Genomic DNA, 57,671 nt, shown 5'->3' with positions numbered 1-57,671 from the left:
TCACATCACGCTTAGCGCTTGTTTTAACAAGCGTATTGCTCAATTGTACTTGTCTATGCCAGCTAAAACTCAACCATTAGATTAATCAGGTTACAGTCAAGCTTAAAACTGGGATAATAGCGACAATAAAAGCTGTAACTGATTGATTATTCGACTACGTTATCCGCTTTATGCTTAATTTACTTTCAAATAGGATATACCGATGCGCGCTTTTGTAGTTAGAGCCAGAGCTGCTCCAGTTGATAGTCAGCAGTTTTTAGCGGGTATTGGCGAATCGGCTCATACTGAAATTTTAGCCCACACCTTAATGAACACCATTTTTGTCGCCCAATCCCATCGCGACAATGTCGTGGTATATTTGGTGTTAGAGAGCACCCTTGATTTTTCACGTACCATCTGTTTTCGTTCAAGCGAATTAGGTCATATCGGTGGGTTTCATGAGCAAAACCTAACCAATAAAATTGCTAAAGCCTTAAGCGCATCAAAAGGGATGACGAAAGAACAGTTACGTGAAGTAGAGCCTGGAATTACGGTGCGCACGGTGAGTTTTGAAAAGTTAATACAAGAATTAGCTGAAGATTATCAACTGTATATGTTGGAGAAAAAAGGCACCCCAGTACGTGATGTAGAGTTTGCTGCTAATCCATGCTTTTTACTAACAGATCATATTCCTATGCCTAAAAAAAGCTTTAACAGCTTGAAGCGCCTTGGTACCCAACATATCAATTTAGGGCCAAAAATGTTGTTCGCATCTCAATGTGTGGTGTTAATCCACAATGAATTAGATATGAGATTGTAATCGATATGGCCTGCAGTGATTAATTGAATTGTGGGTCAGTCAATTTTGCCATCATTCCGCTAATGCTTGTAGAGTGGAGTTTGATTTTATCTTTGTCATCTCATCGCTTCTTGCAAATCATCACAAAAATAGCCACCACCACTCTACAGAGCTAAAAATTCTTTAACACCTTAACCAATATTGTATTTCTCGCTAAACTGAACAGACAAAGCGTCCTAAACTGTTCAATGTTTAGTTGTCTCAACTCACTTAGCTCCGACAATCGATGGACGCGTTCCTGCTACAATCATAGCAGCAAGCTTGATAACGATGCTCTATAAACCGTCGATATAGAGGGGGTTAAACAGTTTGGCGAATAACTTAAGCGGCTGATTTTATAATATCAGTCATTTATAAGCTGATATAAATTAATATAATTTAGGAGGTTACAAATTTGAACCAATTAACAGAGCAGCTTATAGATTGCCCCTATTGTGGTGAAACAATTGAAGTTCTTATTGATTCATCAGATGCAGGACAACAGTATATTGAAGATTGCCAAGTATGTTGCAAACCGATAAATTTCTTGGTTACTGAAAGTGTTAATGGTGAGATTACGGTGAATGTTTATAGTGAAGATGAAGCATTTTAATCAATATTAAATCACTTGGGCTTTTCCTGTATAGATTCTTATATTTAAAAAGTTCGCTAAAGATCTGTGTTATCAATTGTCTGGCCCAGACTGTAGAATATATGCAGCTAAAACACACAGTGCCCCCATTCATTGGGGGGTCGGTGAAAGTACAGGTTTAGCTCCTTTTAAATACATGCATAGCAAATAGTATTTTCTTCGATGTAGTCTCAATTGAACCGAGGAGTCAATCTAGGGTTATTAAACTTCATATTTTGGCGTTTTTCAGCAATGTAAGCCTGTATTCAATAATAACCCGTATCGGCTAAAGTTTATCTGGCGCTATAGTTAATCTAGTAATAGTTATCAAATTAGCACTACATCCCTACAGGCATGATATCAAGCCACTGTTCCTGCTTTAAATCAGCTTTATTGCGCACTATTTTAATTTAATGCCGAGCGTATTGAGCATTACAGCTCAACCTTTAACCTTGTATTAAAATACCAGCCCAAAGCTGAAACAGCACAATCATTTGAGGATTTCATACGCGGCTTTATCACTTTGAGTTATCAGCGCCATCGACCAAGTGGTAATACATTAACGCTTTTTATCCGAAAATGAGTTAGCTAATAAACGGTTATCTTTTGCGAGCGGACATCCTGAATACGTATGCAGATCTTTGCTGCAAAATCTAAAAACGTCATATATTGATTGCTGAATAAATAAAATAATAAACAAGGACTTCGTATGACGTACGCTAACTCAACTGCCTCAACTGCCTCAACAACTCATATAAGCTTTACTCCCAACATAATTAGCTTTTCATGTGCTCTGGCACTGTCAGCAATGGCAATGCCTAGCATAGTGCAAGCTAAAACGGTTAATGTGACCTCTCCAGATAAACACATTGCCATCAGTTTGACTGATGACAATGGCCGTCCTGAATACCAAGTTGAATTTAACGGTAAAACCGTAGTTAACCCGAGCAAACTAGGTCTGGTATTCCAGCAATTAGGTGAATTAGGGCTGGATTTCAACATAAAAAATGTAACTAACAACAACGTTGACCAAACTTGGCAGCAACCTTGGGGTGAACGTGAAAACGTGCGTGATCATTACAATCGCATCGTAGCGACCCTCAGTAATGGTCAGGTAGATTTCGATATTGAATTTAAAGCCTTTAATGACGGGATTGGTTTTCGCTACTTAGTACCAAAACAAGCAGGGCTTGCTAACACGCCTAAGCTGGATATTACTGACGAATTAACCGAATTTGCGATACCTGACCCGCAGCACACGACCGCCTGGTGGATCCCTGGACGTGGTTGGAACCGATACGAATATTTATACCGTACTACCTCGCTTGATAAAATCGATAGAGCTCATACGCCCATGACGTTTCGAACGGCAGATGGCGTGCATTTAAGTATTCATGAAGCGGCCCTAACCGACTATGCAGCCATGGTGTTAAACCAAGGTAGAGATGGTATTTTACGTGCCGATTTAACCCCGTGGTCAGACGGAATACGAGTTAAAACCCAACCGGGATTTTCTACACCTTGGCGAACCATTCAAATTGCTAAAGATGCCCCTGGTTTATTAAATTCTGATTTAATTCTGAACCTTAACGAGCCTAACAAGCTTGGCGATGTGTCTTGGGTGCAACCGGGTAAATACGTCGGAATTTGGTGGGGAATGCATTTAAATGAAAACACCTGGGGAAGCGGCCCTAAGCATGGCGCCACCACCAGCGAAACTAAGCGTTATATGGACTTTGCCGCCCAATATGGTTTTGATGGGGTATTGGTTGAAGGTTGGAATGAAGGCTGGGATGGCAGTTGGTTCGATAATGGCGATGTATTTAGCTTTACTAAAGCATACCCAGATTTTGATATGGATGCGATTACTGAATACGGTCAAAGTAAACATGTACGCTTAATTGGTCATCATGAAACCTCTGGCTCGGTAACCAATTACCGTAAGCAAATGAGTGATGCTTATGATTTGTATCAAAAGCATGGCGTGACACAAGTAAAAACTGGTTATGTGGCCGATGGTGGCGATATTAAGCGGGTTGACGAAAATGGCATTGTGCGACATGAATGGCACGACGGCCAATTTATGGTTAATGAATATTTGCACAGTGTGACCGAAGCCGCTAAGCGTGGTATTAGCATCAACACCCATGAACCCATTAAAGATACTGGCCTGCGCCGTACTTATCCAAACTGGATTGCCCGCGAAGGTGCTCGTGGGCAAGAGTTTAATGCATGGGGTAATCCACCCAATACGCCTGAGCATACGGCAATATTACCTTATACTCGTATGCTAGCCGGTCCGATGGACTTCACCCCGGGGATATTTAATTTAGCCCCTGAGGGTTTAGATGCAGTTAATCGAGTTAAAACCACATTAACAAAACAATTGGCTTTGTACGTTGTGCTGTATAGCCCAATCCAAATGGCGGCAGATTTACCCCGTAACTATGTACAACGCTTAGATGCATTTCAATTTATTCAAGATGTGCCGACTGACTGGAGTAACAGTATCGCCCTTGCCGGAGAAATTGGCGATTACGTAGCTTTTGCACGCAAACAACGCGGCGCTGAAGATTGGTATTTAGGCGCGTTAACTGATGAACAACCCCGTAAATTAAGCTTAAAGCTGGACTTTTTAACTACAGGTAAACGTTATGAAGCGCAAATATATCGTGACGGTAGCAAAGCTGATTGGTTAACCAACCCTTATGATTATGTGATTGAAACTAAAACCGTCACTGCAAAAGATACTGTCGATTTATCATTAGCAGCCAGCGGCGGTACTGCCATTCGTTTTAAGGCACTGTGATGTGTTAAAACGAATGTTGCATCTGTGTTTGTATCAGGTTACTTGAATGGCATGAATACGTATGTATTCAGTTGTACCATTCTCTCGCTCAGGGATACTATAAACCAAGCTATTTCGTCTGTGATTTCAGGATGAAATGGGTTAGGTCGTTTCTGATGTATCTTGGTCCATAGAGAGCATCAGCTTTAAAGTACCTTCATTATCTTTATTAATTGCTGATTTAATAGAAGTCGACAGAGAATAAAGCGTAGGTCTTGGCGAATACCCGTCTTAGGGAGATGCGTATTCGCTATTTTTTTAGCTATTAATAACGGGATCTTCATCGCGATCAGCAACAAACCAGCGGGAACCCCTTGGGCTAAAAAGGTAGCCAAAAACCAGTAAGACTAACAACAAATAAGATTAAGATTAGAATTAAAAGAAGTAAGCACAACGACTTACCAAAAAGGATGTCACATGTCTGGCCATAATCATAAAAACGTCACCCAACAACCGCAGCTAAATTTTTGGCAAATTTTCAACATGTGTTTTGGCTTTTTGGGGATCCAATTTGGTTTTGCCCTACAAAATGCCAATGTCAGTCGTATTTTTCAAACCTTAGGCGCGTCTATCGACGACATTCCCATTCTATGGATTGCCGCCCCACTTACAGGCCTAATTGTCCAGCCCATCATTGGCTACTTAAGCGACAACACTTGGAATAGCCTTGGTCGCCGTCGCCCGTATTTTTTAATTGGTGCCGTTCTTACTACCTTGTCACTGTTTATAATGCCGCACTCGCCGACATTATGGATTGCTGCGGGTATGCTGTGGATCATGGACGCCTCAATCAATATCGCCATGGAGCCCTTTCGCGCTTTTGTTGGTGATAATTTGCCTAAAAGCCAACGTACCCAAGGGTACGCCATGCAAAGTTTCTTTATCGGCATTGGCGCAGTGGTCGCTTCAGCCATGCCATACATGTTAACCAATGTGTTTGATGTGGCTAATACTGCCCCGGCTGGTGAAATTGCCGACTCGGTGCGTTATTCATTTTATTTTGGTGGGGCCATTTTATTTATCGCGGTTGGCTGGACCATTATTTCGACCAAGGAATATTCGCCGGAACAACTGGCAGCGTTTCACCAACATGACACCACAGACAATGAGGCAACCCGCGCGAATACTCGCACCAGCGGTCAATATCAAACTGGCGCTATTATTTGGATAGTCATTGGCGCATTGTTTACTGCTGCCATTATGATCCAAGACCTTGATAAACAATTGTACATATTAAGTTTAGGTATATTTGTCTTTGGCCCATTACAACTATTTTGTGCGCGTAAATTAGCGAAAACGACAACAAACGTTCCCGTGTCAACCCAACAACGTGAAAGTTTTGGCATGTTATTTAATGTGGTCGATGACTTATTTCATATGCCCAAAGCCATGCGACAACTTGCTGTGGTGCAGTTTTTCGCCTGGTTCGCCTTATTTGCCATGTGGATTTATACCACTGCTGCAGTAACGTCACATCATTACCATACCTCAGATGTGCTCAGCCAAGCCTATAACGACGGTGCGGATTGGGTCGGTATGTTGTTTGCTTCTTATAATGGCTTTGCCGCCATTGCCGCGATTATTATTCCATTTTTAGCCAAAGCGGTTGGCATTAGATTAACCCACACCATCAATATGTTTTTAGGTGGACTTGGGCTAATTAGCTTTATGTTTATTCAAGATCCCACTCAATTGTGGATCCCCATGATTGGTGTTGGTTTTGCTTGGGCATCTATCCTATCAGTTCCTTACGCCATGTTATCAGCCGCACTTCCTCCTCAAAAAATGGGAGTGTATTTAGGCATATTTAACTTTTTCATTGTTATCCCACAGCTACTTGCAGCCAGTATTTTAGGTTTACTACTCAAGACGTTTTTTGATGGTGAACCAATTTATGCACTGATTTTAGGCGGCGTATCTATGATGATTTCGGGTATTGCAGTGTTATTCGTTAAACAAGAAAAATAACTCTCTTACGATTATCTGTCTTTGTCACAGGTAGCGACTCACGTTAATTTTGCTTAAGACTATTTTGGGGAATTCCATGATAAAGCCTTTTCTCACCCATCGCAGCACCATAGCGGCTGCGATAACTGCTAGCTTTCTCGGTTTATCGTTAAGCGCATGCTCTCCTGCTGAGGATCAAAGTGATGCATCAGCCGAAACAACCACTGAAGTCGTTAAGCTTGCTCCTGGTGCGCCAGGTGTCGAACCCACTTGGGCTTTTTCAGGTAAAACCGGTATAGGTACATCCTATGAGCCCTATGTAAATGGCCAATACCAGGACCAAGCGACAAATCCTGTCAGTAAGGTGTGGTTTTCGATTGCACAAGGTGTGTTAACCGAAACCATGTTTGGCCTAATTCATAACGCCCAGCTTAAAGAACTGCAATTTATTATTACCGGTAATGGCTTTGTTGATACAGAAAAAGACCACACCATTAGCACTATTGAATATTTAGACACAGATGAAACGGGCCGCCCTTTATCTTTGGCTTATAAAATTATCAATAAAGATATTCAAGGTAAATACCAAATCGAAAAGCATATTTTTACCGATCCCGATAGAAATAGCTTAATGATGAAAGTCACTTTTACCGCATTTGAAGCAGGCATAACCCCACATCTTTATGTTAATCCACATATCGATAACAGCGGCGCGAATGACATTGCCAGCGTTGAAGGGCAAACACTCGTTGCGCACACCAGCGATGCTAATTCAACCGTAATGACAATTAAAACCGATGTTGACTTTGTTGCTGCCAGTGCTGGCTTTGTTGGCACATCTGATGGCCTAGTTGATTTGCAAGATAATGGAACATTGGATTGGCACTACCGCACAACCAGTGATACTAATCAAGGCGGTAACGTCGCACTAACTGCGCAATACCCTACCCTAACGAAAGCAAACGACAGCCTAAGCTTTAATTTGGTCATCGGTTTTGGACAAGACAAAGCCAGCAGCTTAGCCACCGCTCAAGCAACATTAAATTCTGGTTACGATGCAGTTAAACAAGCTTATTTAGGTGACGAAACCCATCTTGGTTGGAAAGACTATTTAGCGTCACTTGCGCCATTAAATAATATGAGCGCAAACACCACAGATAACGGCAAACTTCTTTATGCCAGTGCATTAGTGTTAAAAGCACAAGAAGATAAAACCCATGCGGGTGCCCTGATTGCCTCGCTGTCTAACCCTTGGGGCGATACGGTTTCAGCAACGGTTGGCAGTACAGGTTATAAAGCCGTATGGCCACGTGATTTTTACCAATGTGCGATGGCGTTTTTAGCCATGGGCGATACCCAAACCCCAAAAGTGGCATTTGAATATTTAAAACAGGTACAGGTTCAGCAACAAACACCTGGCTTTATTGGTACACCAGGGTGGTTTTTACAAAAAACCCATGTTGATGGTGAAATTGAGTGGGTTGGCGTACAACTGGATCAAACTGCCATGCCTATCATGCTTGGTTGGAAATTATGGCAAGCTGGCATACTAAACGATGCTGAGATCAGCCAGTGGTATCAAGACATGCTTAAACCTGCGGCGGATTTTTTAGTAAACGGTGGCAAGGTAAAACTGGGCTGGAATGACACTGCAATCAATCCGCCAAGCACTCAACAAGAACGTTGGGAAGAACAAACAGGATTTTCACCATCAACAACTGCGGCTATCATTGCCGGTTTAGTTGCCGCCAGTGACATCGCTATGCTGGTAAAAGATGAACAAGCATCTGTGTATACCGATTTAGCACGTAAATTACAACGTCAGCTCGAAAGCACTATGGTGACGACGACAGGCTCGCTTGGTAAACAAACAAACGATACTTCATCAGCCCCTTACTATGTGCGTATTAGCCCAAATGGTGATCCGAACACTACAGATAAACTACTGGATAACAATGGAAAACCAGGGCTAGATCAGCGGATGATTTTAGACGGTGGTTTTTTAGAATTAGTTCGCTATGGCGTAGTCGATGCACAAGATCCTGTGATTAAAAACAGCGTGATGCTGATTGATGATCAAAGTCTTGCTGACAATCTGCGAGTTAAGTATGAATTTAGTGCTAAAGATGGCAGCACAATCCCTGGCTATCGTCGTTATGGTAACGATGGTTATGGTGAAGATACTGTCACGGGCCTTAGCTATGCCGAAAAAGGCAATACCGAAGATCAACGTGGCCGAGTTTGGCCATTCTTTACTGGCGAGCGTGGCCATTATGAATTAGCGCTAGCCAAGGCAAATGGCACTTTATCGGCTGACACCAAGCAAGCACTAATTAATACGTATGTTCAAGGCATGGAAACTTTTGCCAACCAAGGGCTTATGTTGCCAGAACAAGCTTGGGATGGTGTTGGTAATGCTACTCGTTATGACTACAAAATGGGTCAAGGTACTAACTCTGCGACACCACTGGCATGGACTCATGCTGAGTACATTAAACTGGTTCGCTCAATGACCGACGAACAAGTATGGGACTTTTACCCAGTAGTTAAGCAGCAATTAGCTCGATAAACACCATCGCCATTTTACGATTAATAAAGCCGTTGTCGTTTACAACGGCTTTATTTTTTGTATAGATTTTGAAATAAAATCTTGTTAATTCAAGGCTATCTTGTTACAAATGCACTAGATTAAAAAACATTAACGTTAAGGAATAACGAATGGATTGGTATTTAAAGGTTTTAAAACAGTATTTCGATTTTAGCGGCCGAGCACGTCGTAAAGAATACTGGATGTTTGCACTGATCAGCATGATCATTAGTATTGTACTGACCTTATTGGATATGGGTGTTGGCTTATACAGTGAACTTTATGGTGCTGGATTATTGAGTTCTATTTATTCACTCGCCATCGTCATTCCAAGCATCGCAGTGAGTGTCCGTCGTCTTCACGATACTGACCATTCTGGTTGGTGGTTACTATTAATGTTTATCCCGCTGCTAGGTGCATTAATTCTCCTCGTCGTGATGTGCTTTAACAGTAAAGATGACAACGAATATGGCCCGAATCCAAAAGCGGAACCAAACCTTGGTGAGAGTGACAACTTAGCCGTGTAATCTCAAGTTATTCACTAACAGAGGTTAGTATCACTGATCAAAAAAGAGCATAGTCATTGACTATGCTCTTTTAGTATTTGCAGCCGGCTTTATCACTATTAAACTAGCTTTTAGCGGGCATTAACTTACTCACACCTTTGATGGCTAAAAGTACAACGCCACCAGCAACCACGCCAAATAATGCATTGAGTATACTGGGTGTAAGCAATCCCAGAAAGCCACCCACAACATTGATTTGAGTCACCACTGCTTGTGCATGCTCAATCCATTCAAATACCAAATGAATACCATGGGTTAAGATACCGCCACCGACCATAAACATTGCAATAGTGCCGACAAAAGTGAGAGTTTTCATTAAATAAGGGGCGGCAGACACGAGAGTTAATCCCAATTTATGCCCCACTCCACTTGGCTTACGCCTAGCAAGATATAAACCGAGATCGTCTATTTTGACAATACCAGCCACTAAGCCGTACACCCCAAATGTCATCACAATAGCAATAACCGATAAGGTTAAAAATTGCGCCATTAAGTCCATATGAGCTGCGACGCCTAAGCTAATTGCGATAATTTCAGCAGATAAAACAAAATCGGTACGAATGGCACCTTTAATTTTTTGTTTTTCATAGGCGCCTAAATCATCGATGTCTGCTTGTGCTTTCGCGACGACAGTATCGTCATCGACCAAATGAGTCTGCTTATGGGTCATTGAATGGTAAACTTTTTCAAAGCCTTCGTAGCATAAAAATAAACCGCCACACATCAATAATGGCGTAATAGCCCAAGGAATAAAGGCACTGATCAGCATTGCTAAAGGCACTAAAATGACTTTGTTACGCAACGAGCCCATAGCCACAGCGAACACCACCGGCAGTTCTCGCTCAGAGGCAACACCAGATACTTGCTGCGCATTTAACGCTAAATCATCCCCTAGAACCCCCGCGGTTTTACGTGCAGCAACTTTACTCATTGCCGCCACATCATCCAAAATGGTGGCAATATCATCTAATAGGGTTAATAGACTGGCTCCTGCCATAAATCGACTTATCCTTTTAACAGCAAAAAACTAATATCAATAGCAATCATCTAAAACCCCATTCGATTACATTTATAACTACTGGGTGATAGGTAAACTAGTTGTCTTCTACATTGGCACCGCAAGAACTACGCACCACTAAATTTGTTTTGATTAACCGCTGACTGACCTCTTGACCCCGGATTAATTTCAATACACTTTCAACAAGAATTTCACCCGCAAACTGGGTATCTTGTTTAATCGTGGTCAACGCCGGATTAGCAAAGCTCGCCACTGGGATATCGTCATATCCGACTACAGCAACTTGCTCAGGAACGGAAACTCCGCGCTTTTTCAGCGCCCGAATGGCACCTATAGCAATAAGATCGCTGGCAGTAAAAATGGCATCAAATACTATACCGCTGTCTAATAACTGGTTGGTGGCATCATAACCAGAACCTTCAGTATTAATCGCATCATGCTGGAGCTGTTTATCGATTGAAATTCCAGCCGCTTTTAAGGCATCAACGTGACCTAAATATCGATCGCGAAACTCAGGGCTGCGACTGGACGAATCACCTAAAAATGCGATGTGTTTACGGCCTAATCCGAGTAAGTGCTCAGTGGCAATGACTCCACCCTGATGGTTATCACAGCCAATCGACAACACAGATTTGTTGTTATGCTCTGCCCCCCAAATAACGAAATGGGTTTCTTTCTCTATCAATTTATCCAGCTTGTGGGCGTAATCCATATAATCGCCATAGCCTAATAAAATGATGCCATCGGCTTTGTTACTATCCTCGTAATCTGCATGCCAATCACTTGAAAGCTGCTGAAATGAGACCAGTAAATCATAGCCTTGTCGTGCAGTAGCACGCGTAATGGAGCCTAGCATCGATAGAAAAAAAGGGTTAATCATTGAGTCGTCATTGGTAGGATCTTCACAGATCAGTAAAGCTAATGTATGACTGTTTTGTGTCCGTAAATTGCTGGCATTTTTATCAACTTTATAATTAAGCTCTTTGGCAATAGCTTGAATACGCTGACGCGTTTCTAGATTAACCAATGGACTGTTTCTCAACGCACGTGATACGGTCGATTGCGACACGCCTGCGCGGTAAGCTATATCAATAGAAGTCGCTTTAGATGCCATTTTTGATGATTAGCCTTGTATAAGTGATACGCATTACTAAACAAAAGCCAAGCTAAATGAATTAACTGGCCTTTTTCATTAACTCTGTGTGCTTATAATCCAAGCTCACTGAGTAAATCATCAGCATCATCAACAACAATGCCTTTTACATTAGGATCAAGTACATATTTTGAGGCTTCTGATTGAGCTTGCTGTTTTTGTCCGTGAGTTTCAATTAATGAATCAAGATCAAACTCTTCGTCCATTTCAAAATCGGCAGAACGAATGAATTCTGTTTTGTCCATGGCGAATTCAAGATAAAAAATATGATTATTTTCGGTTTTAAAAGTCACTCGTCTTGCGACAGCGTTATCAAGGTTAGTATCAATTGAAATCGTCAACTCTTTATTAATAACCAACATTTTTGGCTGGCTCTGGCTAATTGAAGTTTGTAATTCTTTTGAAATTTTGCCAATAAAGTCGCCCAAAATTTGGTTCATTAATTCGCCCATCACATTACTGACATCATCAGAAGTATGTGAAAAAGCTAATTCAGTTTCTGGCATGCCCATGTTTAGCATATAACGACGATAAATTTCAATTGCTGCGGTGGCAGAAAAGTTGATCACAACTAAACCTGAAAAGCCGCCATCGAAAATAGAAAAACACGCCAAATCAGGTTTCAAGCGAGTACGAGAAATACTTTGAACCATCCCAGCATGGCTAATATGGCTAGCACTTGTACTAGAAAGAACATGAGAAACAGAATGACAAAGCTTTAGTAAAATATCGTCATTCTTTACTGTAGAAGATAAATTCATCGTATTAATACCTTTTCGTTAATTACCCTAATCTTGCGGGTAAATAGAAAAAAAATCAAAATTAAAACAATCAATTAGCATGTTAATTAATCGATCAAACTTATAACCCAACTAATCAATTGATAATCAATACATTTTTATAAAAACAAACATTATTTTTATCAATAACTAAATTCCACTGTTTGCTCACAAAAATAATAATTTAGGCTTAAGTTTTTTGATAAAATCACTATAATTTCGCCACATTAAATGGATATATGATACTAGGATAGACAATGATTGGATTATTGCGACGCTTAACCATTTTAAAGCGCTTATTTATAATGCTAGCTTTGGCCGCTGTCGGCACAGTCGTTTTTGGCTCTTTTTCAATAAAGGAACAATACAATCATTTAATCGAGGAGCAATTTAAGCAGGTTACTGGCCAAGTGGCCTTGTTAAATAGCACACTTGATGCATTCAAGCTCGCAGATCCTAATACCAGTGTCCAAGCAATCACTCAGTTTGCCAGCGACATTAAGGTATCTGAAGATCAAGCTTTTATCATTATCGATAATCAAAATAATATTATTGTTAATCCACTAAACCCTGACTCAATCAATAATCCAATCAGTAGCTTAGGAGCCGTTGATGGTGCAAGATCTTACCAACAGCTTATTAGCACAGCTAAACAACAGCAAACTGCTCAGGCACAATTTGAGATAATTAATCAACAAAATCAATCTCAAACCGTATTAGCCGCAGCAAAGTATTATCCGGCAATGAATTGGATCATTATCACTCAAGTTAACGTCAACAGTGTTAATAACAGCATGACGGGAATTATCATTGATTATTTCATTATTATGATGATTATTTCGGTGCCTATTTTTGGATTCTTTTTATTACTTAATCACTCAATTACCCAGCCACTGAACGTAACAATTGATGCCATGGAGCAAATTGCTAAAGGTGAAGGTGACTTGACCCAGCGCTTGTCAACTGAAGGTAATGATGAAGTGGCCAAATTAGCACATGGGTTTAATCAATTTGTGATTAAAATTGCCAATATGGTTGCAACGCTACAACCGCTTGGAAATACCTTAAATAATGAAGCGGTGCATTTGTTAGACACGGTTAACATGTCCAATCAAAGTGCTAACCAAGTGCACAGTGAAACCCAAAGTGTTGCTGCGGCAATTAACCAGATGTTATCCACTAGCCAAGAAATGGCTCGTAACACTCAGGATGCGGCTGACGGTGCAACAAATGTGAAGCATCAAGCCAAACAAAACCAACAATTAATGCAGCAAACCGTTGCACAAACAGAAAGTTTGGTTAATGAATTACATCAAGCAGAAACGGTATCGTTAACCTTGAGCCAATCATCTGCTGAAATTGGCAGTATTCTAGATGTGATTGGCAGTATTGCCGATCAAACTAATCTGCTGGCACTTAATGCTGCCATTGAAGCGGCACGAGCAGGTGAACATGGTCGAGGTTTTGCTGTAGTAGCAGACGAAGTGCGAGCGCTCGCAAATAGAACACAATCCTCAACAAATGAAATAAATCACATTATTAGTGAAATTCAGACTGGCATTCAATCGGTTATTCAGAGTATTACCAGCACTCAACAGCAGTCTGCCCAGTTACAATCAAAAGCGATGCAGTCTAGTGATGCCATTAGCGAAATTTTAGCGTTAATTGATAATATCAGCAGCATGACAGCACAACTGGCCAGCGCTACAGAAGAGCAAGCATTAGTCACTGAAGACATTAATGTCAACGTCAGTACTATCTCAGAACTCACCGAACAGTCATTAATGGCAAATGAAACCCACAGCCAAGCAGCGCAATCATTACAGACTATTAGTGTCGACATGAGCCAAACCTTAGGTCAGTTCAAAATCTAGTCCCTTTCACTCTTGCTGCCAGTCGAGTAAATCACTGGCAGCCTCAGAGCACATCTAATTGTCCAGCTTAATGGTGTAATATCGAAACAGCTAAAGACTTTGCGCCTAGCATCACTTTTAGCGCTGATCACTTTAGGGTATATTATGGCCATCAGATTAAATGCCTAAACACTTCAACTCAAATATGACCTAAGCTAAATCGTATTTTTAGTCAGTCTATTTGAATGGTTTAGTTAAATGAGTATTTAGTTGTCATTCGTTACTGAGTATTTTATTTATGTATCAAAAAACGGTCACCATTGTTGCTCCTCATGGTATTCATACACGTCCTGCTGCTTTGTTAGTCAAAGAAGCTAAAGCATTTGCTTGTGACGTTATGGTAGAGTGCAATGGCAAACAAGCCAGTGCCAAAAGTTTGTTTAAGTTACAGACATTAGGCCTATACCAAGGTGTGTCTGTCACGGTATTTGCTTCTGGTGAGCATGAACAAGCGGCGGTTGATAAAATTGCCTCACTGCTCGTTACGCTTAGCTAATTAGGACAACTTAATGTCAATCAATGGAATCGTTGTTTCTGCTGGTATCGCTTTTGGTAAAGCACTGACTATCACCAATCAACTGCCGCCACTTGATTTTAAACTGCTTTCTATTGAACAAATTGACGATCAGCAGCAAAAATTAACGCAAGCTATTCATCAGCTTATTGCTCATTTACAACACTGCCAACATCATCTTTGTCCTGAGTGTGATCATTTTCAACTGATTGATAGTGATATTATCCTGCTTGAAGACGAGGAGCTGCAGCAACAGCTGCATCAACATATTCACCAATTTAGAGTTTGTGCTGCGGTGGCGGTTGATCGTATATTTAATCAACATGCTGTAGAAATGTCAGCATTAGACGACCCATATTTAGCAAATCGTAGCATTGATATTATTTGTTTAGCCAAGCGCCTCACCAGTGCGTTACATGGACATTTACAGTGGGACTTATCCGCTCTCACCGAAGACACCATATTACTGGCTGATGATTTAACCCCTGCTGAATTTGCGATATTACCATTAACCCACATTACCGGACTGATCCTCGAATCAGGCGGGCTAACCAGCCATACCGCAATTTTGGCGCGTGCAGCAGGTATTCCTGCATTGCTTAATTACCAATTTTCGCAAACCAAAGATGTCATTGAAGATGGAGCACAACTGGTTTTAGATGGCATGTCAGGCGAGTTACATGTTGCACCTTCAACGGAAGTTTTTGAGCAATTAAAACAAAAACAACAACAAGAAGTAGTCCGTCGCCAAGCCTTGATGATTTACAAAGATAGACCCAGTCAAACTCGTGATGGCCATCAAGTCACTTTACTCGCAAATGTGGGTAACTTAAGCGAAATATCTCACATCACCGATGTAGGGGCTCAAGGCATTGGTTTGTTTCGCACCGAATTTTTACTAATGAATGCCAAAGCACTGCCAGATGAGCAACAACAATATAAACTTTATAGTGATGCCCTTCACAGCTTACAAGGTGAAGTACTGACCATTCGAACCTTTGATATTGGCGCCGATAAAGAAATTCCTTGCTTGCCGCAAACCAATGAAGATAACCCTGCCCTTGGCATTCGGGGTATTCGCTATAGTTTGGCGCACCCAGCAACCTTCATCACTCAAATAAAAGCGATACTGAGGGCTGCAAATCATGGCCAAGTTCGATTAATGTTCCCCATGGTCAGTCAAGTCGAAGAACTTGACGCCGCGTTCTTATTAATTGAACGTGCTAAACAAGAATTAAATCAGCAAGAAAAAGGCTTCGGAACACTGAGTTATGGTATTGTGGTTGAAACCCCTGCTGCTGTATTTAATTTACCCAGCATGTTGCCAATGCTTGATTTTGTCAGTATTGGTACAAATGATTTAACTCAATATACCTTAGCGGCCGATCGCACCAATCCGAATTTAGCCAAACAATACCCTCCATTATCGCCTGCTGTGATCCAGCTGATTTCTATGACAGTAAGTCACTGTAAACAGGCTCAGGTTAAGGTATCTTTATGTGGTGAACTTGGCAGCGACCCACAAGTCTTACCTTTATTAGTCGGACTCGGTCTTGATGAATTGAGTATCAATCCGGCCAATTTATTAGACGTAAAAGTGGCATTAATCGAGGGTAATTACAGTCATTTTGTTCACCATGCACAACACATCACACAGTTAACTCGCATTACTGATATTCGTAAAGCCATTAACGCTTTTGCACAAGATTGCGTTTAATCACACAAATAATGTTGGTAAAGTGAGTATAGCCGTTTACAATTAACCGCATAAAAATATTAATAAAAGGGGCTAGTTCTTATGGGATTTTTAAGCCGCATTCGACGACTGATTTCAGGCCAACCACCGCTAACGGGTGGTATTGCCATTTATGCACCTGTATCGGGTGAGATTGTCGCAATCGAAAAAGTACCTGACGTGGTATTTGCAGAAAAAATTGTTGGTGATGGTATTGCTATCGACCCTAAGGGCGAATTTATTGTTGCCCCAATTGATGGCACTATTGGGAAAATTTTTGAGACTAATCATGCGTTTAGCATTGAATCACCACAAGGGCTTGAATTGTTTGTCCATTTTGGTGTTGGCACCGTTGAGCTTAGGGGCAATGGTTTTAAACGTTTGGCCGAAGAAGGCCAACAAGTTAAAGCCGGTGAAGCAATCTTATCTTTTGATTTAGCCTATTTACGTGGCAAGGTCGACAGCCTATTGACCCCAGTGGTACTGGCTAATATGGAAGATGTTAAACAACTCGATAAAGCCCAAGGTAGTGTAGTTGCTGGTAAAGATGTTATTTTTACCGTACAAATGTAACATCAAATTGGCTAGTTCTATTTAACAACCCTGTTCAATAGTTGTCGTAAACATTCGCTTCACAATAATATGCAACCTTCACCTTAAGCGATCGTAGGTTGCATATTATGAAATCTTTTCAAAACAGCTTCTTCGGCTTGTTCAAGCCGCCCCACAATGCCACAATGTTGCTAATATCCAGTTTGCACTAGGCTGTCTTCAAAGCTCATTTTGAGAGCTAAAGCTTAACGTCACAACCCAATAGACATTAATGGAGTATTCTTTTGACTTTATATGGCATAAAAAATTGCGATACAGTTCGTAAGGCGCGCAAATGGCTTGAAGCCGAAAAGATTGATTACACGTTTCACGATTTTCGTGAAGATGGCTTGAGTGAAACAACCGTTGCACAGTGGGCTAATATTGCGGGTTGGGAAAAGCTATTTAATAAGCGCAGCACCAGTTTTCGTGGGTTAACTGACGCTGAAAAAACGGATATTTGCCAAGACAAAGCCATCGCCTTAATGGTGCAATATCCAACGTTGGTAAAGCGCCCTGTGTTAGTTAATGATGATAAAATACTGATTGGCTTTAACGTCGCAGAATACCAAGCGTGGTTTGCATAATGAATAACGATGTAGTTGAATTAGCAAAAGATCTGATTTCACGTCCCTCGGTAACACCACTGGATGAAGGTTGCCAAACCCTGATGGCCAAGCGTCTTGCTGCCATTGGTTTTAATATTGAACCTATGGTCTTTGAAGACACCACTAACATGTGGGCAAGACGAGGAAACAGCGATCCTGTATTTTGCTTTGCCGGCCATACCGATGTCGTCCCCACTGGCGACCTGAACCGCTGGCATACACCGCCATTTGAGCCGACCATCATAGATAACTATTTACATGGCCGCGGCGCGGCAGACATGAAAGGCTCGTTAGCTGCAATGATTGTCGCAACTGAACGCTTTATTGCTAAGCATCCCGACCATCATGGTTCTATCGCGTATTTAATTACCAGTGACGAAGAAGGTCCGTTTATCAATGGTACCACCCGCGTGATTGATACCCTTGAAGCTCGTAATGAAAAAATGACTTGGGCGTTAGTTGGCGAACCCTCTTCTACCCATAAGTTAGGTGATGTGGTTAAAAATGGCCGCCGTGGAAGCTTAACCGGTAATTTGACCGTTAATGGTATTCAAGGTCATGTCGCTTACCCTCACCTTGCTGACAACCCGATTCATAAGGCGGTTCCTGCACTAACAGAACTGGCGCAAATGCATTGGGACAGTGGTAATGAATTTTTCCCCCCAACCAGTTTCCAAATTGCTAATATTAATGGGGGTACGGGTGCGTCAAATGTGATCCCAGGCGATTTACAAGTCATGTTTAACTTCCGTTACTCCACAGAAGTCACAGCAGAAGAGCTGATCCAACGAGTGGTGAGTATTCTTGATGCCCATGGCTTAGATTATGATATCAATTGGATTTTTAATGGCCTACCGTTTCTAACCGGAGATGGCCCACTGCTTGACGCCACACGCGAAGCCATTCGAGAAGTGACTGGCTATGAAACCGATCCACAAACCTCTGGTGGCACTTCAGATGGACGCTTTATTGCACCAACTGGCGCCCAAGTGCTGGAGCTAGGCCCAGTAAATGCCACTATTCATAAAGTAAACGAGTGTGTCAACGTGGCTGACTTAGAAATATTGGCCAATTGCTATGAGCGTATTTTGGAAAAACTCTTGTGCAAATAAAGCCCCAATCGCCTTTAATCGATATCCCTAGCGAACACGCTAAGCTATACGGTTTAGGCGATCATCATTTGGTCTCTATTGGGCAGTATTTACTGGAGCAGCGAACTGCAACTGCATTTAAACAGCTGCAGGTCGCGGCATCAATGGCTGGATTTGATGTCCAGATATGCTCGGCATATCGGCCGTTTGATCGTCAATTGAACATTTGGAATGCCAAAGCCAATGGTCAACGGCCGTTGCTAGATAACACCTCAACCCCTGTGGTATTCAATAGTCTTTCACCACAACAACTGATTGATACTATTTTGATATGGTCTGCATTACCTGGGGCGTCACGACACCACTGGGGCACTGACCTCGATGTATATGATGCCAATGGTATTAGCCAACAATCATTACAATTAGTCACCGCAGAATACACAAACGACGGCCCTTGCGCCCCGCTACATCGCTGGCTCAAGTTACACGCAGGCGAATTTGGATTTTACTTTCCATATCAAGCCAATTTAAGCGGTGTCAGTCCTGAACCTTGGCACATGAGTTATTATCCTGTGGCAAATGAGTTATTAGTTGAATTTAGCGCGCTGGAATTAGCAAAAGTATTGTCTGCTGCAGAAATATCATTAAAATTACCGCTACTTGAACGACTAACTGAGTTAGTTGATCATTATGTTTTCTTTGTTGCGCCTTCTCCGACGTAATGTCTGCGCGCACAGCCCTTTATATGAGTCTGTTATGTCCACTTTAATGCCCCATAAAATGATTGATAATCAACCTCTGTATTACGTGGATCAAGGCCATGGGCCTGTGGTTATTTTTTGCCATGGTTTACTCGCCTCCAGTGCCATGTGGCAAGGACAAATTGATAAATTATCGTCACAATATCGTTGTATCGCCATCGACTTTTGGGGCCATGGTCAAACAACCACAGTCCCTGACAATACCCAAAACCTACAAGATGTGGCCCAGCAGGTATTAACATTAATGGATATGCTTGATATTGGATCGGCAGCTATCATAGGTCATGGTAGTGGCGGCGCGATTGCTGCAGAAGTTATTTTACAAGCACCTGCACGTATCCATGGGTTAGTGATGTTAAACAGTTTTGTCGGATTCGAGCCACAAGTTAACTGCATAAAATACCAAGGACTCATGGCAAAAATTGCCAATGAACAAACGATCTCAGCTGAACTTGCACAAACTATTAGCGGGTTATTTTTCAGTAAAGAGATCCAGCAATTGAGTCAACAAGATGCTAACCTTAGTACTGTAGTGGCGCAATTCAATACACAACTAACCACTTATTCAAGCGCACAACTTGCGGTATTACTTAACATGGCCAACATGGCTATCTTTAAACGCGATACCTTAGAATATGTTGAGTTACTGACTTTACCCACATTAATCGCAGTCGGCTTAAGTGGCTATTTGCGTACCGCATTGGAAAGTTATTTAATGCATGATTCTATCGATGGCAGTCAATTATTGCACATTGAACAAGCGGGTCATTTTGCTAACATCGAAAAGCCAGCCATTTTCAATCAGCATCTTATTGATTTTTTGAGTAAAGTTAATTTTAATTAATCACATCAATGGATAGACCAGATCGATAGGCATTGCTGATATACTCGTAACAAAATGACATATAGCCTGTAATGACTTACAGGTTTAAAAACGACCTAATTCGAGCATCAATGAAACTTCTTAAACCATTATTTGATAATAATCGCCGTTGGGCAGAACGGATCAGTAGAGAAGATCCTACCTTTTTTGCTCAACTGGCAAAGCAACAAAACCCAGAGTACTTGTGGATTGGATGCTCAGATAGCCGTGTGCCATCAAACCAAATTATCGACCTCCTGCCCGGTGAAGTATTTGTTCACCGTAACATTGCTAACATGGTTATTCACACTGATTTAAATTGCTTATCTGTATTGCAATATGCTGTTGATGTGCTGAAAGTAAAGCACATAATGGTTGTTGGTCATTACGGCTGCGGTGGTGTTAGGGCTGCAATGAATAAAGAACGATTAGGTTTAATTGACAATTGGCTTGGTCATTTACGCGACATATACCGTATTCATCAAGACGACCTTGAATCAATGACTGAGCAACAACGTTTTGATCGTCTGTGTGAGCTTAATGTCATCGAACAAGTGTCAAATGTGGTATCGACTAATATCGTTCAAGAAGCCTGGGATCGTGGTCAAGAAGTCGCAATACACGGTTGGATTTATGGGATTGATAACGGATTGCTTACTGATTTAGACGTGACCATTGACCGTACAAATGGCCGTGTTAATGGGCAAAATCTAGCATAACTGTTTAATCTATCTTCATCTGCTGTTTTAATTGGCCTGTTATTTAGCAGGCCTTTGTTTATTGTTATTAAAAATATGCAATAAAAGTCGCGAACCACTACTGAAGAACGTTATAATCAAGCCGTTTATTTAGCGCTACTATGCGCAGAATTTTTAGGAGATGATTTCCATGCCTGGTTTTGAATTATTTGGTCCTGAGGAAAAGCAGGAAGTTGCTGATGTAATGGAGAACGGTTTTACCTTCCGTTATAACTTCGACCATATGCGCAATGATCGCTGGAAAACCCGCGACATGGAGCAACTACTTTGCGAAAAGATGAACGTAAAACACGCTCATTTAGTATCAAGTGGTACTGCTGCATTACAAACTGCAATGGCAGCAGCAGGCGTTGGTGCTGGTGATGAAGTTATTGTGCCTCCATTTACCTTTGTCGCCTCTGTTGAAGCCGTGTTTATGGCCGGTGCTGTGCCTATTTTTGCTGAAATTGACGAAACATTATGTTTATCTCCAGAGGGCATTGAAGCCGTTATCACACCACGAACCAAGGCAATAAACCTTGTTCATATGTGCGGCTCTATGGCGAAAATGGACGAAATAAAAGCCGTGTGTAAGAAGCACAACTTAGTGATTTTAGAAGACGCATGTCAAGCTATCGGCGGCAGTTATAAAGGTCAAGCATTAGGTACAATTGGTGATGTGGGTTGTTACTCTTTTGACTCAGTCAAAACCATCACCTGTGGTGAAGGTGGCGCAATTGTCACTAACAACAGCGATATTTATAACCATTCGCACATGTTTTCTGACCATGGTCATGACCACGTCGGCAGTGATCGTGGTGCAGAATCACATCCTATTATGGGGTTGAATTTCCGTATTTCTGAAATGAATGCAGCCATGGGTTTAGCGCAATTACGTAAGCTTGATAAAATCATTGCCATTCAGCGTAAAAACAAAAAAACTATCAAAGATGCTATGGCTTCTATTGCAGAAATCACTTTCCGTGAAATTCCTGATCCTGAAGGCGATTCTGCTGGCTTCTTAACATTTATGATGCCAACAGAAGCGCGTACCCAAGAAATTAACCAAAAGCTGGCTGCCAACAAAGTTGATGGCTGTTTTTACTGGTATGTTAACAACTGGCATTACCTTAAAAACTGGAAGCACATCCAAGAACTCAAAGCACCGGCGGCGTTACCGATCATGCTAATTGCTGATCGCCCAGATTATACTAAGGTGCTGACACCTAAGTCTGACGCTATCATGAGCCGCACAATTTCTATGCTGATCAAGTTATCTTGGACAGATGAGCAAATTGCTGAGCGTATTGAAAACATCAAACGTGCTTTTGCCTAGTCTAAACACCTCTGAGCCTGTAATGGCTCAGAGCACTTTTTACAGTACTTATCTCAATGGAGACTGTTGTAATGAGTTTTAAAAATTTTAAATGCGTACCAAAAATGATTTTCGGCCGTGGCTCATTCGTGCAACTTGATGTTGTACTAGGTCAAGAACGCAAAGAAGCTAACGATTTTGTGGTCTTTTTAGTTGATGATGTTCACCAAGGTAAGCCACTGGCTGACCGCGTACCAACTAAAGCGCACGACTTACTGATTTACGTAAACGTAGATGAAGAGCCCACCACCGAACAAGTTGATGGATTAACGGCTCAAGTTAAAGCCTTTAACACGACATTGCCTGTAAGCGTAGTCGGTTTAGGTGGCGGTTCAACCATGGATTTAGCTAAAGCGGTATCGTTAATGCTAACTAACCCAGGCAGTTCTTCAGAATACCAAGGTTGGGATTTAATTAAAAATCCTGCTGTACACCATATTGGTATTCCAACAGTCTCTGGTACGGGTGCTGAAGCATCTCGTACAGCAGTATTGTGCGGCCCGGTGCGTAAACTCGGATTAAACTCTGACTACACTGTATTTGATCAAATCATTATGGACTCTGAACTTATTGCCGGAGTACCGACTGATCAATGGTTCTATACTGGTATGGATTGCTTTATCCATTGTGTTGAATCATTACAGGGGACTTATTTAAATGAGTTCGCTAAAGCATTCGCTGAAAAATCGATGGATTTATGCCGTCAGGTGTTCTTAGACGACCACGCAGAAAAAGATGACAAGCTAATGATGGCATCTTATATGGGCGGTATGAGCATTGCTTATAGTCAAGTGGGGGCATGTCATGCAGTGTCTTACGGCTTAGGTTATGTGCTGGGCTATCATCACGGCATTGGTAACTGTTTAGCTTTTAATGTGTTAGAAGAATTCTACCCAGAAGGCGTAACTGAATTCCGTAAAATGATGAAAATTCATAACATCACTTTACCTAAAAACATCTGTAAAGACTTACCGGATGAGACTATCGCTAAGATGGTTGCTGTGACCAAGAGCATGGGCCCACTTTGGGACAACGTGTATGGTAAAGGCTGGGAAGAAAAAGTTACCGACGAAATGCTGACTAAGTTGTTCCGTCGTATATAATACACGATAGATTCAATCATAAAGGGCTCTTATGAGCCCTTTTATTTATTGTCTACACCATAATCACTACACAAATAGGTCATATTAATGAACGTTACTCTATTAATCCCGGCACGTTATGGTTCAAGCCGTTTCCCGGGCAAGCCGCTGGCCCCGATTAATGGTAAACCCATGATCCAACATGTTTACGAACGTGCTTCTTTAGCCAAAGGTGTCGATAATATTTATGTTGCCACTGATGATGACCGCATTAAACACGCGGTAGAATCTTTTGGCGGTAAAGTTGTTATGACTAGCCCTGAAGCTGCTTCTGGGACCGATCGTATTAATGATGCTATTGAGCAACTGGGTCTTAGCGATGACGATTTAGTGATTAATTTACAAGGTGATCAGCCACTGATTGATCCTATCTCAATTGAGCAAATCATTAGCCTATTTGAACGTCATCCTGGTGAGTTTGAAATGGCGACGTTAGGATTTGAAATTGTCGATAAAAGAGAGCTAGATGACCCAATGCACGTTAAAATGGTCTTTGATAATGACTATAATGCATTGTATTTCTCACGGGCTCGGATTCCTTTTGGCCGTGATACCAACGACTACCCTGTCTATAAACACTTAGGTGTTTATGCTTACACAAAACGTTTTGTGAATGCCTTTGCTAAGTTACCTTTAGGTAGACTTGAAGATCTGGAAAAATTAGAGCAGCTTCGCGCTCTTGAATACGGCCATAAAATTAAAATTGCTATCAGCGCATTTGACTCACCAGAAGTTGATACCCCTGAAGATATTCGCAAATGCGAATTGCGCTTAGCTGTCGACTAACTAACATGTGTTAATCTAGTCTGAGTACTAAAGCAATAAGGCGATAAATACTAAGGTTAAACAGGAGTTTTCCATGAGTTTAGAAGGTTATGAAGTATGGCTAATTATTATTTTAGTCATCGGGATTATCGCGAGTAATATTGCAGTATTAAAATATTCAGCCAAATTTAAGATGCCTCAGTTTGGAGCACAAAAAGATAGCACCGATAAAACCGCACCTAAAGACAGCTCACAACAAGCAACTGATAAACTTAATCAACAACCTTCTAGCGAAGACGATAAAGACAGTAAAGATAAGCCCCTATAGTGCGAATACAATAACGTCATCTAAGCGCGGTTTTCCTGCAACACATACGGCTATTTTCATCGTTCATCAGCACAGCGTATTTAGTCCATAAAAAAAGCTAACACCATAACGGGTTAGCTTTTTTATCACTCAATTGAGGATCTTCAGGGGTTATTCACTGTCGAACGAGACTCGTTGTTGCTGTTGGTTATTGGGCCAAGCATTGATGACCGCTTTAACTAATGATGCCAGCGGTATTGCAAAGAACACGCCCCATACCCCCCATAAGCCACCGAAGACTAATACAGCCGCAATGATCATTACCGGATGTAAATCAACGGCATCAGAGAACAATAACGGTACCAAAACATTACCGTCCAACGCCTGAATAATGCCATAACCTAACATTAAATAACCAAATTCAGCACTAAAGCCCCATTGAAAAAATGCCACTAACGCAATCGGTAAAGTCACTAATGTTGCCCCGACATAAGGGATCAACACAGATAATCCGGTCAACACGCCAAGTAACGCAGAATAACTTAGCCCCATAATCGCAAAGAAAATATAACTGGCTACGCCAACAATAACAATTTCAATTACTTTGCCACGAATATAGTTAAAAATTTGCTGATCCATTTCAAACCACACTTTTCGCGCTAAACCGCGGTTAGTGGGAAAAAATCGTTTACTACCATTTATCAAATAATCTTTATCTTTCAAAAAGAAAAATACCAACAATGGTACTAAAATGGCGTACACCATTAACACCAGTAATGATGCTGAATAACCAAGAATTTGTTTACCTAAATCAATAATATGCTGCGTATCGAGCATCTTTTTGATTTCTTCCATCATTGAATCAAGCTGCGGAGCACTGATAAATTGAGGGTAATCGGCACTAAATTCTCTAACCAGCAACATACCCTTATCGATCATAGAAGGTAAATCAGTTACCAATGACACCCCTTGGCGCCATATACTGGGCACTAAACCAAACATCAAAATAATCATTAAGCCTAAAAACACCACCAAGACGATTGACGCCGCCATCGTTCTGCTTATACCCAATCGCGACATTTGTGCTACTGGCCATTCAAGTAAAAAGGCTAGTACCAAAGCAACGAGCAATGGCGCAAGCAGACCAGAACCAAAGTATAATGCCAAACCAATTCCCACAATGATAAACACTAAGGTGATGGCTTGCGGGTCACTAAAACGGGTTTTGCACCAATCAGTTAAAAATTCCAGCATTGAAGAACCTTATATATACAATTTCAATTTGTTTTGGTGATGATAAATGATAAGCAGTGCGGTTGATCAGCAATGATTTCAATATCAAAACCCATTTTTTTTATCAACAAGGGAACATCTCGGCGTGAACCGGGGTCTGATAACAGTACATGTAATTTTTCATCTACATCCATGTGCCTCAGTAAAAGTTTTACTTTTACCAAAGGATAGGGACAAACATAAGGTGTTAAATCAATTAAAATCATTATCAACTTGCTTTAAACAATCTAGGGCTATTATCCTAGCTTGAACAATAAACCACAAGCAATGTAACTTAAGCAAACTTGTTGGTTAAGCTTAAATTTTCAATTCAATCATCATTAAAGGTTTCGCTTGAGCAAATTATCATTATCGACCTTTTCAAAAACACTGGCCGCGAGCGCAATTAGCGTACTATTTGCCGCCAGTATTGGCCACAGTTTTGCCAATAATGATCTTCCAGATCTGGGTACGGCTGCAGTTAATACCTTTAGTTTAGAAAAAGAAACCGTTTACGGTGACGCATACATGCGGGTTATTCGTTCTTCTGCCCCCGTATTAAGTGATCCGGTGCTAAGTCAGTATTTATCAGAACTGGGTAATAAGCTGGTTGCTAATGCTACAGGAGTCAAAACACCGTTTTATTTCTTTTTACTGCGCAATGATGAAATTAACGCATTTGCATTTTTCGGTGGTCATGTTGGCGTTCATACTGGCTTATTTTTAAATGCTGACAACGAAAGTGAATTGGCATCAGTACTTGCACACGAAATTACTCACGTAACTCAACGTCATCTTGCGCGCTCACTTGAAGCACAAGAGAAAAGTTCTACGGCTACTATTGTGGGTATGTTAGGCGCAATTTTATTAACCATAGCAGCCCCTCAAGCAGGTATGGCTGCACTAGCGACAACCCAAGCACTGTCAACACAAGCAAAAATTAACTATACCCGCTCAAATGAGCAAGAGGCCGACCGTATTGGCATGCAAACTCTTGTTGATGCAGGGTTTGATCCCAATGCTGCCGCCACATTTTTCGGTCAGCTGGCTATTCGTTATCGTTTTACCACCACCCCACCACAAATGTTACTGACGCATCCATTACCAGAGTCTCGAATTACAGAAGCCCGTAACCGTGCGGCTCAATACGCTAAACGATATGTACCTAACAGCCTTAACTTTCAATTAGCCAAAGCGCGTATCCAAGTGCGTTTTTCAAGTTTAAGTGACGATGCGGCATTATCTTTATTTGAACAACAACTCAAAAAGAATGAATATACTTTTAAAGAGGCTGCTCTCTACGGCAAAGCGCTGGCACTTTTCCGTTTACAGAAATTTGATCAAGCTGAGGTCATCATTGATGACTTGCTTAAGCAAGATGACAATAATTTGTTCTATATCGATACCAAAACAGATTTATTAGATCAGAAAAAAGACTATACAAATGCCATCGCATTATTAGAAGCGCAACGGAAAATAAAACCAACTTCACAGGTGATCAATACTAACTTAGCCAATATTTATGTGCAGGCTGATCAGCCCCAACAAGCCATTCCGCTTTTAGAGGAACTGATATTTTTCGATAAGCAGAATATGCTGCCTTATCAAATTATGGCTGATGCGTACCGCAAGTTAGATAACAAAGCCCTCGAGTATTACAGTAATGCTGAATTTATGGCCTTATCAGCTAACTACAAGGGAGCGATTGACCAACTCAACTATGCTTATCGCTATTCAGATGGTAAAACCTTACAACTGGCAAGAATTGAAGCAAGAATAAGACAATTTAGACAAGCTGATAGGGAAATGGAGGCGTTAAAGTAGCCGCAATAATTTAACCTTACAAGCCATTCTTTGATAGAATGATGGCAAACAATAAATGAATTTATTGTTTGCCATTTTTTAATGACGGACTCTAAACATGACAACCTCAAAAACAATTATTTACCATAACCCGCGCTGCTCAAAAAGCCGTGAAACCTTAGCATTACTGCAGGCTAATAACGCCGATATCACAGTCGTTGAATATTTAAAGACGCCGCCATCCGCCACGGAAATACAGACCATGTTACAGCTTCTGGGTTTAACGGCGCGCCAGCTAATGCGAACCAAAGAAGATGAATATAAAAGCCAACACTTAGCAGATGCATCCTTATCAGAAGCGCACCTTATTGCTGCTATGGTGGCAACACCTAAGTTAATTGAACGCCCAATTGTGCTAGCCAATAACAAAGCTGCTATTGGCCGTCCTCCTGAAAATGTTTTGTCTATTCTGTAACGAGTACCATAATGACTTCCCAAACCTTGTTTCAACTAAGCCGAATCGGTTACCTTGCGTTACTCCTACTGCTTAGCGGTTGGTTTATTCAACAAGGCATCAATGGCACCTATTCGCTAGGGTTCAGCTTAATATGGATTGTACCTTTATTATTTCCGCTAAAAGGTATTTTAACTGGTAATCCTTATACTTATGCATGGGCCAGCTTTATTCTGTGTGTGTATTTATTGCATGGCTTAACCCTGGCTTACATCACTACCGATGCGTTTGTGTTTGCGGTGATTGAATCAGTACTGATTGGCATTCTATTAATCACTTTTCCATTTTATGCCCGCAAGCGAGGTAGAGAGCTAGGATTAGGGCTAAAGAAAAAGTCTGAGCAACAATAAACCACCTTCATTTTTGTTGTTTATCTAAGCGCTTTCGGGCGCTTTTTTGTTGATTGCATTTAAACAAGACAGCATGCTACATTTATTCGTTAACAAGATGTTGCATAGTGTGTTTTTTAATAACAACAAAATAATCATGGAGTGGTTTAATGACGTTATCGCGAAAATTAGGGCCCTACAGCCTTTTAGCCTGTGCGATGTTAGTTAGCGCATGCGGAGGAGATTCAAACAATAACGATCAAGGTACGCCTACCTCATCCGCTTTCGAAATTTGCAGTGAAAATATCACTTACTCTATTGCCGACACAAACTCCCAACTGACTTTTATTGTTGAACACCATTATGCCAAAGACAAACCCGGTAGCATTATTGCCAATCTCAATCAACAAGACAGTATTGGTAAAATATTTTTGTGGCAGCAGATTTCAGGACCAAGCCTTGAACTTACAGCAGTCAATAGCCAAGTTTTAGCATTCACACCGACAAGTAACAAAGATTACGCTTTTAAGGTGACTGTCTCTGGCGATAACATCAGTTTTGAAGAAACGGTATCCATTACTGCCGATTCAGGTGACAGTATTTTACGTATTAACAGCGATCATCAAATGGTCAATAGAACTGATGCGAGTTTACGTATACAGAATATTAACGGCCAAGTACCTGAAAATATTAGCTGGTGCATGTATCCTAGTGATAATAATAAAGCCTTTACCAACGTGGATTTAAGTGACATTACTAGGCCACTGTTTGTTGCGCCAAACGTCGATACCGATCAACTCTTCAGTCTTAAAGCCACGGCCTCATTTGATGGCCAAACGATCAGTGATGACGTCAATTTACTCGTAACCAAAGAAAAAGCGGCCCCAACGGATGCCTACTTCAGTTACCCCGTTGCACGAACGCACGCTTACAAGCCTGACTCACCTTATGCTAACCAACTGGCCTCTTGTGTTTACTCCAATCAATTCGTTGAGCCATGCAATATTGTTAATGTGCTGCCCTTCATTAGCCAAGATACTAAGCCAGACCCGATTGATACTATTATGGACAGAGTACTCGTTTCACACGACTGGATGGCCGTAAACTTTGAAGCCTATTTACGTGCACAAACTCACAATGATTTTGTAGAATTGCTGCAATCAGTGACTGCTATCGTCATCAGTTACGATATTAGACCGGCCTTTTATGCTGGTTATATAGGAGCAATATATTTAGACCCTGAATACCTGTGGCTAACTTCAGCACAGCGAGATACGATTAATGAAACGCCTGATTATCGTAGCAACTTTGGTGAAGAGCTTAATTATCTCTCGCCATATCGTTATGTCAAAAACAACGATTATGCTGGTCAATATATAGAAATAGGCAATCGTACTAACCGTACCATGGAGAATATGTCTTCTAATCTAGCCAGGCTCTTATATCACGAACTTGCTCATGCAAATGATTATTACCCACAAAGCATACATGCCAATATTCAAGGTCCAACCTTAAAAGAAGAATATCAACGTCGATATGAGGCTAATGCGATGACCTCTGATCAACTCAACATCCGCTACCCATTAACCAGTACTGAGATGTATGGTCTTGCAAACGTTAATTACTCTGGCGAGTCAGCAAATAATACCCAAAAAGCTTATACACCGAGTGACGTCGCACAATTTTTTGCCAACGATCTTGCCAACGATGACTATGCTTATTCATCAACACGAGAAGATGCAGCGATGCTATTTGAAGAAGTGATGATGAGCCATCGATATGGTATTTTGCGTGATATCGCGATTACTGACAAACCAGAAGTTGCCACAAGTTCAACCATTGTGGTTGAATGGGGTCAGCGTGGCCGTATCGGCCAACCTGAGTTATATGATCGTGCCAGCTATGTTGTGAGCCAAATGTTACCTGCAATAGAGGTAACACAAGTGATGGATGGTTTACCCGCACCTGTGGCGTTAATTAACGGTCTGAGTTGGGCACAAAATTTAGTGCTAACAACTGATCCATCAAAATCATCACAGAAAGTCTCATCTCAAGCTGAACAAAACGCTGTTGACCCTCGACCATTACAATTTAGTGGCAATGATCATCTGCAGCAATAAGTTATTAACTCTCTAAACAAAAACGCCAAATGAATTCATTTGGCGTTTTTGTTTATCTAATAGGATAGACTGACAACGATAATTTTTTATAAGTAATTATAGTCTAAGCATCTCTTTTATAAAGGGAATAGTCAGTTTTCGCTGATGTACCATAGAGGCTTTATCGAGTTTATCGAGCACATCAAACAAGGTGCGTAAATCACGAGCCATACGTGTGAGTAAAAAACGCCCTACTTCATCAGATAACTGCAAGCCACGCATTGCCGCACGGCGTTGTAATGCAAGCAGTTTTTCATCATCAGCCATAGGTTGCAGTTGATATATGAGTCCCCACTGCATTCGAGAAACCAAATCGGGCAGTAAAAAACCCGTTTCTGAAGGTGAGGCTTTACCGCTCACAATCAAACGACAATCTTGTTGCTCTGCAATACGATTATACAAATGAAAAATGGCTTCTTCCCATACAGGGTGACCCGCTATCGCTTCAACATCGTCAATACAAATCAAGTCAAGCGATTCTAGGCCCTCAAACAAGGCCGGAGAAATACTTGCGTGAATGCCAAGTGGGATATACAAAGTACGGCGGTCTAAGTCGTTAGCATGTGCGCAAGCAGCATGCATTAAATGTGTTCTGCCTGACTTTTCGGGACCATAAAGATATAAAGAAGAAGCCAAGGATCCCTCAGCACTGGCTTGAAGTTTTTGGATCAACTCGTCATTACCCGAAGCGGGGTAATAACTCTGAAAAGTTTCATCGTCAGGTAAATAAACGGGTAAAGATAATTGTCTTGGTGAGTTTTGTGTCACTCAGATAGGTCTCAAAATCATAAACGAACTAACATCATTATACCTAAGTGAGTCCATTATGCGAATATAGGCAATAAGCCTCAACATAAAGATACCTCAGATACAGCATTTCACGCTATACGATAAAACAGTATAGCGCACCGATTGAGCATACTTATTGACCCAACCATTGATAAATCAGCTTAGGTTTAGTGTTGTCAGTAGTTGACTCATAAAATGAATCGACACTGCCCACAGTATCTAATTGTGATAAGCGACTATCAATATTAAGCAACCGCTGTAAATCATCTAAATTACTAAACAAGTCAATAGTATAGGTGGCAGAGTCGCCCTTAAACTGGCTTAATGTTATGGACTTAACGGCACTAAGCTGACGAAGGTAACGTTCAACATTCACCACTTGAGTCATATTGTTTAATCCGGTAAATCTGACTTGTGTTGTAAGGTCACCGCCTGTAGAAGCAATAGCATATTGACTAATATAATAATCCGCCAGAATACTCATCATACTTTTGGTTGCTTGTTGATAATCGGTGGCATCACCTTGTTGAGAAATTAAAGCCACCAACACACCATTAGTTCTGTTTTTATCGAATAACTTGATGCTGTAATGTAGGTTGCTACCTTGGGTATCAATATTGGCAACAGCAAAGTAATCAGCTTGGTAACGGGTTGATGCTTTGGCTAATACATCGGTAAACATACCACGCACATCAGTAATGCTCACTTGCATAACATCATCTAAATCCATAATAGGCAACAATAATGGAATGCCTTTATTATTAGACTCTTGGGCTAAATCAGTACGTATATCTGTGGCCGAATCATCAGCTAAAATAGTCTGCTGATTATTTTCATCAACGGATATCCACAACAAGGTTAATGGCCGCTGGCTCCCCCAAACAGGTAAACCGGCTTCGCGTAATGTTGAAATCACCCGCTGATGGTCAAAACTGGCTTTGAGCATCAACTCACCATTTGACTCATAATAACCATATTGAGTCAAAATGACCTCAGGAGCATTAATTTGAGCTTTAACTAGGGGGTGAAGCACCACACTAGGTAAACCAGAATTTTTCAAGAAAACAGCAGCTAATGCCTCTTTTAGCGCATTATCTTTAACATCATTTGCACGTGAACTCACCGCAATATCGGCTTCATCTAACTTGCCGACTTCAGCAGCATACACAGTCGCAATAGAGGTTAATGCAATTATCGGTAACACAATGAGATTAATTAGTTTTTTCAGCATCAGATAACATAAACGCAGCAAATATAAGTGAACAAATTATATCATAATAAAATTCTATCGAGTAATGGATAACGAAAACTCTTTTTTACTACTGCCAAATTGACCCTATATTGTAGCCATATCAAATAACATTAATCGCTACAGCGTCCTCAAAGTTGTTATGCATATGATGGCTTTTATGTGACAATTCGCGCCGTTTGAGCACACGCTAACTTTCTAAATACTGATGGAGAACAATATGAAACGCGTGTTAATTCCGCTACAGGGCGCACAAATGTTATTTGTCGCTTTTGGTGCGCTTGTACTAATGCCGTTATTGACGGGTTTAGATACCAGTGTCGCCTTATTTACAGCCGGTTTCGGTACCCTTCTGTTTCAATTAGTCACTAAACGCCAAGTTCCTGTATTTCTCGCTTCTTCCTTTGCCTTTATCGCCCCCATTTTATATGGCGTGCAAACATGGGGTATTCCAGCCACCATGGGTGGTTTAATGGCTGCTGGCGCAGTTTACATGCTACTTGGGCTAACGGTAAAACTGCGCGGCACAGGATTTATTCATACCCTGTTACCCCCTGTGGTTGTCGGCCCAGTAATTATGATCATCGGTTTAGGCTTAGCGCCAGTCGCTGTCAATATGGCATTAGGTAAAAGTGGTGATGGTAGCTTAGTCATCGTTGAGCCCAATATTGCCCTAATAATTTCTCTTTCAGCCTTAACGACTACCATAATCGTGGCGATTTTTGCTAAAGGATTAGTTCGTTTAATGCCTATTCTGGCCGGTATTTTAGTCGGCTATGGCACTAGCTTAGCCTTTGGTGTTGTTGATTTTACGCCCGTAAGTGAAGCCGCTTGGTTAGCTATGCCAAACTTTGTTGCCCCAGAGTTTAACTGGCAAGCTATTTTATTTATGATCCCAGTGGCCATTGCGCCTGCCGTTGAACACATTGGTGATATTTTGGCTATTTCAAATGTGACAGGTAAAGATTATTTTAAAAAGCCTGGCTTACATCGCACCCTGACTGGTGACGGTATTGCCACAATTGCAGCAGCAGCATTGGGTGGTCCACCTAACACCACATACAGTGAGGTAACTGGCGCGGTGACACTCACTAAAAGTTTTGACCCTCGCATTATGACGTGGACAGCGATTACCGCAATTACCTTAGCTTTTGTTGGCAAACTGGGCGCCATGATGCAAACAATTCCCGTTCCCGTCATGGGTGGCATAATGTGCCTACTCTTTGGCTCAATTGCCGCAGTGGGATTAAACACCCTAATTCGTCATCAAGTCGATTTATCTGAACCCCGTAATCTCAGTATTGTTGGGGTAACGTTAGTGTTCGGTATTGGTGGCATGGCATTTGGCATTGGCTCATTTAGTTTAACCGGTATCAGCTTATGCGGGATTGTGGCTATTTTGATGAACTTGATTTTACCAGCGATAAAAAAGCCACCAACTGAGGCATAACCTCTTTAACATAGAAGCTGCTTAATCAGTAAGGCGCTATAAAAAAGCCCCAATCGCAAATTGCGATTGGGGCTTTTTAATCAGTGCATTAAACACTCAATCAATACTCATTACTCTGCAGCGTCTTCGGTGCGGAATTTATCAGCAGTCGCTTTAATGATTGGCTGAAGTTCACCTTTTTGGAACATTTCAGTGATGATGTCACAACCACCAATCAACTCGCCTTCAACCCATAGCTGTGGGAATGTTGGCCAGTTAGCAAATTTTGGTAGTTCAGCACGAATATCTGGGTGCTGTAAAATATCTACGAAGGCAAATTGTTCACCACAATTGATCATCACTTGAGCAACTTGAGATGAAAATCCACAGCTTGGTAGCTTAGGTGAACCTTTCATGTACACAATAATTGGGTTTTCGCTAATTTGCTGTTTAATCTTTTCTACAGTTTCCATTGGATTTCCTAAGTACGACGAATGAACACATAACGACTATTGTACGACACCTAGACAAAGAACAAAATGCCACAGTTTGTAGGGTTTATCTAAAATCCATTAAATAGCTACAGCAATCCAGATAATTCCCAAACAATGATTCACATCACAAAAATAATCAGTACAATAGAAGTAGAGCAATGTTACCTGATTGGTAAACAAAACGATAACCTGAATCCATGGAGAGATACTAATGGCTTTCGAACTACCAGCTTTACCTTATGCAAAGAACGCACTTGAACCACACATTTCTCAAGAAACCATTGAGTTCCATTATGGTAAGCATCACAACACTTACGTGGTAAAACTAAACGGTTTAGTTGAAGGAACTGAATTTGCTAACAAGACGCTAGAAGAAGTTGTTAAAACTTCAACTGGTGGTATGTTCAACAACGCCGCTCAAGTTTGGAACCACACTTTTTACTGGAACTGTTTAGCGCCTAACGCTGGCGGCGAAGCAACTGGCGATATCGCTGCTGCTATCAATGCATCTTTTGGTTCTTTTGAAGAATTCAAAGCTAAATTTACCGATTCTGCAGTCAACAACTTCGGTAGTGCTTGGACTTGGTTAGTTAAAAAAGCTGACGGTTCATTAGCCATTGTTAACACTAGTAATGCTGCTACACCGTTAACAGATGAATCAGTGACTATTTTATTAACTGTAGACGTCTGGGAACATGCTTACTACGTTGATTACCGTAACGCACGTCCAGAGTATTTAGCGCACTTCTGGCAACTTGTTAACTGGGAATTTGTTAACAAGAACTTTGCTGCTTAATCTTCATTAGCTGCAAAAAAATAAAGGAGCCTTTTGGCTCCTTTTTTTAAATCTTTTCTTGCCACAAAGCATGACCCACATCACACTTCTATTTTTGCAACTATTGCAAATGCTACTGTTTGTCTTTGTTTTTATTTAATTTATTTTCCATTAAAACTTCGCCAAGTCATTTACCCTGTCCTACACTTTACTCGTAAAGCCTAATATTGCGCTAATTGGTCCAGTAATATAGTTAAACCATTGCGTTAACCACAGAGGCATTTTACGTAATACAACTGCATGTTTTGAGGGGGTTATTATGGGTATTTTTGAGCATTATCAACAACGATATCAACAAAAACGCGACGAAGAATATACCTTGGAGCAATTTCTTGATATTTGTAAACAAGACAAAAGTGCCTATGTATCTGCTGCCGAACGCTTATTAATGGCCATTGGTGAACCGCAGATTATCGACACAGCAAAAAATCCTGTCTTAAGCCGTATTTTTTCTAATCGTGTTATTGCAAGCTATCCCGCATTCAAAGACTTTTATGGTATGGAAGACGCGATTGAACAGATTGTGGCTTATTTAAAGCATTCTGCTCAAGGCTTAGAAGAATCAAAACAAATTTTGTATCTTCTCGGTCCTGTTGGTGGCGGTAAATCGTCCATTGCCGAAAAACTCAAGGTACTTATGCAGCATGTGCCTATTTACATACTAAGTGCTGATGGGGTTCGTAGTCCGGTTAACGACCATCCTTTTTGCTTGTTTGATCCCGAAGAAGACAGTCAGTTACTGAACAATGAATACCAGATCCCCAGTCGTTATATCAAAACAATTATGTCTCCATGGGCAGTAAAACGTTTACACCAATACGGTGGCGATATTTCAAAGTTCAAAGTAGTAAAAGTGTATCCATCGGTGCTAGACCAAATCGGCATTGCTAAAACAGAACCCGGTGATGAAAACAACCAAGATATTTCAGCTTTAGTCGGTAAAGTCGATATTCGTCAATTAGAGCATTTCTCACAAGATGATGCTGATGCCTATGCCTACTCAGGTGCATTATGCAGAGCAAACCAAGGCTTAATGGAATTTGTCGAAATGTTTAAGGCACCGATTAAGGTATTACATCCATTATTGACTGCAACCCAGGAAGGTAATTACAACAGTACTGAGGGCTTATCAGCACTACCGTACAACGGCATTATTTTAGCCCATTCGAATGAATCAGAATGGTCAACGTTTAGAAATAATAAAAACAATGAAGCATTTTTAGATCGCGTCTATATCGTCAAAGTGCCCTACTGCTTGAGGGTTTCTGAAGAAATGGCGATCTACCAAAAACTATTAGCCAATTCAGAATTATCAAACGCATCTTGTGCCCCAGGCACCTTAGAAACATTGGCACAATTTAGTGTGCTCTCTCGCTTAAAAGCACCGGATAACTCATCTATTTATTCCAAGATGCGTGTATACAATGGTGAAAGCTTAAAAGATACCGACCCAAAAGCAAAGTCCTACCAAGAATACCGTGACTACGCTGGCGTAGATGAAGGAATGCAAGGACTATCCACCCGCTTTGCCTTTAAAATTCTATCCAGAGTGTTTAACTTTGACAGTGCAGAAATAGCCGCAAATCCAGTGCACTTATTTTATGTACTCGAAAAACAAATTGAGCAAGAACAATTTCCGAATGAAGTAAGTGAAAAATATTTAGAGTTCCTTAAAGGTTATTTAATCCCTAAGTATGTTGAATTTATTGGCAAGGAAATACAAACCGCTTACCTTGAGTCCTATTCAGAATACGGCCAAAATATTTTTGACCGCTATGTTACTTATGCCGATTTTTGGATTCAAGATCAAGAATATCGAGATCCCGAAACCGGACAGCTGTTCGATCGTGGGGCACTCAATGCAGAACTGGAAAAAATAGAAAAACCTGCTGGAATTAGTAATCCAAAAGACTTCCGTAATGAGATTGTTAACTTTGTTCTGCGAGCTCGCGCCAACAATGAAGGCAATAATCCGTTGTGGACCAGTTATGAAAAATTACGCGTTGTGATAGAGAAAAAAATGTTTTCTAACACTGAGGATTTACTGCCAGTGATTTCATTTAACGGCAAAACATCCAATGACGATCAGCGTAAGCATGACGATTTTGTTAATCGTATGATGGAAAAAGGCTACACCAAAAAACAAGTCAGATTATTGTCAGAATGGTATTTACGAGTGCGCAAATCATCGTAAAACGCCAGGTTGGCAGAGTCAGCCCTTGCTGACTTTGCCATGAATTAGACTTGGGAGAGGCGTATGGCAAATTTTATTGATAGACGACTCAATGCAAAAGGAAAAAGCACCGTCAATCGGCAGCGTTTTATTGAGCGCTATAAAAAACAAATCAAAAAAGCTGTCGGAGAAGCTGTCACTCGTCGCAGTGTTACTGATATTGATAAAGGTGAACAGATTAGCATTCCGACTCGAGACCTTAGTGAACCGGTTTTCAGACAAGGTCAAGGTGGCAGAAGGGACAGAGTACACCCTGGGAATGATCAATTTAATCGCGGTGACCAAGTTCAACGACCTAAATCTGGCCAAGGCGGTTCTGGGCAAGGTGATGCATCAAATAGCGGTGACGGTGATGATGATTTTGTATTTACTATCTCAAAAGACGAATATCTAGAGTTACTGTTCGACGATCTCGAACTGCCTAATTTACAAAAAAATCAGCTAAATAAATTGGTTGAATATCAAACCTATCGAGCGGGATTTACCAATGATGGCGTGCCCGCTAACATTAATATTGTCAGATCGTTGCGTTCATCTTTGGCGAGACGAATTGCCATGAGCGGTGGCAAAAAGAAAGCGCTACAGGCATTGGAAGCCGAACTAGTCATGCTGGAGGACACGCCAGGTGCTCAAGCAGAAAGAATTTTAGCCATAAAGGAACAGATATTATTACTCAAGCAGCAAATCGCAAAAGTACCTTTTATCGATACTTTTGATTTGCGCTTTAACAACTATGCCAAACGTGAAATCCCTTCTAGCCAAGCGGTAATGTTTTGTCTGATGGATGTATCTGGATCAATGGATCAAGAAACCAAAGATATGGCTAAGCGTTTCTATATATTACTTTACCTCTTCCTGACGCGCAGTTATCAAAATCTGGAGGTGGTGTATATTCGCCATCATACACAGGCTAAAGAAGTCGACGAACATGAGTTTTTTTACTCACAAGAAACTGGCGGGACTATCGTATCAAGTGCATTGAAGCTAATGCATGAAATACAGCAAGCACGCTACCCAGAAAATGAATGGAATATTTATGCCGCTCAAGCCTCTGACGGTGATAATTGGGCCGATGACTCGCCAGCCTGCTATGAGATTTTAGCAAAACATATTTTGCCAAAGGTTCGCTATTTTAGTTACATAGAAATAACCCATCGCGCTCATCAGACGTTATGGCACCAATATGAAAAACTGCAACAGCAATTTGACAACATTGCAGTGCAGAATATTACCCACGTAGAAGACATATACCCAGTATTTCGCGAACTCTTTAAAAAACAAACTATGTAGGGGGTGATCATGGTGAATATAAAACGTAGCCCATTAGATGATGGACCCGAGTGGACATTTGACTTACTGCAACAATATCAACATGAAATTGAAAATGCAGCGACATTTTTTAAACTTGAAACTTACCCAAATCAAATTGAAATTATTACTGCTGAACAAATGATGGATGCCTATGCTGGCATTGGTATGCCCATTGGTTATACCCACTGGTCATTTGGCAAGCGGTTTATCCAAACAGAGCAAGGCTATAAACGTGGCCAGATGGGTTTGGCATACGAAATTGTGATTAATTCAAACCCATGTATTGCCTATTTAATGGAAGAAAATACCATTACCATGCAAGCATTAGTCATGGCGCACGCTTGTTATGGTCATAATAGTTTTTTTAAAAATAACTATTTATTCGATACTTGGACCGATGCCAGCTCGATTATCGATTATTTAGTCTTTGCTAAAAATTATATCCGCGAATGTGAGTTACGTTATGGGGTTGAACAAGTTGAGTTAATTCTCGACTCTTGTCATGCATTGATGAATTACGGTGTTGACCGCTATAAACGCCCAGCAGAAGTGTCACTGAAGCAAGAGCAAGAAAAACAGCAGCAACGTGAAGATTATTTACAGAGCCAAGTCAATGACTTGTGGCGAACTCTGCCAACATCACCACAAAAAGAAACGCCAGAAACAAGTACTATTTTCCCAAGTGAGCCCCAAGAAAACATTCTATATTTTATTGAAAAAAATGCCCCATTACTGGCTTCATGGCAACGTGAATTAGTCCGAATTGTTCGTAAAATGGCGCAATATTTTTATCCACAAAAACAAACTCAAGTGATGAATGAAGGTTGGGCGACATTTTGGCATTACACCATACTCAATCATTTATACGATAATGGTAAAGTCACTGACCGTTTTATGATGGAGTTTTTGCAAAATCATACTGCTGTGGTTGCGCAACCTGCCTACAATAGCCCTTACTATAATGGCATAAACCCTTATGCCTTAGGTTTTGCAATGTTTGTCGATATAAAACGAATTTGCCAAACACCAACCGATGAAGATAAAAAGTGGTTTCCCGACATTGCCGGCAGTGATTGGCTTGAAACGGTTCACTTTGCGATGAAGCACTTTAAAGATGAGAGTTTTATTAGCCAATATTTATCACCAAAAGTGATTCGTGATTTTAAATTATTTGCTATTTTAGATGATGAAAAACGCAGCCAACTTTCTATTTCGGCCATTCATGATGAGCAAGGTTATCAAGATATCCGCAACACTCTGTCACAACAATATAATTTATCCAATATAGAACCCAATATTCAGGTGCAACAAGTGCAAGTGAATGGCGATCGTTCTATTACCTTACGCTACATCCCCTATGACAGCATCCCACTTGCAGATAACCATCAAGAGATGTTGAAGCATCTACATCGGCTATGGGGTTTCAATGTCAGCTTAGAGCAAGTAGACGATGTAGGTATTGTGAGGGTATTATCAAGCTGTCCTGAAGCGACAGCATAAAAAAAGCCAATCGACTTGATTGGCTTTTCAAATTGAAACTCAATATCCGAGGTAAATAAATCGGTATTCTCTATTAACGATAAATGCTCAACTCATCACGGTAAATTAAGTATTATCATGGCCCATTTCAGCAGGCAGGTCATCACGCAGCTTTTGCCACATTTTGCCACTTTCAATACCATTGGCTCGCATCAATGCTGGTACATCAATATAATTTTTAGCTTGGGCGAGTTTTTCCAGCTTAAGATAAAAGCTTAGGGTTAATTCACGGGCTTCTTGGCTGGAAAAATAATAACGACCCACTCGATTATAAAGGCCTTTAAAGCCATTTAAAATCAATACATATAATGGGTTACCCGATGCAAATGCTAATGTGTGATGCAACTTATAATCAAATGCAGCATAGGCTTCAGCGTTATTTTCTAAACTGTGAATGTCGGCCAAGACTTCAACCACTTTTTCAGGATTGTGGCGAATGGATGCACGAAAATAAATGTTGCTTACGTTACCACGAGCAGCCATGAGTTGATCGACGAGTAATGGAAAACCATCAGGGTTCAAATCAGCAATGGTTTCTAAAATATTTAAACTAGAGGTTTCCCAAAAGTTGTTCACTTGAGTAGGTTTACCATGCTGAATTTTTAACCAACCATCTCGTGCAAGACGCTGAAGAACTTCTCTTAACGTCGTACGAGTGACACCGATAAGTTCTGAGAGCTCACGTTCAGCAGGTAAAATTGATCCGGGTGGAAATTTATTTTCCCAAATGGAACGAACAATATATTTCTCGGCAAAACTCGCTGGCCCTTTGGCATTGATGATCATCAGCCTTCATATCCTATTGCTAAACAATGGCGAAACTATTGCACTGATCATACCAGAGCGGTGGAAAATAAAAACCATTGTTTATTCAGGACGCTCATTACGACTATTTTTTAACCTACTATGAGCCATTACAACTTCAATAATCAGATACTATTCACATTAAATTACTAAAATCATAAACCTATAGCAATTTTATCGATAAAATAACACAAGTTTAGTATATACTCATGTAGCTAGCTTGTTGATGTAATGTAGTATTTTTGGGAGCAAATAACGACATTACAATTCAATTTTGTTTGAGCTACACTAGCAGCGAAAATACAAGAGCCATATCGAGTTTGCCGCATAATTATGTAGGCTAACACATTGTTTGCTATATCAAGACACTATAATTTCACAACAATAAATAGACGGTAATGTTCAATTTGCCTCGATAGGTTATTTGGCGCAAATTAATGAAAAGTTGATATCCATCAAGTTTTTAATATGAAGTTGCTTCTATTCTCCCAGTTCTGTTGAAAATAATAATGTGTTGCTAGCATCAAAAATGGTACCAATACTGTAACAATCACAATATCGGAGAGGCTGCTATGCAGGCAACCAAAAGTCAGGCGCTGTTTGTTAACTTTTTAGGTAATTCACCTAAATGGTACAAATACGCAATTTTGGCATTTTTAGTCATCAACCCCCTGCTCTTTTTCTATGTAAATCCTTTTGTCGCTGGATGGGTGCTAGTGGTGGAATTTATTTTCACTTTAGCTATGGCATTAAAATGTTATCCACTGCAACCGGGTGGTCTTTTAGCCATTCAAGCCGTCATCATAGGAATGACTTCGCCCTCACAAGTGCTACATGAAATAGAAGCTAATTTAGAAGTATTGCTCTTATTGGTATTTATGGTCGCTGGTATTTACTTTATGAAACAGCTATTGCTGTTTGTATTTACCAAAATGATCACTAAAGTACGCTCAAAAATTATCGTGTCTTTGATGTTTTGTACTGCATCAGCTTTTTTATCAGCCTTCTTAGATGCCTTAACCGTGATTGCGGTGATCATTGCTGTTGCCGTCGGTTTTTACTCTATCTACCACAAAGTCGCATCGGGTAAGAGTTTTAGTGATAGTAACGGTCACGACCATACGTCTGAGTCTAGCGGACAATTAAATGATGACGAATTAGAATCGTTTCGGGCATTTTTACGTAATTTATTAATGCACTCAGGTATCGGTACTGCACTGGGTGGCGTATGTACTATGGTGGGTGAACCGCAAAACTTAATCATTGCGGCGCAGGCCCATTGGCAATTTGGTGAGTTTTTCTTACGTATGGCACCTGTGACTATGCCGGTATTGATTGCCGGTATATTAACGTGTTTTCTTGTCGAGAAATTCAAAGTATTTGGTTATGGAGCCCAATTACCTGATGCGGTACATAGGATCTTATCTGATTACGCTGCTCATGAAGACTCACACAGAACCAACCAAGATAAAATGAAACTCGTCGTTCAGGCTCTTATTGGTGTGTGGTTAATTGCTGGTTTAGCACTTCATTTAGCTTCTGTTGGCTTGATTGGGTTATCTGTCATCATCTTAGCTACAGCATTTAATGGCATTACAGACGAACATTCATTAGGTAAAGCATTCGAAGAAGCGTTGCCTTTCACTGCGTTACTTGCTGTATTTTTTGCCATCGTAGGTGTCATCATTGATCAAGATTTATTCGCTCCAGTGATCCAATGGGCATTGAGTTATGAAGGCAATATGCAGCTAGTTATTTTCTACATTGCTAACGGCTTACTGTCTATGGTGAGTGATAACGTGTTTGTGGGTACAGTCTACATTAATGAAGTAAAATCTGCGTTAATGAGTGGCCAAATTACTCGAGACCAATTTGACTTACTAGCTGTAGCAATTAATACCGGTACTAACCTACCTTCGGTTGCGACACCAAACGGTCAAGCGGCATTCTTATTCTTGTTAACATCTGCTATTGCGCCACTTATTCGCTTGTCTTATGGCCGGATGGTGTGGATGGCACTCCCCTATACTATCGTGCTATCGATTGTGGGGGTAATGGCGATTGAGACAGGTTTCTTAACCGACATGACTAACACATTATATGAGAGCCAATTAATTATTCACCACTCAGCTAAAGACTTAAGTGGCGCGGCAATGGGACATTAATTACATCAGCTTAATGGACTTAGCTGATAAATTATTTTAAAGTCACTATAGTTTGTTTAAACACCCTCATTTGAGGGTGTTTTTTTATCTCTTCGCACACTTAGGAATCCGACATTGTCACCATTACAGCAGTTTAGTCATAGCCGTCTTTCTTGGGGTTTATTGTTATTCTCCGCCATAGGACTAGAGTTGGCGGCACTCTTTTTTCAATATGGAATGGATCTCGCTCCGTGTGTGATGTGTATTTACATTCGTGTAGCGGTATTGGGTCTTATATTGACTGGGCTTGTGGGTATACTACAACCCAAAGTGTGGTTTTTACGCTTGGTCGGAATCGTTAGCTGGGGAGTATCAGCTATTTGGGGATTTAAATTAGCCTATGAGCTAAACCAGATGCAAGTTAATCCATCACCATTTGAAACGTGTTCCTTTTATCCTGAGTTCCCAAGCTTTATGCCATTAGACACTTGGTTACCTTCCGTCTTTTCGCCGACAGGCATGTGTAGCGACTCGCCTTGGTCATGGTTGTCTGTCAGTATGGCGCAGTGGATGATGGTTGGATTTGCTGTTTACGGTTTGATTTGGTTAATCGTCTTGTTACCGGCACTTAAACCGACTAACAAGAGTCAGTAATTTATGCCTTAGAGTCATTCCATTGCACTAGATTAAGCATTGTTGATTAAAAATCGGCTCGAATAGCAGGCCAAATAAAGGGCTGAATAAGCGATGAATGCTTAATATTGAGGCGGACGCGCCTGATAAAATAGAGATTAAGTGAATAATACATGCGGATTAAACTTTAGCGAGTTTATCAATAGAAGTAGACTAGCACTATTTTTATACGTTAACCGCACATGCTAGCTAGTGAACAAATTGATTCGAGTGTCTTATCTATTCAACTCTTTTATGCCGCGACAACTTGCTTAGCTTTACGCAGTGGATGTAAACGATTATGCATTACTTTTATGATATCAAATTGTGCTAATGATTTATTTTCAGATAGCTGACAGTATTGTGACAAAATCATCACAGTTGCTGCTTGTAAGCCATTTGCAATAACTAATGCCAATACTTTAGAGTAGCCGCAGTTGAGCTGAAACAACTTACCCACATCACAATAAACACACTCATCACTGACGTCAAAAAACCAAGATTTAGGCATTTGTGATTGTAATAAAAAATGCGCGGCAGTTGCGTTCAGTGCAGTTTGTACAATACCTGCATCGGAGATATGCAACACTTTAGGAAGGGTTTCGAGCATTTTAATGTAAAATTTGGCGTGTTCAAGGTTAAATTCAGCTGCCTTTAGAGCATCTGGAATTAACAATTTTGTCTTATATGGCGTTAAGAACTCCATCTCAGAACCCAACGAAATACTTAATTGCTTCAAGCTTTCATTGTATTCCCAATGCCAGTCCTTATTTGGCATTAATAACATGACTATTTACACCTAAATATTGAACACGCTTATATATTAGATGATTTTTCACTCAATATCAAAATTTAATTATAAATTATAACATAAATTTCAGAGTGTTAGCGCGATCGAACGATCAAAATTTCGATCGCGGCATGATTTTTGATCAATGCAAAGCTGTTTTAGGCGCTATTTTGAACAATATGCCTTTGCGATCTGATCAACTAATTTAGGTCCTTGATAAATAAAACCTGAGTATATCTGCACCATAGTTGAGCCCGCATCAAACTTAGCTATCGCATCTGCGGCACTATTGATCCCACCAACACCAATGATCGGGATCTTACCTTGCAAACAGATCGCTAATTGTTTGATCACTTGAGTCGATAAATCAGTCAAAGGCTTACCGCTTAAACCGCCCATTTCTTCGGCATGTTTTAAACCAGTTACAGTATCTCGGCTTAATGTCGTATTAGTCGCAATCACACCATCAAACTGATTACTCAGTAACGAATCCGCAATCGCTTTAATCTCGTCTGAACTTAAATCAGGCGCAATCTTGAGCGCAACCGGGACATATTTGCCGTGTTTAGCGGTTAATTCTGTTTGTTTCGCTTTAATTGAACTGAGTAAGTCGTCAAGTAACTCACCGTATTGCATTGAACGTAAACCTGGGGTGTTTGGTGAAGAGATATTCACCGCAATATAACTGGCGTATGGATACACTTTATCCATGCAGATCAAGTAGTCATCCTTACCCTGCTCTACTGGAGTATCTTTGTTTTTACCTATATTCACACCAACCATAATGTCAGACTTTTTGGCCATTAAATTACGAACCAGATTATCCACACCTTTATTGTTAAAACCCATCCGATTAATAATCCCTTTAGCAGGTTTTAATCGAAATAATCTTGGTTGATCGTTACCCGGTTGCGGGCGTGGTGTTACGGTTCCGACTTCAACATGGCCAAACCCCATCGCATGAAAAGCATCAATTGACTCGCCGTCTTTATCTAATCCCGCTGCTAAGCCAACAGGATTAGGAAACGTCAAACCCATACAGGTTACAGGAGCGGATTTAACCTGTTGACGATAGAAACAGTTTAATGGGTTATTTCCGGTAATTTTCAAGCTACCAATCGCTAGATTATGAGCTAACTCAGGGTCCATCTGAAACATTACTTTCTGTGCAAGTTTGTAAAACATGTTTTCTCCTAGACCTAAAAAAAGCCCCGGCAATCGCCAGGGCTTATTCACATTATAAAAACTACTTCTGACCTACGCAATGTAAAATCAGTAAGTTCAGTTCCCGTAAGGCGACTGAGAACTTCGCAAATTCATGGGTTTGAGAAACCTTGAAATCCGCTAGCATGTGATACCATCTTTCGAGTAAAGGCTTATTTTGTTCAATCCACTGATTAATCACACTATCTGCATCACAAGTCTCGGTACAAGTACGTAATACAGCAGAACTTAATGCACGTTGCTGCCAATCAAGTTCTTCTCTGAATGCTGCACGGGCAAGTGCTTGCCAATGGTTAGCAACAGGTTGAGCACTGATTTGTTCTAAGAACCAATGTAACTCAACTTTTGCACCGAGTTTAAAGTAAGTCTCAGATACCAGTTCAACTGACTTGTTCTCGATTTGAGCAATTTGTGCAATGTCTAACGCTGAGAATAATGTACTCATTTTAGCCACAACTTGTGCAACAGCTTGAGGAACATTTTCGGTGGTTAGCGCAGCAATCTCAGCAGAAATTACTTTCACTTCAGCATCTATCATGTATTGGTCAACATTGGCTTTAAGCTGTTCAAACACTGGCTTAAAGAACGCAATAGTTTGGTCAATATCATGAGCACGATTACGATGGCGGATAAACCAACGACACGCGCGACGCATACTACGACGTAATTGATGCAACATTTCACCCTGCACCACTGCAGGGATGACGCCACTTAAATCAGTAATTGAAGTGGTTAAGTCATCAAGGCCAAAGATTTCTCGGGCCATAGTGTAACAAATGGCGGCTTCAGCAACTGTTGCACCGGTCTCATCTTGCATACGTTGTACAAAATTAAAGCCCATATCATTAACTAATTCATTGGCTAATGATGTAGCAATAATTTCACCGCGAAGAGGATGAGCGGTCATTTTATTAGCATATTTTGCTTGAAGCTTTTTAGGGAAATAAGCCACTAGCAATTTACTTAAAAATGCATCTTCAGTGATTTCAGGGGTCACTAATTGCTCTTTCAATACCATTTTAGCGTACGCAACTAATACCGATATTTCAGGGCGAGTTAACGCGCGTCCATTGGCTAAACGTTCAGCTAAATCGTCATCAGTAGGTAAAAACTCAAGCGCGCGATCAAGCTTGCCGTCTTTTTCAAGATATTGAATAAAACGAATCTGCTCTTTCAACTGCGACACGCCATCGACTTGAGTCACAGAGATAGTACGAGTCTGATCTTTACAGTCTTGAATGACAATCTCGCTAACTTGATCTGTCATGTCTTCAAGTAGACGGTTACGTTGTTTAACCGTTAACTCGCCTTCTGCCACCAAGGTATTCAAGAAAATTTTAATGTTAACTTCGTTGTCTGAGCAATCAACACCACCAACGTTATCAACAAAGTCGGTGTTCATACGGCCACCATTAGCGCAGTATTCAATACGACCTAATTGGGTACAACCTAAGTTACCGCCTTCACCAATAATTTTGGCGCGAATTTCTTTACCGTTAACGCGTAAAGTGTCATTAGCACGATCGCCAACTTCAGCATGAGATTCTTTGCTCGACTTAACATAAGTCCCGATACCACCATTCCAAATCAAGTCTACTGGCATTTTCAGTAGTTCTTTCATCAGTTCGGTTGGGTTCATGGTGTCTTTATCAGTCGCTAACATCTGCTTAATTTCTGGGGTCAATTTAATTGACTTGGCAGAGCGTAAGAAGATCCCGCCGCCTTTAGAAATCAGTTTCGCGTTATAATCTTCCCAACTTGAGCGTGGCAAGACAAACAAACGCTGACGTTCAGCATAGCTTTCGGCAATTTTTGGCGTTGGGTCGATAAAGATATGCATATGGTTAAATGCAGCAACTAATTGAGTTTGCTCAGATAACAACATACCGTTACCAAATACATCACCCGCCATATCACCAATCGCCACACAGCTAAATGGAGTGGTTTGGCAATCTACACCAATTTCACGGAAATGGCGTTTAACCGATTCCCAAGCTCCACGTGCGGTAATCCCCATTTTCTTGTGGTCATAACCATTACTACCACCAGAGGCAAACGCATCGCCTAACCAGAAGTTGTATTCGATCGCAATCGCGTTAGCGATATCTGAGAAAGTCGCGGTGCCTTTGTCGGCTGCAACCACTAAATAAGGATCGTCTTCATCATGACGAACAACATCTGCAGGCGGAACAACTTCACCGTTAATTATGTTGTCAGAAATGTCTAATAATGCGCGAATAAAGATACGGTAACACTCTTGCCCTTCGGTGAATAAAGCCTCACGGCCACCCTCTGTTGGCAGTTGCTTACACACAAATCCACCTTTTGCGCCTACAGGCACAATCACGGTGTTTTTCACTTGTTGTGCTTTTACTAAGCCTAACACTTCAGTACGGAAATCTTCGCGACGATCTGACCAGCGTAAACCACCACGAGCCACTTTACCGCCACGTAGATGGACACCTTCAACACGAGGTGAATACACAAAGATCTCAAACTTAGGCATCGGCTTAGGCATTTCTGGAATTAAGCTCGGTGCAAATTTAAACGAGATATAATCCTTTGATTTGCCGCCAATCGCAGTTTGATAGAAGTTAGTACGCAACGTGGCATTAATTAAATCTAAATAACGTCGAATAATTCGGTCATCATCTAAACTTGAAACGTCATCAAGCTGAATATTCACTTGCTCGAGGAATTTACTCAAGGTGCGTGTCTTTAGCTTAGGATTGAACTTACGAATGAACATCTTAACCAATAAATCCGCAAGTTTTGGATAGCGGCTAAAGGTTTCTTCAATGTAAGACTGACTGAATGTAGCGTCAATTTGGCGCATGTACTTAGCATATGCACGTAAAATAGACACTTCACGGCCACTTAAGCCCGTTGAAAGTACCATGCGATTGAAGCCATCGTCTTCTAACTTCTTTTGCCACACTTGTAATAAGGCTGTTTGGAAACGATCTTGACTATCAGCAAGGTTTTCTGTCGCTGCGCCTTGGACTGTCATTAAGAAGTCTAAGATCCAGAACGTAGCACCATCATTAGTTTTCACTTCATATGGGCGTTCGTTGATCACACGTAAACCAAAGTTTTCTAGCATTGGTAATACGTCAGACAAGTGAATTGGCTCGTCTTTATGGAACAATTTTAAACGCACTTTATTGTCGTTTAATGCTGTTTCTTGTGGCTGATAAAATAACATGCCTAACTTATGTTCATCATCCAATGCTTCTAGATGCTGCATATCAACTACAGCTGAGCTTGGAAGAACATCATCTTTATAGCTAGGTGGGAAAGCATTTAAATAACGTTTTGTCAGTCCTGTACCAGCTTGTTCACCGACAGTATTATTTAACGCTGTGTGCAATTTATCATCCCACGAGCGAGCGGCTTCGATAAGATTTTTTTCAATAGCGGCCACATCAACATCCATATTGTTATTATCAACTTTGATAATATAATGAGTTCGAGCCAGAGTAGACTCAGAAAAATACGTTGTGAACTCAACATCTTCATTGCTCTTGAAATGTTGCGCTAGAATGCGTTGAGTATCTTGACGTAACTTAGTGTTATAACGGTCTTTAGACACATACACTAAACACGACAAGAAGCGGCCATAGCCATCTTTACGAACAAACAACTTTAACTTATCGCGATCTTGCATTTCCAATATGCCATAAGCGATATTAGACAGCTCATGGTCTTTAGCTTGGATTAGCTCATCACGAGGTAAGTTTTCAAGGATGTTCATTAACGCTTTATAGTCATGAGAACGCGGCGCTAGACCTGAGTTATCAAGAATGCGCTGAACTTTTTCACCCAACAATGGGATCTCGCGTGGACTACGGTTATAAAGATTAGAAGCATATAAACCGATGAAGCGATCTTCACCAATTACGTTGCCTTTTTTGTCAAAGCGTTTAACGCCAATATAATCTACGTAAGCAGGACGATGCACACGGCTTTTGGCAGAGCTTTTGGTCAGAACAAGTAAGCTTTCATCTAATGCCTCTTTGCGGGCAGAATCAGATAAACTTGAAAGTAACAAACCGCGCTCACTGTGTGAGGTTTTTGAACGGTTCATTAGTCCTAAGCTAGATTCAATATTAGGGACAAGCTCAACATCACCTTCAACGCGTTTTAAATCATAATAGCGATAACCGAGCAAAGTGAAATGGTGGTTGTTCAAGTAGTTTAAAAAATCAACAGACTCTTGAAGTTCCGCTTTTTCACCAGGAAATGGCCGTGAAGGTAATTGTTTAATGGTATCGGTTAATGTGTCTGACATTAATTGCCAATCATTGACCGACGCTGATACATCCGCTAAGACAGATTGAATCTCTTTCTCAATCGCCTTGATGTCGGCATCACTATTTTGCTTGTCAATTTCGACTAAGAAAACCGCAACATTATTGCTGCCTTCTGTAGCTTCATTAACAAATGACACATCAGTGACATTGTTGTTAGCAGCACGCACGACCGCTAATGGCGTATGCAACATCACATGAGCGGTAATGCCCATTCGATTTAACGCCATTGAGAGCGAGTCAACCAAAAAAGGCATATCAAGTTGAATAATCTCAATAATGCTGTGAGTTGACTGCCAGCCATGTTTTGCTTGGCTAGGATTAAACACTCGGATGTGAGTTTCGTCCTGCGCGGTTTTATTCAGCGCATTCCAAAGGCTCAATACGGCACCATATAAATCACTGTCATTACGAGCATTGAGATCGTCTTTTGACATATGGGCGTAGAGGCAATTAGCAAATTGCTCAACTTGTTTGGCTTGAGAATGAGGGATTTTTGTGTGAATTAAATTGACTACATTTTCCAGTAGTACTGAAGGCATTGCATCTTTCAAGGCCATGTTGCAGATTCCTTAAGCGTCTATGGCAGCGCTCTTATCATTATATGGATGCTTCGGCTTGTTGATTCTGTAGGTCCGAGTCATTTTGTGTGTATCACGTAAATAACTGTTTTTAGTTTAACAAAAGAAACTCATAATTGAGATCTGATGCAAAGTTTATTACTAAATTGCTGCTATATCGAGGAAAATTTTAGTGGTACATCCTCTATAAATCCACTCGACAGCATAGATTGGTACTTAAAATGACATTTAAGTCGTTTGCATAGAGTAACTATGCAAAACAAAAAAGGGAGCTAAGCTCCCTTTTTTGTTTAATTGCATGTTTTAGTTACTTTTTTCTCCAAAACATAGCTGAAAGTGCGGGAAGAATAATAATTGCCCCCAACATATTCACTAAAAACATGAAAGTCAGCAAAATTCCCATATCCATTTGGAATTTCAGGTCGGAGAAGAACCAAGTACTCACTCCAATCGCTAAAGTTAGCCCGGTAAATATCACCGCACTGCCACGCTCAACCAATGCTTCGAAATACGCTTGTTGCACAGGCATGCCATTACTGAGCTTGTTGGACATGGTCGATAAGATATAAATCCCGTAATCAACACCAATACCCACCCCTAAGGCGATAACAGGTAAGGTACTGACTGCTAGACCAATATCGAGCAAAGTCATTAAGGCTTGTGCTAACGTCGATACCACATAAAGTGGGATAATCACTGCTATCGTTGCCTTGAGTGACTTAAAGCTAATTAAACATAAGACAAACACTGCACCGTAAACGTACAACATCATTGGCAGCTGAGCTTCACTTACAGCTTCATTGGTTGCAGCCATAACGCCAACCGGACCCGAAGCTAGCTTAAATTGTAACGTGTCGGAGTTAAGCTCAGCAGCAACAGCTTTAACTTTATCAACAACCACCTCAATGGTTTCTGCTTTATGGTCTTTTAAGAACAAGTAAACCGGCATAACAGAGCAGTTGCTATTTAATAAACCCGATGTGGTTGGAACTTGACCCACGGCTTGAACTAGACTGGCTGTGGTGCGCGGTAAAATCTCCCACTTAGGGTTACCTTCGTTAAAACCGGCATTCACTTTTTTGGCAATCGATGCCAAACTCGCGGTTGACTCAACCCCAGGTGTATTAGCCATCATCCACTCAAACTGATCTATCTGCGATAACACAGAATGATATGTACAAGCTTCAGGAGTGGCTTCTACAATCACAGACATAACGTCGGTTGTTATAGAGAAATGTTTGGTAATGAAGAAAGTATCTTGGTTATAGCGAGAGTCTTGATGCAGCGCTGGCGCCCCACCCTGTAAATCACCAATTTGCATTTTTGACGCTTGCTGAAAACCAACGGCATAAAGTATTGCTGTTGAAATCAATACCACTACAGCATATTTCGGAGTGGCAAACTTAGACAGCCAACGCCAAATATTTTCTATTTGTTGACGTTTCTGTGGGTTATCTTGCTTAGTCGGTAATTCGAAATACGAAATCACTAAAGGAAGCAAAATAAGATTAGTGAGAATAATCACTGCAACACCTAATGATGCAGAAATTGCCAGCTCTCGAATAATACCAATATCAATCGAAAGTAAGGTTAAAAAACCCACTGTATCAGATAATAACGCAACGCCACCCGGCACTAACAAGCTGCGAAAAGCCGATGCAGATGCCGCTTTCGTCGTCTGGCCATCTAGCACGCGACGACGCACAGCATTGATCATCTGTACCCCATGACTGACACCAATGGCAAATACCAAAAATGGCACCAAAATCGACATTGGGTCTAAGCCAAATCCGATAACCGTCAATAAGCCTAATTGCCAAAATACCGCAACCAAACTACACATCAATGGTAAAATAGTCAGCACTATCGATTTGGAAAATAGATACACCATCACTGCAGTAATGGCTATGGCGATTAAGAAAAACAACAGTACGCCTTTGGCGCCTTCTGCTACATCACCAGCCATTTTAGCAAAGCCAATGATATGAATTTTAATCTTATCGGTTTCAAACTTACCGCGAAGCTCTTGCTCAAGTTGATTGGCAAATGCAATTGTATCAATGGCTTCACCCGTTTGTGGATCAAACTCCATCAATTGGGCCGATACCATGGCAGAAGTATAATCATTACCGATAAGACGACCTACAATGCCAGCCTTTTCGATATTGTCTCGTACCACTTTAAGGCCATACTCATCGTTACTGAAATCGGCAGGGATAACTGGGCCGCCAGCAAAACCATCTTCAACGACTTCGGTAAAACGCGTTGAAGGCGAAAAAAGTGACTTAACCTGTGAGCGTTCTACACCAGGAATAAAGAATAATTGATCGTGGACATTTTTGAGTGCATCAAAAAATTCCGGATTAAATATATTGCCGCTCGTATCTTCAACTGCAACCATAATGCTGTTGGCACCACCAAAGTCTTTCTGATGCTTGGTATAGGTTTGCATATAAGAGTGATTAAGAGGAATATTTTTACTGAAAGCCGCATCCATTTTTAGTTGGCTGGCTTGGTAACCTAAAAAAATAGTAATAAAAATAAATGAAATTATGACCCATTTTCGATTACGAAATAAATGAGATTCAAATCCATTGACCAGTTTTTCTAACATCTTTTCGGCCTTATTATTGTTGTTTTAATTGTCCAATTTAACCAAAAGGTTAATCAAGCTGAAACAGTCCCTTAGAACCGGCAAACCATAATTGGCCTTTACTGTCTTTAGCAATAGCCACAATGTTTTCACCTTGACGCCTAGCAACAATAGTTGCTCTACCATCATCAACTGATAATACAATTCCAGCATTACCGACTAGGTATAGGTCATTATTAGATGTAACAAGTGCACCATTGATTGATGATTGGACAGGTAGTTCTACTTCTTCCCATGCAGATAAACTTAAATCTGACTTAAATACATGACCACGAAGTCCCATTACATAAACATCATCACCAACCGAAATGGCATTGAACATCGAGCCATCATAGTCAAAATTGGTTTTAGTAAAGGTATGGCCATTATCATCAGATACCGCCACCATACCAAGCTCACCGACCAATAATAAGCGTTTATCTTCAAGACGAATCAAACGGTTAAAGTGAGGTAATAAAGACGCACGCTCCGATAAATACAAGGCTTCATCTTCTGCTTTAAGGTCATTTAAATAAGCAACATCATCTTCAAAGAGCAATTCTTGGTGAAACTCATCTTGCCAAGTTTTACCGCCATCAGCGGTGCGATAAAATAATCCATACGCCCCAACTGCAATACCATCTTCAGGAGTGTAGAAGCGTACATCTAAAAATGGCTTCTCAATTTCAGCTGATTGCATCTGCACTGACCAGGTCTCACCACCATCTTGGGTGTGAATAACCGTGGCATCATGACCGACAGCCCAACCTAGTTTGTCATCAAAAAAAAACACTTTGGTTAACTGGGACAAAACGGGAGTGGCGACTTGATGCCATTGATTATTTTCTAACATCAACACATTGCCACGTTGACCGACGGCAACAAGTTTGTCGCCCGCATTGGCAATATCAAGTAATAAAGAGGATTGAGCTAAGGGTTGAATTTGAACTGAAAGCGGATCGAGTTGGGCATCTACTGAAGCAGTATATAAACATGCACTAATCCCAATCGCCACAATACTGCGAAGCATGCTAAACGTCATACAAACTTCCTTTAAAATTTATAGGGGCGCTAGGCGCCCCATTTTATTATGGCTATTAACGAATACCGGCACGTCTTAATGCGTCTGGTGTGAAGTTAGCTTCAGAAAGTGATGCATCAAAATTATACATACGACCTTCGTTATCTAAACCCATCGCTAAATAACGGCGTGATTGAAGGTCATGGAATACTTCTAAGGTACTCCACAACGTAGGCACTTCGTAGTAATTGATAAGATGAGCAACACCAACACGATAAAGCTCGTCGCGGTTGTCATATATATCCGTTACTGCCACTTGCCATGAATCTTCATCAATATAAAACACGCGAGTTTTATAGGTATGACGCATGCCCTCTTTTAATGTTGCCTTCACTTCCCATACACGATGTTTTTCATAGCGAACAAATTCAGGGTTGATATGACCCGGTTTTAAAATTTGGTCATACTTTAGTTTGTCTGAATGTAATCGATAGTCGTTGTACGGAATATAAATTTCTTTTTTGCCTACGAGTTCCCAGTTATAACGCATTGGAGAACCGTTAAACATATCGAAATCATCGGTTGTTCTTAAACCATCAGAAACAGTACCTGGAGTATCAAACGCGACGTTAGGTGCTTTACGAACGCGACGTTGCCCTGTGTTATAGGTCCAAGCTTGACGTGGAAGCGCCTCTTGGTCCATGGTTTCTTTAACCAGCAATGCAGTACCGGCTAATCGTGCTGGTTGAGTCACAACTTGCTTAAAGTAAAACAAGGTGTTGGTTTCTTTAAGTTTCTCTAAAGTCACTTCAGGACGCGAATATTCGAAACGAATTTCCTCAGAGTTTTCAACTAGAGTATAAGAACCATTCGCCATAGGTGCAGCTTGGCTACGATACGTTTCGACATCTACACCGCGAAAACGCAGGATATGATTCCAAATGACTTCTAGGCCATTAGCAGGAATAGGAAACGGAACGCCAATTGTGGCCCCTTTAATACCATTACCATCAGAAATTAACTCAGCACCAACAGCATTGACTTTAGTTGCATCATAAACATATTGAGGCACAGCCGCTGTACGGCGAGTCTGATAAACATTCATTTTGTAAGTATCTGGATAGACTTCAAATAGTTTGTTTTGACCCGGAGTTAAAAACTCAGCATATTGGGCTTTATTTGCATTGGTTATGGTAAATAAGCTTTTGTCATCTGGGAACGGATCTGGATGATGCATACCCTTGGTGTAACCAGCAATAGGCTTAGTGATACCACCAGTCCAAGCAGGAATTGAACCATCTGCATTTGCCGCTTTTTCTGCACCTTGAGGGGTTAATGTTGTACCCAATTTATCTGCATCAGCTTGTGATACTTTCGCCAGCGCAGCAGGTGCACTTAGTGCGATCATCACTGCTGCCGATAATATCGTCAGTTTCTTCATTATAATTATCCTTTTAGATCGAATACTTGACGTTGAAAGAAATATAATCTCTGTCTGTCATCGCATTTGTTGTTCCTACACCACCAAAGAAGCTGTTGTAAGAAATATCTGCGCCCCAGCGACTTTGATAATCAAAATTGACACCCAAAGCAACAGACTTTCTGCCTTCAGTGAACAAGAACATTGGATCAGGCGTAATGCCATCAACGTCATGAGAGAAAATTACTCTTGGATACATGTTCACACCAGCAAACACGTTGTTAAAGTCAGCTTTGGCCACTAAACGATAACCCCAAGCAAAATCAGTCGGGAATGGATTGGTTTCTGGACCATTATGTAATGCTTCAATAATGCCAGGCATATCTGGATTGCCACCAGAACGCGCAGTACCTGGACCATTTAAGCGTAATTCGTCAAAACCAGGCATGTCATGGATCCAAACACCACCCACTTCAGCAAGCATAGTTAAGTTGTCTAAACCAAGTGTTGGACCAAATAGGTGAGTAAATGTCATCTGTGCTTGAGTCGTATCGGTAAGTATATACCCATCAACTGTTTCGCCAGGCGCCACATTATCCATTTGTGAAATACCATCTAAGTCAGGACGAATGCCTGCATTTGCTAGCTGTTGAGGCATAGCTAAGAAAAGTAATTCAACATCATCAATTTGTAATGGCTCATCTACACGGTGAGAAATTTCACCGGCAACAGATGTATCACCTACTAAAGTGTTGAAACTGAAGCCATATAACTGAATGTCTTCAGGATAAACAATTTGCGACTTGGTAAAGGTTTCCATGCTCAGCAATAAATCACGGTCAATCACGCCACCGCTTTGTGCTAAACGACCATAATCACGACCAATGGCCTCTGTGGTGAAATTAGACGCTGTACCACTGATAAGAGGGCGGCGACTATGGTAATTCATGTAATAAAAACCAAACTCAGTTTCGCCAAGTTCTGGAGAGTAATATCCTAACTTAACACCAAATTGGCCATCATTACTTGGGTCTGCAGCATCCTGAACTAAGGCAGCTTTAGTTGAATACGCTGTCATATAAGCGGCATAAGCAGAATTAAATCCACTGGCTGCGGCAGCTTCGTATAGACGTGTGTATTCAGAAATAAGGAAATCTTGGTTCATATCTGGATTAGAGTTGAAACCTAATTGCGCATTCTGGTTGTATCCGCCAAAACCCGCAAAATCATTGGTCGCAAAGTTTGAACCGGGCGTTGGTACCCAAATAGGCTGCCAATCATATTGATAAAATGCTTCTAGGTTTAAGTTTTCAGATAACCCTAACGATGCCCAAACCATCCCTTGTGGACGGAATGCTTCTTTAAGTTCA

The 57,671-nt window shown here is 40.9% G+C and carries 46 protein-coding genes (1 of these 46 only partly in view); 30 read left to right on the top strand and 16 right to left on the bottom strand.

Going from position 1 to position 57,671, the window contains the following annotated elements:
• Positions 1-202 precede the first annotated feature (202 nt).
• The 6 genes from trmY (at position 203) to H5114_RS09520 (ending at position 9,357) form a co-directional block, all read left to right on the top strand.
• Entirely contained in the window at positions 203-799 is a 597-nt protein-coding gene (gene trmY, locus H5114_RS09545; RefSeq protein ID WP_182722799.1) for a tRNA (pseudouridine(54)-N(1))-methyltransferase TrmY, read from the top strand.
• A 433-nt stretch (positions 800-1,232) separates the two neighbouring features.
• On the top strand, positions 1,233-1,430 hold the full coding sequence (locus tag H5114_RS09540) for a CPXCG motif-containing cysteine-rich protein (RefSeq protein WP_124015939.1): 198 nt from the start codon (positions 1,233-1,235) through the stop codon (positions 1,428-1,430).
• Between the two features lie 826 nt (positions 1,431-2,256).
• Positions 2,257-4,257, top strand: coding sequence for a glycoside hydrolase family 97 protein (locus H5114_RS09535; protein WP_259395271.1), 2,001 nt, complete (start codon positions 2,257-2,259; stop codon positions 4,255-4,257).
• A 456-nt stretch (positions 4,258-4,713) separates the two neighbouring features.
• A complete protein-coding gene (locus tag H5114_RS09530) occupies positions 4,714-6,264 on the top strand; it encodes an MFS transporter (protein ID WP_182722797.1) in 1,551 nt (516 codons plus the stop codon).
• A 76-nt stretch (positions 6,265-6,340) separates the two neighbouring features.
• On the top strand, positions 6,341-8,812 hold the full coding sequence (locus tag H5114_RS09525) for a glucan 1,4-alpha-glucosidase (protein WP_182722796.1): 2,472 nt from the start codon (positions 6,341-6,343) through the stop codon (positions 8,810-8,812).
• A 149-nt stretch (positions 8,813-8,961) separates the two neighbouring features.
• Positions 8,962-9,357, top strand: coding sequence for a DUF805 domain-containing protein (locus tag H5114_RS09520; RefSeq protein ID WP_182697177.1), 396 nt, complete (start codon positions 8,962-8,964; stop codon positions 9,355-9,357).
• Positions 9,358-9,460: 103 nt separating this feature from the next.
• On the opposite strand, the gene H5114_RS09515 is transcribed toward H5114_RS09520, so the two are convergent.
• The 3 genes from H5114_RS09515 to H5114_RS09505 form a co-directional block, all read right to left on the bottom strand.
• On the bottom strand, positions 9,461-10,393 hold the full coding sequence (locus H5114_RS09515; RefSeq protein ID WP_124015934.1) for a DUF808 domain-containing protein: 933 nt from the start codon (positions 10,391-10,393) through the stop codon (positions 9,461-9,463).
• Between the two features lie 97 nt (positions 10,394-10,490).
• On the bottom strand, positions 10,491-11,528 hold the full coding sequence (locus H5114_RS09510) for a LacI family DNA-binding transcriptional regulator (RefSeq protein ID WP_182722795.1): 1,038 nt from the start codon (positions 11,526-11,528) through the stop codon (positions 10,491-10,493).
• A 92-nt stretch (positions 11,529-11,620) separates the two neighbouring features.
• A complete protein-coding gene (locus H5114_RS09505; RefSeq protein WP_124015932.1) occupies positions 11,621-12,328 on the bottom strand; it encodes a DUF3334 family protein in 708 nt (235 codons plus the stop codon).
• A gap of 275 nt (positions 12,329-12,603) precedes the next feature.
• On the opposite strand from H5114_RS09505, the gene H5114_RS09500 reads away from it, so the two are divergent.
• From H5114_RS09500 to H5114_RS09440, 13 genes are all read left to right on the top strand, one after another.
• Positions 12,604-14,220, top strand: coding sequence for a methyl-accepting chemotaxis protein (locus H5114_RS09500; protein WP_182722794.1), 1,617 nt, complete (start codon positions 12,604-12,606; stop codon positions 14,218-14,220).
• A 277-nt stretch (positions 14,221-14,497) separates the two neighbouring features.
• Positions 14,498-14,755, top strand: coding sequence for an HPr family phosphocarrier protein (locus tag H5114_RS09495; RefSeq protein ID WP_124015930.1), 258 nt, complete (start codon positions 14,498-14,500; stop codon positions 14,753-14,755).
• Positions 14,756-14,768: 13 nt separating this feature from the next.
• A complete protein-coding gene (ptsP, locus tag H5114_RS09490) occupies positions 14,769-16,490 on the top strand; it encodes a phosphoenolpyruvate--protein phosphotransferase (protein WP_182722793.1) in 1,722 nt (573 codons plus the stop codon).
• Positions 16,491-16,571: 81 nt separating this feature from the next.
• Entirely contained in the window at positions 16,572-17,081 is a 510-nt protein-coding gene (gene crr, locus H5114_RS09485) for a PTS glucose transporter subunit IIA (protein WP_182722792.1), read from the top strand.
• Between the two features lie 263 nt (positions 17,082-17,344).
• A complete protein-coding gene (locus tag H5114_RS09480) occupies positions 17,345-17,686 on the top strand; it encodes an ArsC family reductase (protein ID WP_182722791.1) in 342 nt (113 codons plus the stop codon).
• Positions 17,686-18,819: a succinyl-diaminopimelate desuccinylase gene (gene dapE / locus H5114_RS09475; protein ID WP_124015926.1), complete on the top strand. Its 1,134-nt coding sequence runs from the start codon at positions 17,686-17,688 to the stop codon at positions 18,817-18,819. Before H5114_RS09480 ends, dapE begins: the two co-directional genes overlap by 1 nt.
• Positions 18,810-19,520 (top strand): M15 family metallopeptidase, encoded by a 711-nt coding sequence (locus H5114_RS09470; protein WP_310736388.1) that lies wholly within the window; start codon positions 18,810-18,812, stop codon positions 19,518-19,520. Before dapE ends, H5114_RS09470 begins: the two co-directional genes overlap by 10 nt.
• A 34-nt stretch (positions 19,521-19,554) precedes the next feature.
• The gene (locus H5114_RS09465; protein WP_182722790.1) at positions 19,555-20,403 is read left to right on the top strand and encodes an alpha/beta fold hydrolase; all 849 of its coding nucleotides are present in this window, start codon (positions 19,555-19,557) and stop codon (positions 20,401-20,403) included.
• 110 nt (positions 20,404-20,513) lie between these two features.
• The gene (can, locus tag H5114_RS09460) at positions 20,514-21,140 is read left to right on the top strand and encodes a carbonate dehydratase (protein WP_124015924.1); all 627 of its coding nucleotides are present in this window, start codon (positions 20,514-20,516) and stop codon (positions 21,138-21,140) included.
• A gap of 169 nt (positions 21,141-21,309) precedes the next feature.
• Positions 21,310-22,494 (top strand): 8-amino-3,8-dideoxy-alpha-D-manno-octulosonate transaminase KdnA, encoded by a 1,185-nt coding sequence (gene kdnA / locus H5114_RS09455; RefSeq protein WP_124015923.1) that lies wholly within the window; start codon positions 21,310-21,312, stop codon positions 22,492-22,494.
• 71 nt (positions 22,495-22,565) lie between these two features.
• A complete protein-coding gene (kdnB, locus tag H5114_RS09450; RefSeq protein ID WP_182722789.1) occupies positions 22,566-23,636 on the top strand; it encodes a 3-deoxy-alpha-D-manno-octulosonate 8-oxidase KdnB in 1,071 nt (356 codons plus the stop codon).
• 87 nt (positions 23,637-23,723) lie between these two features.
• A complete protein-coding gene (gene kdsB / locus H5114_RS09445) occupies positions 23,724-24,461 on the top strand; it encodes an 8-amino-3,8-dideoxy-manno-octulosonate cytidylyltransferase KdsB (protein ID WP_124015921.1) in 738 nt (245 codons plus the stop codon).
• Between the two features lie 73 nt (positions 24,462-24,534).
• Positions 24,535-24,768: a DUF2897 family protein gene (locus H5114_RS09440; protein ID WP_182722788.1), complete on the top strand. Its 234-nt coding sequence runs from the start codon at positions 24,535-24,537 to the stop codon at positions 24,766-24,768.
• 150 nt (positions 24,769-24,918) lie between these two features.
• Here H5114_RS09440 and H5114_RS09435 read toward each other — a convergent pair whose 3' ends face one another.
• Positions 24,919-26,001, bottom strand: a complete 1,083-nt coding sequence (locus H5114_RS09435; protein ID WP_124015919.1) for an AI-2E family transporter — start codon at positions 25,999-26,001, stop codon at positions 24,919-24,921.
• 23 nt (positions 26,002-26,024) lie between these two features.
• On the bottom strand, positions 26,025-26,246 hold the full coding sequence (locus tag H5114_RS09430; RefSeq protein ID WP_124015918.1) for a sulfurtransferase TusA family protein: 222 nt from the start codon (positions 26,244-26,246) through the stop codon (positions 26,025-26,027).
• A gap of 163 nt (positions 26,247-26,409) precedes the next feature.
• On the opposite strand from H5114_RS09430, the gene H5114_RS09425 reads away from it, so the two are divergent.
• From H5114_RS09425 to H5114_RS09410, 4 genes are all read left to right on the top strand, one after another.
• Positions 26,410-27,843: a M48 family metalloprotease gene (locus tag H5114_RS09425; protein ID WP_259395270.1), complete on the top strand. Its 1,434-nt coding sequence runs from the start codon at positions 26,410-26,412 to the stop codon at positions 27,841-27,843.
• Positions 27,844-27,940: 97 nt separating this feature from the next.
• Positions 27,941-28,297 carry an arsenate reductase (glutaredoxin) gene (gene arsC, locus H5114_RS09420; RefSeq protein WP_182722786.1) on the top strand — a complete coding sequence of 119 codons (357 nt, stop codon included), beginning with the start codon at positions 27,941-27,943 and terminating at the stop codon, positions 28,295-28,297.
• Positions 28,298-28,308: 11 nt separating this feature from the next.
• Positions 28,309-28,686, top strand: coding sequence for a DUF2069 domain-containing protein (locus H5114_RS09415; RefSeq protein WP_124015915.1), 378 nt, complete (start codon positions 28,309-28,311; stop codon positions 28,684-28,686).
• A gap of 149 nt (positions 28,687-28,835) precedes the next feature.
• Positions 28,836-30,785 carry a hypothetical protein gene (locus tag H5114_RS09410; RefSeq protein WP_182722785.1) on the top strand — a complete coding sequence of 650 codons (1,950 nt, stop codon included), beginning with the start codon at positions 28,836-28,838 and terminating at the stop codon, positions 30,783-30,785.
• A gap of 96 nt (positions 30,786-30,881) precedes the next feature.
• Here H5114_RS09410 and hda read toward each other — a convergent pair whose 3' ends face one another.
• Together hda and H5114_RS09400 are read right to left on the bottom strand one after the other, a co-directional pair.
• Complete coding sequence (gene hda / locus H5114_RS09405) at positions 30,882-31,592, bottom strand: DnaA inactivator Hda (protein ID WP_124015913.1); 711 nt, start codon at positions 31,590-31,592, stop codon at positions 30,882-30,884.
• Positions 31,593-31,746: 154 nt separating this feature from the next.
• On the bottom strand, positions 31,747-32,844 hold the full coding sequence (locus tag H5114_RS09400) for a DUF2066 domain-containing protein (RefSeq protein WP_182697165.1): 1,098 nt from the start codon (positions 32,842-32,844) through the stop codon (positions 31,747-31,749).
• 238 nt (positions 32,845-33,082) lie between these two features.
• Here H5114_RS09400 and H5114_RS09395 point away from each other — a divergent pair, with 238 nt between their 5' ends.
• Positions 33,083-34,312: a uracil-xanthine permease family protein gene (locus H5114_RS09395; RefSeq protein WP_124015911.1), complete on the top strand. Its 1,230-nt coding sequence runs from the start codon at positions 33,083-33,085 to the stop codon at positions 34,310-34,312.
• Between the two features lie 110 nt (positions 34,313-34,422).
• On the opposite strand, the gene grxD is transcribed toward H5114_RS09395, so the two are convergent.
• Positions 34,423-34,764 carry a Grx4 family monothiol glutaredoxin gene (gene grxD / locus H5114_RS09390; protein ID WP_011637214.1) on the bottom strand — a complete coding sequence of 114 codons (342 nt, stop codon included), beginning with the start codon at positions 34,762-34,764 and terminating at the stop codon, positions 34,423-34,425.
• Positions 34,765-34,996: 232 nt separating this feature from the next.
• On the opposite strand from grxD, the gene sodB reads away from it, so the two are divergent.
• The 4 genes from sodB to H5114_RS09370 all read left to right on the top strand — a co-directional run bounded on the left by sodB (position 34,997) and on the right by H5114_RS09370 (position 40,664).
• Positions 34,997-35,581 (top strand): superoxide dismutase [Fe], encoded by a 585-nt coding sequence (gene sodB, locus H5114_RS09385; protein WP_124015910.1) that lies wholly within the window; start codon positions 34,997-34,999, stop codon positions 35,579-35,581.
• Between the two features lie 298 nt (positions 35,582-35,879).
• On the top strand, positions 35,880-37,814 hold the full coding sequence (locus H5114_RS09380) for a PrkA family serine protein kinase (protein WP_124015909.1): 1,935 nt from the start codon (positions 35,880-35,882) through the stop codon (positions 37,812-37,814).
• 63 nt (positions 37,815-37,877) lie between these two features.
• Positions 37,878-39,143, top strand: coding sequence for a YeaH/YhbH family protein (locus H5114_RS09375; RefSeq protein ID WP_182722784.1), 1,266 nt, complete (start codon positions 37,878-37,880; stop codon positions 39,141-39,143).
• A 9-nt stretch (positions 39,144-39,152) separates the two neighbouring features.
• Positions 39,153-40,664 carry a SpoVR family protein gene (locus tag H5114_RS09370; RefSeq protein WP_182722783.1) on the top strand — a complete coding sequence of 504 codons (1,512 nt, stop codon included), beginning with the start codon at positions 39,153-39,155 and terminating at the stop codon, positions 40,662-40,664.
• A gap of 105 nt (positions 40,665-40,769) precedes the next feature.
• On the opposite strand, the gene fadR is transcribed toward H5114_RS09370, so the two are convergent.
• Positions 40,770-41,489 carry a fatty acid metabolism transcriptional regulator FadR gene (gene fadR / locus H5114_RS09365; RefSeq protein WP_124015906.1) on the bottom strand — a complete coding sequence of 240 codons (720 nt, stop codon included), beginning with the start codon at positions 41,487-41,489 and terminating at the stop codon, positions 40,770-40,772.
• Between the two features lie 590 nt (positions 41,490-42,079).
• Here fadR and nhaB point away from each other — a divergent pair.
• Positions 42,080-43,672 carry a sodium/proton antiporter NhaB gene (gene nhaB / locus H5114_RS09360; RefSeq protein WP_124015905.1) on the top strand — a complete coding sequence of 531 codons (1,593 nt, stop codon included), beginning with the start codon at positions 42,080-42,082 and terminating at the stop codon, positions 43,670-43,672.
• 114 nt (positions 43,673-43,786) lie between these two features.
• A complete protein-coding gene (dsbB, locus tag H5114_RS09355; RefSeq protein WP_182697161.1) occupies positions 43,787-44,305 on the top strand; it encodes a disulfide bond formation protein DsbB in 519 nt (172 codons plus the stop codon).
• Between the two features lie 271 nt (positions 44,306-44,576).
• Here the strand turns inward: dsbB and H5114_RS09350 are convergent, their stop codons facing one another.
• From H5114_RS09350 to H5114_RS09320, 7 genes are all read right to left on the bottom strand, one after another.
• On the bottom strand, positions 44,577-45,110 hold the full coding sequence (locus tag H5114_RS09350; RefSeq protein ID WP_124015903.1) for a cell division protein ZapC: 534 nt from the start codon (positions 45,108-45,110) through the stop codon (positions 44,577-44,579).
• Between the two features lie 168 nt (positions 45,111-45,278).
• Positions 45,279-46,298 carry a quinone-dependent dihydroorotate dehydrogenase gene (pyrD, locus tag H5114_RS09345; protein WP_124015902.1) on the bottom strand — a complete coding sequence of 340 codons (1,020 nt, stop codon included), beginning with the start codon at positions 46,296-46,298 and terminating at the stop codon, positions 45,279-45,281.
• 61 nt (positions 46,299-46,359) lie between these two features.
• A complete protein-coding gene (locus H5114_RS09340) occupies positions 46,360-51,207 on the bottom strand; it encodes an NAD-glutamate dehydrogenase (protein ID WP_124015901.1) in 4,848 nt (1,615 codons plus the stop codon).
• A 328-nt stretch (positions 51,208-51,535) separates the two neighbouring features.
• Positions 51,536-53,842, bottom strand: coding sequence for an RND family transporter (locus H5114_RS09335; protein ID WP_182697159.1), 2,307 nt, complete (start codon positions 53,840-53,842; stop codon positions 51,536-51,538).
• Positions 53,843-53,891: 49 nt separating this feature from the next.
• Complete coding sequence (locus tag H5114_RS09330; protein ID WP_182722782.1) at positions 53,892-54,902, bottom strand: YCF48-related protein; 1,011 nt, start codon at positions 54,900-54,902, stop codon at positions 53,892-53,894.
• Between the two features lie 55 nt (positions 54,903-54,957).
• Positions 54,958-56,322, bottom strand: a complete 1,365-nt coding sequence (locus tag H5114_RS09325; protein WP_124015898.1) for a DUF1329 domain-containing protein — start codon at positions 56,320-56,322, stop codon at positions 54,958-54,960.
• Between the two features lie 13 nt (positions 56,323-56,335).
• Positions 56,336-57,671, bottom strand: the 3' portion of a protein-coding gene (locus tag H5114_RS09320) for a DUF1302 domain-containing protein (protein WP_124015897.1). The gene runs 713 nt beyond the window's last position; 1,336 of the gene's 2,049 nt are visible here — the last part of the coding sequence; its start codon lies beyond the right edge, outside the window; its stop codon occupies positions 56,336-56,338.

Origin of the sequence: Shewanella sp. SR43-8 (genome assembly GCF_014163775.1) — a bacterium.
Classification (GTDB): domain Bacteria; phylum Pseudomonadota; class Gammaproteobacteria; order Enterobacterales; family Shewanellaceae; genus Shewanella; species Shewanella vesiculosa.
The sequence above is the reverse complement of the archived record's forward strand: the minus strand, read 5'-3'. Positions and strand labels throughout refer to the sequence as shown.

Bases quoted from the DNA above. Each gene is read 5' to 3' on its own strand.
- H5114_RS09525 (WP_182722796.1), top strand. From the start codon at position 6,341: ATGATAAAGCCTTTTCTCACCCATCGCAGCACCATAGCGGCTGCGATA.
- H5114_RS09380 (WP_124015909.1), top strand. From the start codon at position 35,880: ATGGGTATTTTTGAGCATTATCAACAACGATATCAACAAAAACGCGAC.
- kdnA (WP_124015923.1), top strand. From the start codon at position 21,310: ATGCCTGGTTTTGAATTATTTGGTCCTGAGGAAAAGCAGGAAGTTGCT.
- H5114_RS09495 (WP_124015930.1), top strand. From the start codon at position 14,498: ATGTATCAAAAAACGGTCACCATTGTTGCTCCTCATGGTATTCATACA.
- H5114_RS09375 (WP_182722784.1), top strand. From the start codon at position 37,878: ATGGCAAATTTTATTGATAGACGACTCAATGCAAAAGGAAAAAGCACC.
- H5114_RS09515 (WP_124015934.1), bottom strand. From the start codon at position 10,393: ATGGCAGGAGCCAGTCTATTAACCCTATTAGATGATATTGCCACCATT.
- H5114_RS09395 (WP_124015911.1), top strand. From the start codon at position 33,083: ATGAAACGCGTGTTAATTCCGCTACAGGGCGCACAAATGTTATTTGTC.
- crr (WP_182722792.1), top strand. From the start codon at position 16,572: ATGGGATTTTTAAGCCGCATTCGACGACTGATTTCAGGCCAACCACCG.
- fadR (WP_124015906.1), bottom strand. From the start codon at position 41,489: ATGATCATCAATGCCAAAGGGCCAGCGAGTTTTGCCGAGAAATATATT.
- H5114_RS09505 (WP_124015932.1), bottom strand. From the start codon at position 12,328: ATGAATTTATCTTCTACAGTAAAGAATGACGATATTTTACTAAAGCTT.
- H5114_RS09325 (WP_124015898.1), bottom strand. From the start codon at position 56,322: ATGAAGAAACTGACGATATTATCGGCAGCAGTGATGATCGCACTAAGT.
- pyrD (WP_124015902.1), bottom strand. From the start codon at position 46,298: ATGTTTTACAAACTTGCACAGAAAGTAATGTTTCAGATGGACCCTGAG.
- grxD (WP_011637214.1), bottom strand. From the start codon at position 34,764: ATGGAAACTGTAGAAAAGATTAAACAGCAAATTAGCGAAAACCCAATT.
- H5114_RS09520 (WP_182697177.1), top strand. From the start codon at position 8,962: ATGGATTGGTATTTAAAGGTTTTAAAACAGTATTTCGATTTTAGCGGC.
- H5114_RS09530 (WP_182722797.1), top strand. From the start codon at position 4,714: ATGTCTGGCCATAATCATAAAAACGTCACCCAACAACCGCAGCTAAAT.
- H5114_RS09500 (WP_182722794.1), top strand. From the start codon at position 12,604: ATGATTGGATTATTGCGACGCTTAACCATTTTAAAGCGCTTATTTATA.
- H5114_RS09440 (WP_182722788.1), top strand. From the start codon at position 24,535: ATGAGTTTAGAAGGTTATGAAGTATGGCTAATTATTATTTTAGTCATC.
- kdsB (WP_124015921.1), top strand. From the start codon at position 23,724: ATGAACGTTACTCTATTAATCCCGGCACGTTATGGTTCAAGCCGTTTC.
- kdnB (WP_182722789.1), top strand. From the start codon at position 22,566: ATGAGTTTTAAAAATTTTAAATGCGTACCAAAAATGATTTTCGGCCGT.
- H5114_RS09430 (WP_124015918.1), bottom strand. From the start codon at position 26,246: ATGATTTTAATTGATTTAACACCTTATGTTTGTCCCTATCCTTTGGTA.
- H5114_RS09335 (WP_182697159.1), bottom strand. From the start codon at position 53,842: ATGTTAGAAAAACTGGTCAATGGATTTGAATCTCATTTATTTCGTAAT.
- H5114_RS09410 (WP_182722785.1), top strand. From the start codon at position 28,836: ATGACGTTATCGCGAAAATTAGGGCCCTACAGCCTTTTAGCCTGTGCG.
- trmY (WP_182722799.1), top strand. From the start codon at position 203: ATGCGCGCTTTTGTAGTTAGAGCCAGAGCTGCTCCAGTTGATAGTCAG.
- H5114_RS09340 (WP_124015901.1), bottom strand. From the start codon at position 51,207: ATGGCCTTGAAAGATGCAATGCCTTCAGTACTACTGGAAAATGTAGTC.
- ptsP (WP_182722793.1), top strand. From the start codon at position 14,769: ATGTCAATCAATGGAATCGTTGTTTCTGCTGGTATCGCTTTTGGTAAA.
- can (WP_124015924.1), top strand. From the start codon at position 20,514: ATGAAACTTCTTAAACCATTATTTGATAATAATCGCCGTTGGGCAGAA.
- H5114_RS09510 (WP_182722795.1), bottom strand. From the start codon at position 11,528: ATGGCATCTAAAGCGACTTCTATTGATATAGCTTACCGCGCAGGCGTG.
- H5114_RS09330 (WP_182722782.1), bottom strand. From the start codon at position 54,902: ATGACGTTTAGCATGCTTCGCAGTATTGTGGCGATTGGGATTAGTGCA.
- H5114_RS09400 (WP_182697165.1), bottom strand. From the start codon at position 32,844: ATGCTGAAAAAACTAATTAATCTCATTGTGTTACCGATAATTGCATTA.
- dapE (WP_124015926.1), top strand. From the start codon at position 17,686: ATGAATAACGATGTAGTTGAATTAGCAAAAGATCTGATTTCACGTCCC.
- H5114_RS09435 (WP_124015919.1), bottom strand. From the start codon at position 26,001: ATGCTGGAATTTTTAACTGATTGGTGCAAAACCCGTTTTAGTGACCCG.
- H5114_RS09465 (WP_182722790.1), top strand. From the start codon at position 19,555: ATGTCCACTTTAATGCCCCATAAAATGATTGATAATCAACCTCTGTAT.
- H5114_RS09415 (WP_124015915.1), top strand. From the start codon at position 28,309: ATGACTTCCCAAACCTTGTTTCAACTAAGCCGAATCGGTTACCTTGCG.
- H5114_RS09535 (WP_259395271.1), top strand. From the start codon at position 2,257: ATGGCAATGCCTAGCATAGTGCAAGCTAAAACGGTTAATGTGACCTCT.
- sodB (WP_124015910.1), top strand. From the start codon at position 34,997: ATGGCTTTCGAACTACCAGCTTTACCTTATGCAAAGAACGCACTTGAA.
- nhaB (WP_124015905.1), top strand. From the start codon at position 42,080: ATGCAGGCAACCAAAAGTCAGGCGCTGTTTGTTAACTTTTTAGGTAAT.
- H5114_RS09350 (WP_124015903.1), bottom strand. From the start codon at position 45,110: ATGTTATTAATGCCAAATAAGGACTGGCATTGGGAATACAATGAAAGC.
- H5114_RS09370 (WP_182722783.1), top strand. From the start codon at position 39,153: ATGGTGAATATAAAACGTAGCCCATTAGATGATGGACCCGAGTGGACA.
- arsC (WP_182722786.1), top strand. From the start codon at position 27,941: ATGACAACCTCAAAAACAATTATTTACCATAACCCGCGCTGCTCAAAA.